We start from the raw sequence: 46,914 nt of genomic DNA on the forward strand, positions 1-46,914 counted from the left end.
TTGAACTTGTCCAGCGTGATGACCCACGCCGCCAGCAGCCCCGCCGCACCCGTGATCACCAGGAGCAGCGCGAACGCACGGCTCCCACCGACGCCGCGTGGGGCGTCCGCGTCCGTTGCCCCGCGGTCGTGCTCGGGGAGGCTGTCGCTTGCCGGGGTCGTCTTGCTCATCACGCCGTTCCGTCGCTGAGTGGGGGCCTGCGGGCACGGACATTGTGCCGCACGCGCGCGGGTGTCCACCGTTCGATGGACATAAGGAGGTACGCGCGGAGGTCCCGGAGCGTTCGGTTCGCCGGGACGCTCGACGGCATGACGACAGACGACGGAACGACGGCGGCCACCGGCGGTCTCGCGGTGGACGTGCGCGGGCTGCGCAAGCGCTACGGCGACGTGGCCGCCGTGGACGGCATCGACCTGGCCATCCGGCACGGCGAGGTCTTCGGCATCCTGGGCCCCAACGGCGCGGGCAAGAGCACCACCGTGGAGATCCTTCAGGGAAACCGCGCGCGGGACGGCGGCGAGGTAGCCGTGCTCGGCGCCGACCCCGCGTCCGCCGGGCGTGCGTGGCGCTCACGCGTCGGGATCGTGTGGCAGGACGAGTCCGCGCCCGCCGAGCTGACGGTGCGCGAGACAGTACGTCAGTTCGCCCGCTACTACCCGAAGCCGCGGGGGCCCGAGGAGGTCATCGCGCTCGTCGGCCTCCAGGAGAAGGCGGCGAGCCGCATCAAGAGCCTCTCGGGCGGCCAGCGCCGCCGGCTCGACGTGGCGCTCGGCGTCATCGGCGACCCCGAACTCCTGCTCCTGGACGAGCCGACCACAGGCTTCGACCCGGCCGCGCGGCGCCAGTTCTGGAGCCTGATCCGCAGGCTCGCCGACGAGGGCACGACGATCGTGCTCACCACCCACTATCTGGAGGAGGCGGAAGCGCTCGCGCACCGGCTCGCGGTGATCGCCGGTGGCCGGGTGGTGGCCGAGGGCGAGCCCGGCGCCCTGCGTCACCGCTACGGCACCGAGGCCACCGTCGAGTGGACCGACCCGGACGGGACCCCGCGCGTCGAGCGCACCGGGACCCCGACGCGGACCGTCGCCGAGCTGACGGCCCGGTTCGACGGCGAGATCCCGGGGCTGCGCATCGGCCGCCCCTCCCTCGAAGACGTGTACCTGCGGCTTACCGGACAGGAAGGCGACGCGCGATGACCTCGACGGCCACGGCCACGGGCGTACGCCCCTTCGAGCACCCCCCGCACCGAATGCCATCGGCCTGGGCGCTCGGCCTGCGTCAGGGCGCGATGGAGCTCAGGCAGTTCTTCCGGTTGCGCGAGCAGGTGGTCTTCACCTTCGCCTTCCCCATCGTCTTCCTGTTCCTGTTCGCGTCGATCTTCAGCGACGACGTGGAGGGCGCCGGCATCACGGCGTCGCAGCTCTACGTGGCCGCGATGATCGCGGCGGGCATCATGTCCACCAGCTTCCAGTCGCTCGGCGTCTCCATCGCCATCGAGCGCGACGAGAAGGTGCTGCGGCGGCTGCGCGGGACGCCGATGCCGCCTGCCGCGTACTTCCTCGGCAAGATCTGGCTCGTCCTGGTCACCGGCCTGCTGGAGACCGTGGCCCTGCTGGTCGTGGGCGTGACGCTCTTCGACGTCGAGCTGCCGACGAGCGCGGGCAAGTGGCTCACCTTCGGCTGGGTCTTCGTCCTCGGCCTCACCGGCTGCGCGCTGCTCGGCATCGCGATCAGCAGCGTCCCGAAGTCCGGGCGCAGCGCCAACTCCGTGGTCGTCCTCCCTTTCCTGGTGCTGCAGTTCATCTCGGGCGTCTACATCGCCATCGACACGATCCCCGACTGGATGCTGGACATCGGCGCGCTCTTCCCGCTGAAGTGGATGTGCCAGGGCTTCCGCGGGGTGTTCCTGCCGGAGTCGGCCAACATCCTGGAACAGACGGGAAGTTGGGAGTACGGACGCGTGGCCCTGGTGCTCGGCGCCTGGTGCGTCGGAGGATTGGTGCTGTGTCTGATGACCTTCCGGTGGAAGAACCGGCGCGACGGATGAGCGGGGCGGCCGGGCCGCGCGACGCGCACATCTGGCTGCGCACGTTCCGCCTCTGGGACTCGTACTTCGCCGTGGTGTGGGCGGCCACCCTGGTCTTCGTGCTCGGCACGGCGGAGCCGGGGTGGCCCGTCCGGCTGACCACGGCCGGGTTTCTCCTGCTCCTGGTCCCCTGGTACGTGTGGTTCGGGCGCCGCGTGCTCATGGAGGAAGGCACCGACGAACGGCGGGCGCTGAGCTACATCGCAGGCGCGACCGTGCTGTTCCTGCCACCGGGGGTCCTGATCGGCGAGACGCGCCTGATGGCCTTCGCGCTCGTCCCGCAGTGCTTCATCTGTCTGCGGACGCGCTGGGCGACGGTGGCGGTCACCGTCATCAACATCGCGCCCGTGGCGGGCTGGGCGCTGCTGTGGCGGCCTTCGCCGCAGGACGTCTTCTACAACTCGGTGTTCGCCGTGGTGACGCTGGTCTTCTCGGTGGCGATGGGCACCTGGATCGCCCGCATCATCGAGCAGAGCCACGAACGGGCCGACCTCCTCGCCGAGTTGGAGGCGAGCCGCGAGGAGGTCACCCGGCTCTCCGCCGAGCGCGGGGCTCTCGCGGAGCGCGAGCGCATGTCGCGCGAGATCCACGACACCCTCGCGCAGGGCTTCACCAGCGTCCTCATGCTCGTCCAGGCCGTCGACGCCGAGCTGGCGCGTGACGTGCCCGCCGCCCGCCGCCACCTGGGGCTGATGGAGGCGACGGCGCGGCAGAACCTCGCGGAGGCGCGGGCCTTGGTCGCGGGCCGCGCGCCCGCCGACCTGGACGCCGGTTCGCTGCCGGAGGCCATGCGGCGCCTGGCGGCCCGGCACGAGGCCGAGGTCTCCGTGACGGGCGACGTGCGACCGCTGCCGCCGGGCTTGGAAGTGGTGGCCCTGCGCTCCTGTCAGGAGGCCCTCACCAACGTACGCAGGCACGCCGGTCCCGGTGCGTCGGCGACCGTCGCCCTGGCCTACGCGCACGGGTCGCTCACCCTGGCGGTGCGGGACACCGGGTGCGGCTTCGACGCCGGCGCACCGCGGCAGGGGTACGGCCTGCGGGGGCTGCGCAGGCGGGCCGCCGAGGTCAGGGGCACTGCGGAGGTGGCCAGTGGCCCCGGCGACGGCACGACCGTCACCGTTCTGCTGCCGATCCCCGAGAGGACGTCCCCGTGATCCGCATCGTGCTCGCCGACGACCATCCCGTCGTACGCGAGGGACTGCGCGCCATGCTGAGCGCCGAGCCGGATCTGGACGTGGTCGCGGAGGCGTCGAGCGGGCCGCGGGCGGAGGCGCTGGCCGCCGAGCTGCGGCCGGACATCGTCCTGATGGACCTGCGGATGCCCGGCGGTGGCGGGGCCGACTCGATCGAGCGGATGGCCGCGGCGGGGCTGCCCTGCCGGGTCATCGTGCTCACGACGTACGAGACCGACCGCGACATCCTGCGGGCCGTGGAGGCGGGTGCGGCGGGCTACCTGCTCAAGGATCTGGCCCGGGGTGAGCTGGCCGAGGCGGTGCGGGCCGCTGCCCGCGGGGAGACGGTCCTTGCCCCCTCGGTGGCGGCCCGCCTGGTCGACCAGCTGCGTGCGCGCCCGGAGCGGCCACGGCTCGCGGAGCGTGAGACGGCGGTGCTGCGTCTGGTGGCGGAGGGCTGTACGAACGCGGAGATCGGCCGGCGGCTGCATGTCGCCGAGTCGACGGTGAAGACCCATCTGCTGCGGGTCTTCGCGAAGCTGGGGGTGGACGACCGCACGGCGGCGGTCACCAGTGCGATGCGCCACGGCTTGCTCGAGCAGTGACGAGGGCCCCGGGTGCGGCACCCGGGGCCCTCGTCGACAGATCTCTCCGCGGCTGCGTCGTGGCTGGTCGCGCGGTTCCCCGCGCCCCTTCGGGGCGCGGGCGATCAGGCCAGCTTGCCCTGCACGACGGCCACGATCTCCTCCACCGCCACGGCGTCCTGCTCCCCGGACTCCATGTCCTTGAGCTGGACGACGCCCTCGGCGAGGTCACGCTCACCGGCGACGATCGTGAAGCGCGCGCCGCTGCGGTTGGCGTTCTTCATGGCGCCCTTGAGGCCCTTGCCGCCGTACGAGAAGTCCGCCGCGACGCCCGCCCTGCGCAGCTCCGTCACCTTGGAGAACAGGACCCGCCGGGCCTCGTCGCCGAGCGGCACCGCGAACACGCTGGTCGCCGAGGGCAGTTCGAGCTCCACGCCCTCCGCCTCCAGGGCGAGGACCGTGCGGTCCACGCCGAGCGCCCAGCCCACCGACGGCAGCGAGGGGCCGCCGATCATCTCGGACAGGCCGTCGTAGCGGCCGCCGCCGCCCACCGCGGACTGCGAGCCGAGGCCGTCGTGGACGAACTCGAAGGTCGTGCGCGTGTAGTAGTCCAGGCCGCGGACCAGCTTCGGGTCGTCCTCGTACTCGACGCCCTCGGACGTCAGGAGCTCGCGCACCTGCTTGTGGTACGCCTGGCACGCGTCGCACAGGTAGTCGCGCAGCATCGGGGCGCCGACCAGCTGCTTCTGGACGTCGTCGCGCTTGTCGTCCAGGACCCGCAGCGGGTTGATGTCGATACGTCGACGTGTCTCCTCGTCCAGGTCGAGTCCGCGCAGGAAGTCCTGCAGCGCGGCCCGGTAGACGGGGCGGCACTCCTTGTCGCCGAGCGAGTTCAGCAGGATGCGGAACTGGCGCAGGCCCAGGGCGCGGTACGCCTGGTCCGCGAGGATGATCAACTCGGCGTCGAGCGCCGGGTCCTCCGCGCCGATCGCCTCTGCGCCGACCTGCGAGAAGTGGCGGTAGCGGCCCTTCTGCGGGCGCTCGTAGCGGTAGTACGAGCCGGAGTACCAGAGCTTGACCGGGAGGTTGCCCGCCTTGTGCAGGTTGGCCTCCAGGGCGGCGCGCAGCACGGATGCGGTGCCCTCGGGGCGCAGGGCGAGCTGGTCGCCGCCCTTGGTCTCGAAGGCGTACATCTCCTTGGAGACGATGTCGGTGGACTCGCCGACGCCGCGCGAGAACAGCTCGACGTTCTCGAAGCCGGGCGTCTCGACGTAGCCGTACCCGGAGTTCCGCAGCGGCGTGGCGATGGCCTCGCGCACCGCCAGGTACTTCGCGGAGTCCGGCGGCAGCAGGTCGTACGTGCCCTTGGGGGCCTTGAAGGTGCTCACGGGTTTTCTCTCGTCACATTCCTCGTCGGGGAGCGTCGGCTCCCAGGCCTGCGGCCACCTGGCGCAGATACGGGTTGGTGGCGCGCTCACGGCCAATGGTCGTGTGCTCGTTGTGACCGGGCAGGACCACGGTCGAGTCGTCGAGCGGCAGGCACACGCGCGCCAGCGACTCGAGCAGCTCGTCCTGCGATCCGCCGGGCAGGTCGGTGCGGCCGATGGAGCCGGCGAAGAGCAGGTCGCCCGAGAAGAACACCGAGGGGACCTCGGCGGACTCGGGCAACTGGAACGTCACCGACCCCTTCGTATGCCCCGGCGCGTGCGCGACGGAGAAGTCCAGACCGGCGAGCTTCAGGCGCGCGCCGTCGGCCAGCTCCTTGACGTCGGAGGGCTCCCCCACGGTCAGTTCGCCGAGCAGCTGGGCGCCGAAGGAGCGGCCCAGGGCCTTCTCCGGGTCGCTCATCATGTACCGGTCCTCGGGGTGGATCCACGCGGGCACGTCATGTGCCCCGCAGACCGGGACGACCGAGGCGACGTGGTCGATGTGGCCGTGGGTGAGGACGACCGCGACGGGCTTGAGCCGATGCTTCTTGAGTGCGTCCTCGACTCCCTCGGTGGCCTGATGGCCCGGGTCGATGATCACGCACTCCTCGCCGGCGGCGGGGGCGACCAAGTAGCAGTTGGTGCCCCAGGCCCCGGCGGGAAACCCGGCAATGAGCACGATCGTCCTTCGTTCGTAGTCCGGCGGAGGTGACCGCGCAGGATCGCGGCAGATCAGAGCCTACCGGCGCTCCCGATTCCACAGCTAACCCATATACGGTACGGGGCACACAGAAGCGGTCATCCACGCAGAGGAGAGAGAACCCGGTGGTCAGCAACGATCAGCGGCGGCGTCAGCTCGCCCGGGAGAAGTTCTTGCGGCAGCAGCAGCGCCGGGAGGCCGCGCGACGCAGGGCGCGGATGCGCAACGCGGTGATCGCGTCGGCGCTCGCGGTGGTGGTGGCCGGCGGCGCGGTGTCGTACGCGGCAGGTGCCTTCGACGACGACGGCAAGCCGAAGGACAACGCGAACGCGAGCCCCACCACGAAGCCGGACCCGTGCGAGAAGCCCGCGGGCGGCAAGGTGAAGCCGCTCAGCTTCAAGAAGGAGCCGGCGCTCACGATCGACAAGACGGCGAGCTACGCGATGAAGCTCAGCACCACCTGCGGCGACATCGGCCTCGACCTCTCTGCGGCGAAGGCCCCGCACACGGTCAACTCCTTCAACTTCCTGGTGAACAAGGGCTACCTGGATCACACCAAGTGCCACCGGCTCACCGCGGGCGGCATCTACGTCCTGCAGTGCGGCGACCCCAAGGGCACCGGCGAGGGCGGCCCCGGCTACTCGATCCCGGACGAGAACCTCAAGGACAAGAGCCTGAAGGGGAACGTGTATCCGGCGGGCACGGTAGCGATGGCCAACCAGTACAACGCCCAGGAGAAGAAGGGCCGGGACACCGGCGGCAGCCAGTTCTTCCTGGTCTACCAGGACAGTCAGCTGCCACCCGACTACACACCGTTCGGGACCATTTCCGATTCCGGGATGAAGGTGCTCAAGAAGATTGCCGACGCCGGCGAGAGCACCGGCCAGGGCGACGGCGCCCCGAACGCGACGGTCGTCATCAACAAGGCGACCGTGTCGAAATCCTGACCGCGGGCAGGCAAACTTCGGACGTGCGGGATGCGGACAGCCGCCCCGCCGGTCGCCTATGTTGGCGGTGACGAAACTGTGGACGATGCCGGGGGCCCCGAGGCCCTGCGCAGGCATCATGTGGAGGAGGCGCTGTGAGCAGCGACCCGTGGGGCCGCGTCGACGAGACGGGGACCGTGTACGTGCGCAAGGCCGACGGCAGTGAGCGCGAAGTCGGTTCGTGGAAAGCGGGATCTCCTGACGAGGCCCTTGCCTACTTCGAGCGCAAGTACGACGGTCTGGTCGTCGAGATCGGACTTCTCGAGCGCCGGGTGAAGACGACCGACCTGTCGGCCAAGGACGCCATGACCGCCATCGACCACCTGCGCCAGCAGGTGGACGAGGCACACGCGGTCGGCGATCTGGACGCCCTGAGCAAGCGCCTGGACAAGCTCGTCGAGACCGTCGACGCGCGCCGTGAAGAGCGCAAGGTGCAGAAGGCCAAGCAGTCGGACGAGGCGAGGCACGCCAAGGAGGCGCTGGTCGTCGAGGCCGAGGAGCTCGCCCAGAGCGAGCAGTGGCGGGCGGCCGGTGAGCGGCTGCGCGCCCTGGTGGACACCTGGAAGGGTCTGCCGCGCCTGGACCGCAAGTCGGACGACGAGCTGTGGCACCGCTTCTCGCATGCCCGCTCGGCGTTCTCCAAGCGGCGCAAGGCCCACTTCGCCTCGCTGGACGCCCAGCGCGAAGAGGCCCGCAAGACCAAGGAGAAGCTGGTCGGCGAGGCCGAGGCTCTCTCCGCATCGACCGACTGGGGTCCGACGGCCGCGCGCTACCGCGACCTGATGACCGAGTGGAAGGCCGCGGGCCGCGCCCAGCGCGAGCACGAGGACGACCTGTGGAACCGCTTCCGCGGCGCCCAGGACGTGTTCTTCGCGGCACGCAGCGCGGTCTTCGCGGAGCGGGACGCCGAGCAGACGGAGAACCTGAAGCTGAAGGAGGAGCTGGCCGAGGAGGCCGAGAAGCTCGTCCCGGTCAAGGACCTCAAGTCGGCCCGCGCCGCCTTCCGTACGCTCAACGAGCGCTGGGAAGCCATCGGCCACGTCCCGCGGGACGCGCGGCCGAAGGTGGAGGCCCGGATGCACGCGGTGGAGCGTGCTCTGCAGGACACCGAGGAAGCCGAGTGGCGCCGGACGAACCCCGAGGCGCGCGCTCGCGCCGAGGGTCTGACCGGTCAGCTGCAGGCCGCCGTCGACAAGCTCGTCGAGCAGATCGACAAGGCGCGCGCCGCGGGCAACAACGCCAAGGCGGACAAGCTCCAGAAGGAGCTCGACGGCCGCCAGGCACTGCTCGACCAGGCGCTGAAGGGTCTGCACGAGTTCGGCGGCTGAGATCGGCCGCCGCATGCGGCGGCTGAGTTTTTCGCACGCTACGTAGAGGGGCTCCCGTACATCACGTACGGGAGCCCCTCTACGTAGTGGCCCGGTTTACGGCCTGCGCGCCGACGTCACCCTGTAGACGTCATACACGCCCTCGACTCCCCTGACCGCCTTGAGCACATGGCCCAGGTGCTTGGGGTCGCCCATCTCGAACGTGAAGCGCGAGGTGGCCACCCGGTCGCGGGAGGTCTGGACGGCCGCGGACAGGATGTTCACGTGCTGGTCCGAGAGGATGCGCGTGACGTCCGAGAGCAGGCGCGAGCGGTCCAGGGCCTCGACCTGGATGGCGACCAGGAAGACCGAGGACTGGGTGGGCGCCCACTCGACCTCGAGGATGCGCTCGGGCTCGCGGGAGAGCGAGTCGACGTTCACGCAGTCGCTGCGGTGAACCGATACGCCGCTGCCGCGCGTGACGAAGCCGATGATCCCGTCGCCGGGGACCGGCGTACAGCACCGGGCCAGCTTGACCCAGACGTCCTCGACGCCCTTGACGACGACACCGGGGTCGGCGTTGGCGCGGCGCTTGCTGCGGCTGCGCGAGGGCGGCGTGCTCTCGGCGATGTCCTCGTTGGCGGCCTCCTCGCCGCCGAGCGCCTGGACGAGCTTCTGCACCACGGACTGCGCGGTGACGTGGCCTTCGCCGATCGCCGCGTACAGGGACGAGATGTCGGGGTAGCGCATCTCGTGCGCGAGGGTGACCAGGGAGTCGCCGGTGAGGATGCGCTGGATCGGCAGGTTCTGCTTGCGCATGGCGCGCGCGATGGCGTCCTTGCCCTGCTCGATGGCCTCGTCGCGGCGCTCCTTGGAGAACCACGCGCGGATCTTGTTGCGCGCCCGCGGCGACTTGACGAAGCCGAGCCAGTCGCGGGAGGGGCCCGCGCCGGCCGCCTTGGAGGTGAAGACCTCCACCAGGTCGCCGTTGTCCAGGGTCGATTCGAGCGGTACGAGCCGTCCGTTGACCCGCGCTCCTATGGTGCGGTGGCCGACCTCGGTGTGGACCGCGTACGAGAAGTCGACCGGGGTCGCGCCCGCCGGGAGCGCTATGACGTCGCCCTTCGGCGTGAAGACGAAGACTTCGTTGCGCGACAGGTCGAAGCGCAGCGACTCCAGGAACTCGCTGGGGTCCTCGGTCTCCTTCTGCCAGTCCAGGAGCTGGCGCAGCCACGCCATGTCGTTCAGGTGGTCGTCCTTGGCACCGGCCTTGCGCGGCACGTCGGTGCGCACCTTGGAGGCGGCGCCGGCGGACGGCTCCTGCTTGTACTTCCAGTGCGCGGCGATGCCGTACTCGGCGCGGCGGTGCATGTCGAACGTACGGATCTGGAGCTCGACGGGCTTGCCGCTGGGGCCGATGACCGTCGTGTGCAGCGACTGGTACATGTTGAACTTGGGCATCGCGATGTAGTCCTTGAACCGGCCGGGGACCGGGTTCCATCGCGCGTGGACGGTGCCGAGGGCGGCATAGCAGTCGCGGACCGTGTCGACGAGGACGCGGATGCCCACCAGGTCGTAGATCTCCGCGAAGTCACGGCCGCGGACGATCATCTTCTGGTAGACGCTGTAGTAGTGCTTCGGGCGCCCGGTGACGGTGGCCTTGATGCGGGCGGCGCGCAGGTCGGCCTGGACCTCGTCGGTCACTATGGCGAGGTACTCGTCGCGCTTGGGGGCGCGCTCGGCGACCAGACGCACGATCTCGTCGTACATCTTGGGGTAGAGGATCGCGAAGGCGAGGTCCTCCAGCTCCCACTTGATGGTGTTCATGCCCAGGCGGTGGGCCAGGGGCGCGTAGATCTCCAGGGTCTCGCGGGCCTTCTTCTCCTGCTTCTCGCGCTTGAGATAGCGCATCGTGCGCATGTTGTGCAGGCGGTCGGCGAGCTTGATGACCAGGACGCGGGGGTCCTTGGCCATGGCGACGACCATCTTGCGCACGGTCTCGGCCTGCGCGGCCTCGCCGAACTTGACCTTGTCCAGCTTGGTGACGCCGTCGACGAGCAGGGCGACCTGGTCCCCGAAGTCGCGCTTGAGGGTGTCCAGGCCGTACTCGGTGTCCTCCACCGTGTCGTGCAGCAGCCCCGCCATCAGCGTGGCCGGGTCCATGCCCAGCTCGGCGAGGATCGTCGTCACGGCGAGCGGGTGCGTGATGTACGGGTCGCCGCTCTTGCGCTTCTGGCCGCGGTGCCAGCGCTCGGCGACCTGGTAGGCCTTCTCGATCTGGCGCAGCGTCGCCGTCTCGATCTTGGGGTCGTTGCTGCGCACTATCCGCAGCAGCGGCTCCAGGACCGGGTTGTACGGGTTGGAGCGCTGGACGCCCAGGCGGGCCAGGCGGGCGCGTACGCGGTTGGAGGAGCCGGAGCGCTCGTTCTTGGCCGCGGTGGGCCGTGGCGTGGGCGTCGTGCTGCCCGCCCGGGCCTCCGTGGGCGGCTTGGAGCGCGACGGATCGGCGGCCGGCTTGTCGCCCTGGGCGCCGGCGGCGGGTGTGCTCGGTGCGGGCTTGGTGCTGGGGGGCGTGCTCTCCTGCTTCGCCGGCGTCGCGCCCTTGGCGGGCGGCGCGCTCTTCGCGGGCGCGGCAGTGGCCGCCGCGCGCTGGGCCTGCTCTGCGGCCTTGGCGGCGGTGAGTGCCTTGGACTCGTCTGGCAAGAGGCGCTCCCTGTGCGATCCGGGTCCCCCGGTCAGGCCCCGAAGAGCCCATGGTATCGATCCTGGACCTTCGGCTCGCCCTCAGCTCGTGAGACGGCGTTCTACGGAAGAAACGCCTGAGGTCTCCACACGGTGGACCCGAGGTCTCTACAGAAGGAACACCTGAGGCGGGCGCCGGATTCCTCCGGGCCCGCCTCAGGGTGTGCGTGGTGGCTGCTCAGACGCCTCAGACGGTGAGGAGGGCCTCCAGCGGGGCGCCCTCCAGGGCCGTCTGAAGCTTGCTGCGGCCCCCGAGGAAGCCGAGCTCCATCAGAACCGCCACACCGGCCACCTGGGCGCCCGCACGGCGGATGAGCCGCAGGGACGCCTCGGCGGTGCCGCCGGTCGCCAGGACGTCGTCGATGACCATGACGCGGTCGTCGGCGGCGAGGTCCTCGGCGTGCACCTCGATCTCGGCGCTGCCGTACTCCAGGTCGTACGACTGGCTGAGCGTCGCTCCGGGGAGCTTGCCCGCCTTGCGTACGGGGATGAAGCCGAGCCCGGCGCGCAGGGCGACCGGGGCGCCCAGGATGAAGCCGCGGGCCTCCAGGCCGACGATCTTCGTGGCGCCGTGCCGCACGGCGAGGTCCGCGAGGGCCTCGGTCAGTGCGGCGAACGCCTCCGGGTCGGCCAGGAGCGGCGTGATGTCCTTGAACATCACCCCGGGCTCGGGGTAATCGGGAACGTCTCGGATGCGGCTGAGCAGCAACTCCGTCGTTCCGGCGAGCTCGGTCATCGGCGCTTCCCCGAAGGACGGCCACGGCCGCGGCCCCGCGAGGCCGGCTGCGTGCGCGGGCCGACGACGCCCGCGGGGGCGGCGTCCTGCGGCTCGTCGTCGTCCGGCTCGTCGTACTCGTCCTGCGCGGCGCTCTCCGCGGACTCCCCCTTGGCCGCGGCAGCGGCGCGCTTGGCGAGGACGCGCTTCTTGAGCGCCTTCATCTGCGGCTCGGTCTCCTTGAGGTCGGCGACGAGCGGCGTGGCGATGAAGATCGACGAGTACGCGCCGGCCGCGAGGCCGACGAACAGCGACAGCGAGATGTCGTTGAGCATGCCCGCGCCCAGGAAACCGCCGCCGATGAAGAGCAGGCCGGCGACCGGCAGGAGCGCGACGACCGTGGTGTTGATCGAGCGCACCAGGGTGCTGTTGATGCTGCGGTTGGCGACCTCGCTGTAGGTCCACCGGGTCTGCTTGGTGAGGTCCTTCGACTGCTCCTTCAAGCTGTCGAAGACCACGACGGTGTCGTACAGCGAATAACCGAGGATCGTCAGCAGACCGATGATCGTGCCCTGGGTGACCTCGAAGCCCACCAGGGCGTACACACCCACGGTGATCGTGATGTCGTGGATCAGGGCGATCAGCGCGGCGAGCGCCATGCGCCACTCGAAGGCGATCGCCAGATAGATCACCACGAGGACCATGAAGATGATCAGGCCCGTCCAGGCCTTCTTGCTGATCTGCTCACCCCAACTGGGGCCCACGAGGTCGGCGTTGATGGAGTCGACCTTCATGTCCATGTTCTCGGCCAGATCAGCCTTGATCTGGTCGGACTTGGCGGTGTCGACACCGGCGACCTGGATGCGCAGACCGCCCGAGCCGAGCTCCTGGACGACCGCGTCGTGGCCGGAGGCCTCTTCCGCGTACTTCTCCGCCTGAGCCACCGAGACGCTGGTCTTCGGGGTGGTGAAGACGGCACCGCCCTCGAACTCGATGCCCATGTTCAGGCCGCGCACCGCGAGGCCGACGATGGCCGTGATGGTGATCAGGATCGAGACGCCGTACCAGATCTTGCGCTTGCCGACGAAGTCGTAGCCGACCTCACCGCGGTAGAGCCTGGCGCCGAGATTGCCGAGCTTCGACATCTCACGCCTCCTTCGGGTCGACAGGGCCAGCGGCAGAACCAGTGGCGCGGCGGGTGCGGCGCAGCGGCGGCTTGGCGCCGAGGCGCTTCGGGTCGAGGCCGGACCACTTGTGGCCGTTCGCGAAGAACTTCTTGCGCGCCATCAGGGTCATCAGCGGCTTGGTGAAGAAGAAGACCACCACGACGTCGAGCAGCGTGGTCAGGCCGAGCGTGAACGCGAAGCCCTGGACCTTGCCGACCGTGACGATGAAGAGCACCGCGGCCGCGAGGAACGACACGAAGTCGGAGACCAGGATGGTGCGCCGGGCACGCGGCCAGGCACGCTCCACGGCGGGCCGCAGCGTGCGTCCCTCCCTGACCTCGTCCCTGACGCGTTCGAAGAACACGATGAACGAGTCCGCGGTGATACCGATCGCAACGATCGCACCACACACCGCGGGCAGGTTCAGGGTGAAGGAGATGGCCGGGCCGAGCAGCGTCATCAGGGTGTACGTCAGGGCGGCCGAGACCAGGAGGCTCGCGATGGCGATCAGCGAGAGTCCGCGGTAGTAGACCACCAGGTAGATGATGACGAGCGCGAGGCCGATGGCGCCGGCGATCAGACCGGCGTGCAGCTGCTCGCCGCCGAGCGCCGGGCTCACGGTGGTGACGCTCTGCTCGTGGAAGGTCAGCGGCAGCGCGCCGTACGACAGGATGTTGGCCAGGTCCTGGGCCGACTCCTGGGTGAAGCTGCCGGAGATCTCGGCGTTCGCGCTCAGCGTCGTGTTGACGCTGGGGGCCGAGGCCACTTCACCGTCGAGGACGATGGCGAACTGGTTCATCGGGGGCTGCTGCTGCGAGAGCTTGCTGGTCGTCTTCGAGAACTTCTTCGAGCCGCCGCCCGTGAAGTCCATGTTGACGACCCAGGCACCGCTCTGCTGGTTGATCGTCGCCTTGGCGTCGTCGACGTCCTTGCCGTTCAGCTCGGCCGGACCGAGGACGTACTTCTCCCACTGGCCCGCGTTGTTCTTGCCACAGGCCACGGTCTGCTCGGACGGCTTGACGCCGTCGCCGACCTTGCCGCGGGCCGCCTTGTCGGTGCAGTCGAGCTCGGTGAACTTCTTCTGCAGCGCGGCGGTGGCCGGGTCGGCGGACGGGGTGGGGGTCGGCGACGCCTTGTCGTCCTTGCCCTTGTCCGAGGCCTTCGGCGTCGGGGTCGCGTCGGCCTTCAGGCCGTCGGTGACGGCGCGGCCCTGGGAGGTGGGCGAGCCGGAGGCGGTCGGCGTCGCGGAGGCCTTGTCGTCGCCCTTCTCGGTCGCCTTGTCCGGGTCCGCGCTCTTGTCCTTGCCCTTGCCGGACGAGCTGGCGGACGGCTCGGGGGTGGGCTCACCGCTGGCCACCGTCAGGACGGGACGGAAGTAGAGCTGAGCGGTCGTGCCGACCTGCTCGCGCGCCTGCTTCTCGTTCGTGCCCTTGGGGATGTTGACGATGATGTTGTCTTCGCCCTGGGTCTGCACCTCGGCCTCGGACACACCCAGACCATTGACGCGGTTGTTGATGATGCTGACCGCGGTGTTCATGTTGGTCGGGTTGATCGCGTTCTTCTGGCCCGGCTCGTTCTTCGCCTGGAGCGTGATGCTCGTGCCACCGGCGAGGTCGATGCCGAGGCGGGGCGTGGTGTTCCCGGACAGGAACATCCCCCCGGTGAGCGCCACGAGGGCGATCAGGATGAAGACCAAAGAGCGGCCCGGCTTGCCCGGGGCGCTCTGCCTTCGGCCCTTCTTAGGTGCTGCCACCTTCTCGTTCTCCCTGTCCAACCGCCCCGCGTCCCGTGCACTGCCCCATCGCTGAGCGGGGAGTTCCCGGGTTGGGCGGCCATGAAATGGTGTCGAGACCCGTCACGAAACCCATGCACTGCGGGGGCCGTGGCAGCGCGAGCGGCGCGCCCCACGGTCCCCGGTGGTGGCTACTTCGCGTCGGACTCGCCGTCGGTCTTCTTCGGCTCGGCGTCGTCGGCCTTGGGAGCGCTGTCCGCGTCCTTCTTGCCGAGGTCGATGGGCGAGTCGTCGGAAGCGTCGGCGGGCTCGTCGGTCTCGGTCAGGGAGGAGGCGTCGTCCGGGACGACGGGGTTGTCCGACTTCAGGTCTTCGCTCGTGCCGTGGACGATGCGGTTGTACTCGTCGTCGTCCAGGACGGCGCCCACGGAGTTCTTCGCGTAGAACGCGTGCACACCAGGAGCCACCTCAAGGAGGACGGCGTCGTCGTGAACCTCCTTGACGGTGGCGTACATGCCCCCGATCGTGCGGATGCCGGTGCCGGGCTGCATCTCATTGCGCATCTGCGCCGCCGCCTGCTGCTTCTTCTTGGCGGAGCGCGTCATCAGGAACATGGCCCCGATGAGCACGATGAAGGGGAGGAGGGTCACGATATTCACGGGACGGAGTTTCCTTCGCATGACCGCGCAGATGAGCGGCCTGATGGACGGGGGTGGGCACGCCGCCCACAAGGGCGGCATCGGCGGAGTCTAAGCGAGTCCGCACCTAACGAACAACGCTCAGCATGGCACCGCAGTTCCTGACCGTTCCACTACGCGCGCCGTCACGCCCCGAACAGGTCCCCTTGTCCGATTCCGCCCGCCTGAGGCGGCGGAACGAGGCCGAGATGCGCCCATGCGGCGGGCGTCCCGACCCGGCCGCGGGGGGTGCGGGCGAGCAGTCCCTCCCGTACCAGGAAGGGCTCAGCGACCTCCTCGACCGTCTCGCGCTCCTCCCCCACGGCGACCGCGAGCGTCGACAGGCCCACGGGCCCGCCGCCGAAGAGCTTGAGCAGGGCCTCCAGGACCGCGCGGTCCAGGCGGTCCAGGCCGCGGGCGTCCACCTCGTAGACCTTCAGGGCCGCGCCGGCGATGTCCCTGTTGATCACGCCGTCGGCCTTGACCTGCGCATAGTCCCGTACGCGGCGCAGCAGGCGGTTGGCGATGCGGGGCGTGCCGCGTGAGCGTCCGGCGATCTCGGCTGCGCCCTTCGCGTCGATCTCCACGTCCAGGAGGTGCGCGGAGCGGTGGATCACGCGCTCCAGCTCGGCCGGTTCGTAGAACTCCATGTGCGCGGTGAAGCCGAAGCGGTCGCGCAGCGGCGGCGGCAGCAGGCCCGCCCGCGTGGTGGCGCCGACCAGGGTGAAGGGCGGCAGTTCCAGCGGGATGGCCGTGGCGCCGGGGCCCTTGCCGACGATGACGTCGACGCGGAAGTCCTCCATCGCCATGTAGAGCATCTCTTCGGCGGGCCGGGACATCCGGTGGATCTCGTCGAGGAAGAGGACCTCGCCCTCCTGGAGGGAGGAGAGGATCGCCGCGAGGTCGCCCGCGTGCTGGATGGCCGGGCCGCTGGTGATGCGGATCGGGGCGCCCATCTCGGCCGCGATGATCATCGACAGGGTGGTCTTGCCGAGGCCGGGGGCGCCGGAGAGCAGGACGTGGTCGGCGGTGGCGCCGCGCGCGCGGGCCGCGCGCAGGACGAGGTCGAGCTGCTCGCGGACCTTCTCCTGGCCGATGAACTCGCCCAGGTCCTTGGGGCGAAGGGCGGCCTCGACCGCCTGGTCCTCGCCGTCGGCGGACGCACCGACGAGCCGCTCGGCCGCCCCGGGTGCGGCGGTCGCGTCGTCGGTGGTCTCGTCCCAGTTCATGAGCTCGCCTCGCGATGTGGTTCTGGTGGGCAGGGGTGGGCGAATACCAGCGGGTGCTAGCGGGTGCGGTTGAGCGTCTGAAGCGCGGCCTTGAGGAGCTGGCCCACCTGCGGCTTCTCGGTCGCCTCGGCCTGCGGGGTGACGGCGGCGACCGCTTCGTCGGCCTCGCGCGTGGCATAGCCGAGGCCGATGAGCGCGGCGTGCAGCTGGTCGCTCCAGCCGGAGGTGACAGGGGTGCCGATGGCGGGGCCGCCGGTGCCCAGGGGCTCGCCGAGGCGGTCCTTGTACTCCAGGAGCAGCTTCTGGGCGCCCTTCTTGCCGATGCCCGGGACCGCGGTGAGCGCCTTCTCGTCGGCGGTGGCGACCGCGCGGCGCAGTGCGTCCGGGCTGTGCACGGCGAGCATGGCCTGCGCGAGGCGCGGTCCGACGCCGCTGGCGGTCTGGAGCAGCTCGAAGGTCTGGCGCTCGTCGTCGTCCGCGAAGCCGTACAGCGTCAGGGAGTCCTCGCGGACGACCAGGGAGGTGGCGAGCTTGGCCTGCTGGCCGATGCGCAGGGTGGAGAGCGTGTTCGGCGTGCACTGGATGGCCATGCCGACGCCGCCGACCTCGACCACCGCGGTGTCGGGGGCGAGTGCGGCGACGGGGCCGCTGACGAAGGCGATCATGCGGTACGGCCTTTCTGTGCTGTTGCGGTCTTCGACGCGTGCAGGGCTGTGGCCTGCTGGAGACGGTTCTGGGCGACCGCCTGCTGGAGGCGGTTCTGCGCCGGGGCGCGCCAGATGTGACAGATGGCGAGGGCGAGAGCGTCCGCCGCGTCGGCGGGCTTGGGCGGTGCGTCGAGCCGCAGGAGGCGGGTGACCATCGCTCCGACCTGGGCCTTGTCGGCGCGGCCGCTGCCGGTGACGGCGGCCTTGACCTCGCTGGGCGTGTGCAGGGCGACGGGGATGCCGCGGCGCGACGCGCAGAGCATGGCCACGGCGCTGGCCTGGGCGGTGCCCATGACCGTACGCACGTTGTGCTGGCTGAACACCCGCTCCACGGCGAGGACTTCGGGGTCGTGCTCGTCGAGCCACTGCTCGATGCCCTGCTCGATGGCGACCAGGCGGTGGCCGAGCTCGGCGTCGGCGGGCGTCCGCACGACACCGACCGCTCGCATGGTCAGCGGGCGTCCGGCGACTCCGTCGACGACCCCCACACCGCACCGGGTCAGACCCGGGTCCACACCCAGCACGCGCACGAGTACCCCCACTTCTTCGCTCACCTGTTTGTGCAGGCTATCGGCTCGCACTGACAACGCGACGGGCCGACAGGGGGTGTGTCCCCTGTCGGCCCGTCAGCGAAAGCCGTGGCACGGCCGGTCCGAGGCCCGACTCAGGCGTCGACCTTCTCCATGACCTCGTCGCTCACGTCGAAGTTGGCGAAGACGTTCTGGACGTCGTCGCTGTCCTCGAGCGCGTCGATGAGCTTGAAGATCTTCCGGGCGCCGTCCTCGTCCAGCTCGACCTGCATGGTCGGGACGAAGTTGGCGTCGGCCGAGTCGTAGTCGATGCCGGCCTCCTGGAGGGCGGTGCGGACCGCGACCAGGTCGGTGGCCTCGCTGAGCACCTCGAAGGACTCGCCGAGGTCGTTGACCTCTTCGGCGCCCGCGTCCAGGACCGCGCCCAGGACGTCGTCCTCGGACAGCTCGCCCTCGCCCTTGGGGACGATGACGACGCCCTTGCGGTTGAAGAGGTACGAGACGGAGCCCGGGTCGGCCATGGAGCCGCCGTTGCGGGTCATCGCGACGCGTACGTCCGAGGCCGCGCGGTTGCGGTTGTCGGTGAGGCACTCGATGAGCACCGCGACGCCGTTCGGGCCGTAGCCCTCGTACATGATCGTCTCGTACTCGGCGCCGCCGGCTTCGAGACCGGCGCCGCGCTTGACCGCGGAGTCGATGTTCTTGTTCGGGACCGAGCTCTTCTTGGCCTTCTGGATGGCGTCGAAGAGAGTCGGGTTGCCCGACACGTCGGCGCCGCCCGTGCGGGCCGCGACCTCGATGTTCTTGATCATCTTCGCGAAGAGCTTGCCGCGCTTGGCGTCAATCACGGCCTTCTTGTGCTTCGTCGTAGCCCATTTAGAGTGGCCGGACATCTGCCTGTCTCCTTCGCGTTACCCAACTGTACGAACGCAGAGATCCTACTAGGATCCCGCCGCCGCGTGGCCCCGGACCATCCCGACGAACAGCGCGTGCATGCGATGGTCGCCCGTCAGCTCGGGGTGGAACGACGTGGCGAGCGCGTTGCCCTGGCGCACGGCGACGATGTGTCCGCCGTGCTCGGCGAGCACCTCGACGCGCGCGCCGACCGACTCGACCCAGGGGGCGCGGATGAAGACACCCTCCACGGGGTCGCCGTCGATGCCCGCGACGTCCACGGCCGCCTCGAAGGACTCGTTCTGCCGTCCGAAGGCGTTGCGGCGCACGATCATGTCGATGCCGCCGAAGGTCTCCTGCTCCGAGCGCGGATCGAGGATCTTGTCGGCCAGCATGATCATGCCCGCGCAGGTGCCGTAGACCGGCATACCGGCGCGCACGCGCGCGCGAAGGGGCTCCAACAGGCCGAACAGGGCCGCCAGCTTGGAGATGGTGGTGGACTCACCGCCGGGGATGACCAGGCCGTCCACATCGGCCAGCTCTTCGGGACGCCTGACCGGCCTGGCCACGGCGTCCGCCGAGGCCAGGGCGATCAAGTGCTCCCGTACGTCGCCCTGGAGTGCCAGGACGCCGACTACAGGGGTGTCAGTCATCTACGTAGTGCCTTACCAGCCACGGTTCGCGTAGCGCTCGGCCTCGGGGAGGGTGTCGCAGTTGATGCCGACCATGGCCTCGCCGAGGTTGCGGGAAGCGTCCGCGATGATCTTGGGGTCGTCGTAGAAGGTGGTGGCCTTCACGATGGCGGCGGCGCGCGCGGCCGGGTCGCCCGACTTGAAGATGCCGGAGCCGACGAAGACGCCCTCGGCGCCGAGCTGGCGCATCAGAGCGGCGTCGGCGGGGGTGGCGACGCCACCGGCCGAGAAGAGGACCACCGGCAGCTTGCCCAGCTCGGAGACCTCCTTGACCAGCTCGTACGGGGCGCGCAGGTCCTTGGCGGCGGCGTACAGCTCGTTGTTGTCGAAGCCGCGCAGCTTGGCGATCTCGTTCTTGATCTGGCGAAGGTGGCGCACGGCCTCGACGACGTTGCCGGTGCCGGCCTCGCCCTTGGAGCGGATCATGGCCGCGCCCTCGGCGATGCGGCGCAGGGCCTCGCCCAGGTTGGTGGCGCCACACACGAACGGGGTCGTGAAGGCGAACTTGTCGCTGTGGTTGACCTCGTCGGCCGGGGTCAGGACCTCGGACTCGTCGATGTAGTCGACGCCGAGGGACTGGAGCACCTGGGCCTCGACGAAGTGGCCGATGCGGGACTTGGCCATGACCGGGATGGAGACGGCCTCGATGATCTCTTCGATCATGTTCGGGTCGGACATCCGGGCCACGCCGCCGTCCTTGCGGATGTCGGCGGGGACCCGCTCCAGCGCCATGACGGCCACCGCGCCCGCGTCCTCGGCTATCTTCGCCTGCTCGGCGTTGACGACGTCCATGATGACGCCGCCCTTGAGCTGCTCGGCCATGCCGCGCTTGACGCGCGCGGTGCCGGTCTCGGGCGACTGGTTGCTGCTGGAGAGGGTGCTGGACACGGAGTTGACCTCGCTCGCTGAAGACGGGTTCCTGCGACTACGAGGAAACTCCCGGCCACCAGTCCACAGCAAGGGCCAATGGATGACCGGTGGCTCATTTTTCCCGGACGCCCCTGGTCAGCGGCGTGTCCGGTGGCTCTACGTGGTCGCGCGGTCGGCCAGCGCGACCGGCGGTTCGTCGTCCATCTCGAAGGCCATCGGGAACGGCGCGTGGCCCGCGAGGCGGAACCAGCGGACCTTGCGGTGCCTGCGCAGGGCACGGGCCGCGCGTACGGCGTCGTTGTGGAAGCGCCGGGCCATCGGCACCCGGCGCACGGACGCGGCAAGCTCCGTCGCCGCCTCGTCGCCGCCGGGGGCCTCGCGCACCGCCTCGACCTGCTGCACCTCGCCGAAGATCGCGCGCAGCGCCTGGCTGAGCTCGCTCTCGGCGACCTCGCGCTGCTCCTCCTCCGCCTGCCGGGCCGCGTGCGCCGCTTCGTAGAGGACGATGGAGGCCGCCGGGTCGAGCACCCCCGAGGTGGCCAGCTCCTGGGCGACCGAGGCGCGGCGCAGCAGCTGGGCGTCGAGTGCCGCGCGGGCCGCGTCGATGCGGGCGTGCAGCCGGTCGAGCCGGCCCGCGGTCCAGCTCAGGTAGAGGCCGATCGCGAAGAGGGCTACCGCGATCCAGATCAGTGTCGAGGTCACCGGGGGAAGGCTAGTCGCATCGGCGGCGCCGGTTCACCGCCGGGCTCCCCGTCCCGCGTCGGGGAGCCTCGCGGAGTCCGGTCGCGTCGGTCCCGTCAGTCCCGTGCGAGCCCGAAGCGCGCCCGCAGGCCCGAGCGTTCATCGGCGGCCACCGCGGCGGCCCCGTCCGCCACCGTCTCGTACACCGAGAGGATGTCGGCGCCCACCGTCGACCAGTCGAAGCGGCGCACGTGCTTGCTGCCGCGCTCCCGCAGCTCGTCGCGGCGCTCGGGGTCGCCCAGGAGCCGCAGCGCCGCGGCGGCCAGCGAGTCCGCGTCCTCGTTGGTGAACAGGTCGCCCGCGGCGCCCTGGTCGAGGACCTGCGCGAAGGCGTCCAGATCGCTGGCCAGGACGGGCGCGCCCGCCGACAGGGCCTCGACCAGGATGATCCCGAAGCTCTCGCCCCCGGTGTTGGGAGCGACGTACACGTCCACGCTGCGCAGCAGCCGCGCCTTGTCCTCGTCGCTGACCATGCCGAGGAACTCCACGCGCTCGCGCATCTCGACCGGCAGCGAGGAGACGGCCTCGTGCTCGTCGCCGCGGCCCGCGACGAGCAGCCGGGTGTCGGGGCGCTCGGCGAGGATCTTCGGCAGCGCCTTCATCAGCACCGGAAGGCCCTTGCGCGGCTCGTCGATGCGGCCGATGAAGCCGATCGTGCCGCCCTGCCACTCCTTCTTGGGCTCGACCTTGGCGAAGAAGTCGACGTCCACGCCGTTCGGGATGACGACCGCGTCGCCGCCCAGGTGCTCGACGAGCGTGCGGCGCGCGTACTCGCTCACCGCGATGCGCGCGCTGATCTTCTCCAGGGCGGGCTGCAGGATCGGGTACGCCGCGATCATCGCCCGCGAGCGCGGATTGGACGTGTGGAACGTCGCGACGATCGGGCCCTGCGCCGCCCAGCACGTGAGCAGCCCCAGGGAGGGCGAGGTCGGCTCGTGGATGTGGATGACGTCGAAGGTGCCGTCGTGCAGCCAGCGCCGCACCCGCGCGGCCGACAGGAACCCGAAGTTGAGCCGGGCCACCGAGCCGTTGTACGGAACCGGAACGGCGCGGCCCGCCGACACGACGTACGGCGGCAGGGGGGTCTCGTCGTCCGCGGGGGCCAGGACGGACACCTCGTGCCCGAGGCGGATCAGGTGCTCCGCCAGGTCGCGGATGTGGAACTGGACGCCGCCCGGCACGTCCCACGAGTAGGGGCAGACGATGCCGATCCTCACAGTGTCCCCTCGCCCGGAGCGTCGGCCCGGGCATCGCCGGGAACGTCGGCCGGAGCGTCGGCGGGCCCCTTGGCGGGGTCGAGATCAGCGAGCCACAAGCGCTGCAGCATGTGCCAGTCCTCCGGATGGTCGGCGATACCCGTGGCGAAGGCGTCTGCCAGCGCCTGCGTCATGACAGACGTCTTCTCCGTGCGGCTACCTGTCTCGGGGACATCGACAGGGGCGTGAACACGCCCCTTCATGACGGGCGTCTCGTCGAACCAGAGCGTGACCGGCAGCAACAGCGCCCCCGTCTGCTGCGCGAGGATCGCGGGCCCCGCGGGCATCCGCGCGGTGTCACCGAAGAACTTCACCTCGACGCCGGACGCCGAGAGGTCCCGGTCGGCGACCAGACAGACCAGGCCGCCCGCGCGCAGCCGCCGCGCCAGGGTGCCGAAGGCGGAGCCGCCCTCGTGCGGCAGGACCTCCATGCCCAGGCTCTCGCGGTAGGCGACGAAGCGGTCGTACAGCGTCTCGGGCTTGAGCCGTTCGGCGACCGTCGTGAACGGCGTCTCCAGCTTCGTGGTGACCCAGGCGCCCGCCAGGTCCCAGTTGCCCAGGTGCGGAAGCGCGAGGATGACGCCCTTGTCGGAGGCGAGGCCGTCCGTCAAGTAGTGGAGGTCCTTGATTTCGACGCCCGCCTTGATGCGCTCCTTGCTCCAGGACGGCAGCCGGAACGACTCCATCCAGTAGCGCAGGTAGGAGCGCATGCCGGCCCTGGACAGCTCGGCGAGGCGCTGCGGGCTCGCGTCGGGCACCACGCGCGCGTAGTTCGCCTCCAGGCGCAGAATGCCCTTGCCGCGCCGCTTCCACGCGGCGTCGGCGATGGTCCGGCCCAGCCGCACCGCCACCGGTTCGGGGAGCTTCTTGACCGAGCTCCAGGCGGCTCCGTAGAGCGCGTCGGTCAGTCGGTCCTTCACGACGTGGCCTCACTGCCCTGCGCCGTGGCCTCCGTGGCCGCGTCGGCCTCGGCGGCCTCCTTGCGCACGGTCACGACACGCTGAACGAGCGTGACGAGGCTGCCGACGGCGACGACCCACAGCGCGATGGGCAGCAGTACGTCGATGCCGGGCACCCCGAACTTGTGCAGCCCCGCGAGACCCGCGGCGACCAGCGAGATCACCAGGCGCTCGGCGCGCTCCACCAGGCCGTTGACCGCGACGGGCAGGCCGATCGCCTCGCCGCGCGCCTTCGTGTACGAGACCACCTGGCCGCTGGCCAGGCAGAAGATGGAGACGGCGCACAGGATGTTGTCGCCGCCCGAACCCGCGTACCAGAGCGCGAGGCCACCGAAGATCGCGCTGTCGGCCACCCGGTCGAGCGTCGAGTCCAGGAAGGCGCCCCAGCGGCTGGAGCGTCCCAGCTGCCGCGCCATGTTCCCGTCGACGAGGTCGGAGAACACGAAGAGCGTGATGACGATCGTGCCCCAGAAGAACTCGCCGCGGGGGAAGAAGACCAGCGCGCCCGCCACCACACCGGCCGTACCGATGAACGTGACCGCGTCGGGGCTCACGCCGCGACGGATGAGAAACGCGGCGAACGGTGTGAGAACACGCGTGAAGAATGCACGCGCGTACTTGTTCAGCATGGCCTTCCCGAGGGGTCGGTGAGCCGTGCGGCCCTGTTGGCCACCGGCTGGCCCATCGTAGTCACGACGTTGACGGACCGGCTCGCCCCCTCACGATCGCGTACGACGTATGGACGCACAGTGACCCGAGTGGAAAGCTCGAAAGCACCGCGGGCGTCGCCGGAGCCGACCCGCACACGGCCCCGCACGTCCGCGAGCAGCCAGCATCCCCGAGGGGGCTGTGCCTCCTCACCGTGCACGTAACCGGGAGGCCAAGGCATGGGCGACAAGGCGAACGCACACCCCGGAGCCGCCGGCAGGGCTACAGCGGCCGACCACCCCGCGTCCGTACGGAATGTGGTGCTGGTCGGCCACAGCGGATCGGGCAAGACGACTCTGGTGGAGGCCCTCGCGCTGACCGCGGGGGCGGTGAACCGCGCGGGCCGTGTGGAGGACGGCACCGCCGTGTCCGACTACGACGACATCGAACACCGGCAGCAGCGCTCGGTGCAGCTGTCCCTCGTCCCCGTCGAATGGGGCGGCTACAAGATCAACCTTCTGGACACCCCCGGGTACGCCGATTTCGTCGGCGAGTTACGGGCCGGTCTGCGCGCCGCGGACGCGGCCCTTTTCGTCGTTTCGGCCGCCGACGGCGTGGACGGCGCGACCCGCATGGTGTGGGAGGAGTGCGCGGCGGTCGGCATGCCGCGGGCCATCGTGGTGACCCACCTGGAGGCGGCCCGCGCCGACTTCCAGGAGATGACGCGGACCTGCGCGGAGGCCTTCGGGGCCGACGACCCCGACGCCGTGCTGCCGCTGTACCTGCCGCTGCACGGCGCCAAGGGTCCGGACGGGCACGCACCGGTGACCGGCCTGGTCGGGCTGCTCTCGCAGCGGATCTTCGACTACGCCTCCGGCGAACGGAAGGAGTCCGAACCGGGCGAGGACCAGCTACCGCTCATCGAGGACGCCCGCAACAAGCTGATCGAAGGGATCATCGCCGAGAGCGAGGACGAGTCCCTCATGGACCGCTACCTCAGCGGCGAGGACCTCGACTTCAAGACCCTCGTGGACGATCTGGAGCGGGCCGTGGCGCGCGGCATCTTCCACCCCGTGCTCGCGGCGGCGCCCGCCGCCGAGGGCGCCCGGCAGGGCATCGGCACGGTGGAGCTCCTGGAGCTGGTCACGGGCGGCTTCCCCACCCCCCTGGAGCACCCGGCGCCCGCCGTCACCACACCGGGCGGCAAGGCCAGGCCCGCGATCACCTGCGATCCCTCGGGACCGCTGGTCGCCGAGGTCGTGAAGACCGCGTCCGACCCGTACGTGGGACGCGTCTCGCTCGTACGCGTCTTCTCCGGCACCCTGCGCCCCGACGAGACCGTGCACGTGTCCGGGCACGGCCTGGCCGACCGCGGCCACGAGGACCACGACGTCGACGAGCGCATCGGCGCCCTCTCCTCCCCCTTCGGCAAGCACCAGCGCACGCTCTCCAGCTGCATCGCGGGCGATCTGGCCTGCGTCGCCAAGCTGAACCGCGCCGAGACGGGCGACACCCTCTCGGCCAAGGACGACCCGCTCCTGATGGAGCCCTGGGACATGCCCGACCCGCTCCTGCCGCTCGCCATCCAGGCGCACAGCAAGGCGGACGAGGACAAGCTCTCCCAGGGGCTCTCCCGCCTGGTCGCCGAGGACCCGACCATGCGCCTCGAACAGAACCAGGACACCCACCAGGTGGTCCTGTGGTGCCTGGGCGAGGCCCACGCCGACGTCGCCCTGGAGCGGCTGCGCAGCCGGTACGGCGTGCAGGTCGACGTGGTGAACCACAAGGTCTCCCTCCGGGAGACGTTCGCGGGCAGGTCGGGCGGGCGCGGCCGCCATGTGAAGCAGTCCGGCGGCCACGGCCAGTACGCCATCTGCGAGATCGAGGTGGAACCGCTGCCGGGCGGCAGCGGCATCGAGTTCGTCGACAAGGTCGTGGGCGGCGCCGTGCCCCGGCAGTTCATCCCGTCCGTCGAGAAGGGCGTGCGCGCACAGGCCGCGAAGGGCGTGGCCGCCGGATACCCCCTCATCGACGTACGCATCACGCTGCTCGACGGCAAGGCGCACTCGGTGGACTCCTCCGACGCCGCGTTCCAGACGGCGGGCGCGCTCGCCCTGCGCGAGGCCGCGGCCGACGCCAAGATCCACCTCCTGGAGCCGGTGGCCGAGGTGCGGGTCCTGGTCGGCGACGACCACGTGGGCTCGGTGATGAGCGACCTCTCGGGGCGCCGCGGCCGGGTGGTGGGAACCGAGCAGGCGCCCGGCGGGCGCACGCTCGTACGCGCCGAGGTGCCCGAGATCGAGATCGGGCGCTACGCCGTGGACCTGCGGTCCCTCTCGCAGGGCACCGCGCGCTTCAGCCGCACGTACGCACGCCACGAACCGATGCCGCCCCAGCTCTCCGAGAGGATTCGCGAACAGGCCCAGGACGCCTCCTAGTTGAGCGGCCGCCGCCCGTTCCGCCACCCGCGGGCGGGCGGCGTCCGAAGGGCCCCTGCCGGATGCCGGTGCGCACAGATACGCTGATGACCTGATCAACAGGTGTGCCGGGCAGGGAAGTCGGGAAGAGCCGCAGCAGCGAAGGTTGGCGGCGATGGGGGCGGCAGTGGCGGACGACGTATTCGACTTCAGGCCCGGGGCCCAGGTCCCGCTGTCCGGGGCCGCGGGGCAGACGGCGGCGACCCACGCCCTCGCGTCGGCCGCGTACCGCGACGACAAGGCATCGAAGATCCTCGACGCCAACAACGAATGGCACAAGTCCGAGGTCAAGGAAGGCCTTTGGTCGCTCTTCGCGCCGAATCTGGGCGAGGCGTTCGCACGGGCCGTGCAGGTTCGGATGCTCGGCGGCGCCCGCAAGCCGCTCATCCAGTCCTTCGGCATGGAACCGCAGTCGATCGTCGAGCACTGCCTCGCGGCGAACAACATCCGCAAGGACCGCGACCGTTGGCTCACCCTCGTGATGGTGCTGTGCGGCCTGCTCTTCCTGCCCGGACTCCTCCTCTGGCTGCTGCTCTTCACCGTCAAGCAGGCGGTCACCAAGGGGGACAACAAGCGGGCGAGCGCCATCGCGACGGCAGCCATGGTCGCCCTGGGCGTCCTCGCCGTGATCTTTCTCATCAAGCTGCCGGTCGACGGCCCCCTCGGCTGGTACATACGCGCGGCGATCGTCGTTCCCGTGGCGGGCTGGTTCTGGGCCAAGCTGATCGCCGAGCGCACCGCGAGGGACCTGCGCGAGCGCTGGTCGAGCCTGCTCTCCGGCGGCGGCATCGGCGCCAAGATCCCCGAAGCGGTGCCGGGCAGCCCGGGCGAGACGGCCGCCGAGCAGCTCCGTCAGGGCCTGGCTCGCCTGTCGGCCGAGCAGCAGAGCAACTCGGTCTTCTACGCGGGCCCCAAGGGAATACTGGGCATGGGCACCCGCTGGGGCAGCTGGCAGCTCGCCGAGGAGCTGGTCTCCGGCAAGGAAGGCACGGAGATCCACCCGTTCCGCAGCTGGGACGTCATACGCGCGGTGCACGACCAGCTGCGCCTGCTCGAGCGCGGGCCGCTGCACACCGGCGGCTTCCCGACCCCGTCGATAAAGCACTGGATCGTCTCCCCCATCGGGGAGAACGCGAAGGCGGTGGCCCGCCCCAGCGGCACGGAGGTCGAGGCCTTCCAGGTCCGGGGCCACGAGATACAGCGGATCTGCAACGAACAGCAGTTCGGCGGCGGCGACCGGCACTACCTGGGCTGCCAGTTCACCCTCTGGGACGGCCAGTTGGTCATCACGATGCTGATCACGGTGACCGTCCTGCACGAGACGCTGCGCATCGAGGTCACCGGCCACGCGCTCGGACCGGTCCACTCACTGTTCACCAGCAAGCCCGACCCCAAGGTCAAGCAGGTCTCCAAGCCCATCAAGTTCTGGGAGACCACCGAGCGCAAACTGCCGCTGGTCAACGCCGACGAGGTCGTACGGCTCGCGGTGCGGGCGCCCTTCACCTGGTACCCGCCGATCCTGGACCACCTCGGCGGCAAGCTGGTCCTGCCCGAGCCCTTCGGCCTGCGGCACGCCTGGGCGGAGAAGCCGTGGCGGCACCGCTTCATGGCCGACGACGCGCTGCGCGCGGCCACGCCGGTGCTGCGCGTGGTGCACTCGGCGGCCATCAAGGTGCTCGAGGAGAACGGCGTGGACACCGAGAAGTTCGGCAACCGCTCCGGCCTCCTCAGCGGAATGGTCCAGGACCCGATGCCGAGGAAGGCGGACGTGTACGACGCGTGAGACACGCCGCGGGCCGGGCTGCGAGCCCGGCCCGCGGGACGCGTCAGAGCGCGGCGGGCCAGGCGTCGGCCAGCATCTTGCGGGTGTCCGCGAGCAGCTGCGGCAGGATCTTGGTGTGCCCCACGACCGGCATGAAGTTCGTGTCCCCGCCCCAGCGGGGCACGATGTGCTGGTGCAGATGCGCGGCGATGCCGGCCCCTGCCACCGTGCCCTGGTTCATGCCGATGTTGAAGCCGTGCGCGCCGGACGCGGCGCGCAGCGCGACCATGGCCTGCTTGGTGAACTCACCGAGCTCGGCCGTCTCCGGGACGGTCAGCTCGGTGTAGTCGGCGACGTGGCGGTAGGGGACGACCATCAGATGGCCGCCGTTGTACGGGTAGAGGTTGAGCACCGCGTACACCTGCTCGCCGCGTGCGACGACCAGACCGTCCTCGTCGGATTTGGCCGGGATGGAGCAGAAGGGACAGCCGTCGTCGGCGCCCGGACCGCTCGGCTTGTTCTCGCCCTGGATGTACGCCATCCGGTGGGGCGTCCACAGGCGCTGGAACGCGTCCTGCGTCCCCACTCCGATCTGCTGCTCCGGCTCACTCGTCATGCAGTGCAGCATATGACTTGGCCCGATCGAAGCGTGTCGGCGGGGCGCCCGCCGCCCGCGGCACGGGGAAGCTGGGGCGATGACCGATGACAGCCGTCAGACACACTGGGAGAGCCGCACGGAAGCACCGCTCGCCGTGGCGTCGCTCCTCTACCTGACCGCGTACGCGGTATGGGTCCTGGCCTCGGGGCTGCCCGAGGCATGGCGCACCGTCTGCCTGGTGGTGCTCCTCACGGCCTGGGCCGCTTTCGCCGTGGACTACGCGGTGCGGTGGCGGCTCAGCGGGCAGGGAGCGCGCTTCGTACGCGGCCACTGGCAGGACACCCTCGTCCTCGTCCTGCCCCTGCTCCGGCCGCTGCGGATCGTGCACATCTACGAGGCCGTCCAGCGCAGGCACGGCAAACCGCGCCTCGCGCTGCACGCGCGCGTGGTCACGTACGCCGGTCTCTCCGCGCTGCTCCTGGGCTTCGCCGGGGCGCTGGCCGTCTACCAGCAGGAGCACGCGGCACGGGGCGCGACGATCCGCAGCTTCGGGGACGCGGCGTGGTGGGCGTCGGCCACGCTCGCGACCGTGGGCTACGGCGACGAGACACCGGTGACGCCGGTGGGGCGCCTGATCGCGGTGGGCATGATGCTCTGCGGCCTCGCGCTGCTCGGCGCGGTGACGGGGGCGTTCTCGTCGTGGCTGCTTCAGGTGTTCGCACGGGAGGACGACGAGAGGCCCCCGGGACGCTGAACGTCCCGGGGGCCTCGTACCCGCGTGCGCGGGGTCGGGTCACACCTGCTCGCGGCTCTCCACCACGTCCAGGAGCTTGGCGAGCGCCTGGTCGCGCGGGATGCCGTTCTCCTGCGAGCCGTCGCGGTAGCGGAAGGAGATCGTGCCCGCGTTCATGTCGTCGTCACCGACGATGATCATGAAGGGGACCTTCAGCTTCTGCTGCGTCCTGATCTTCTTCTGCATGCGGTCGGAGGAGGCGTCCACCTCGACCCGCAGGCCCTTCTTCTTGGCCTCGGCCGCGAACTCCTGGAGGTAGGGGACGTGCGCGTCCCCGACCGGGATGCCCACCGCCTGCACCGGCGCGAGCCACGGCGGCATGGCGCCCGCGTAGTGCTCCAGGAGCACGGCGAAGAACCGCTCGATTGAACCGAAGAGCGCACGGTGGATCATCACCGGACGCTGCTTGCTGCCGTCCGGCGAGGTGTACTCCAGGTTGAAGCGCTCCGGCAGGTTGAAGTCCAGCTGCACGGTCGACATCTGCCAGGTGCGACCGATGGCGTCCTTGCACTGCACGGAGATCTTCGGGCCGTAGAAGGCGGCGCCCCCCGGGTCGGGAACGAGCGGCAGGCCCTGCTTCTCGGCCACCTGCTGCAGCGTCGCGGTGGCCTCTTCCCAGATCTCGTCCGAGCCGACGAACTTCTCCGGGTCCTTGGTGGAGAGCTCCAGGTAGAAGTCGGTCAGGCCGTAGTCGCGCAGCAGGTTCAGGACGAAGGTGAGCGTCTTGTCGAGCTCGTCCGCCATCTGCTCCTTGGTGCAGTAGATGTGCGCGTCGTCCTGGGTGAAGCCGCGGGCACGGGTCAGACCGTGCACGACGCCCGACTTCTCGTACCGGTACACGGTGCCGAACTCGAAGAGGCGCAGCGGCAGTTCACGGTAGGAACGCCCGCGCGCATCGAAGATCAGGTTGTGCATCGGGCAGTTCATGGGCTTGAGGTAGTAGTCCACGCCCTCGTCGAGCTGCATGGGCGGGTACATGCCGTCGGCGTACCAGTCCAGGTGGCCCGAGGTCTCGAAGAGCTTCCCCTTCGTGGCGTGCGGGGTGTAGACGAACTCGTACCCCTCCTCCTCGTGGCGGCGCCGCGAGTAGTCCTCCATGACCCGGCGGATGATGCCGCCCTTGGGGTGGAAGACCGCCAGGCCCGAGCCGATCTGCTCGGGGATGGAGAAGAGGTCCAGCTCGCTGCCGAGCTTGCGGTGGTCGCGCTTCTCGGCCTCGGCCAGGAACTCCAGGTGGGCCTTGAGCTCGTCCTTGGTGGGCCAGGCGGTGCCGTAGATGCGCTGGAGCATCGGGTTCTTCTCGCTGCCGCGCCAGTACGCGGCGGCGTTGCGCATCAGCTTGAACGCCGGGATGTTCCGGGTGGTGGGCAGGTGCGGACCGCGGCAGAGGTCCTTCCAGCACAGGTCGCCGGTCTTCGGGTCGAGGTTGTCGTAGATGGTCAGCTCGCCGCCGCCCACCTCGACGTCCGCGCCGTCGTCGCTGGACGCGGAGCCCTTGATGCCGATGAGCTCCAGCTTGTACGGCTCGTCGGCGAGCTCCTCGCGGGCGGCCTCGTCGGTGACGACGCGGCGCGAGAAGCGCTGGCCGCGCTTCTGGATCTCCTGCATCTTCTTCTCGACGGCCTTGAGGTCCTCGGGCGTGAAGGGCTTCTCGACGTCGAAGTCGTAGTAGAAGCCGTTCTCGACCGGCGGGCCGATGCCCAGCTTGGCCTCGGGGAAGAGCTCCTGCACGGCCTGCGCCATGACGTGCGCGGTGGAGTGGCGCAGGATGTTCAGGCCGTCCTCGGAGGAGATCTCGACCGGCTCGACCTCCTCGCCGTCCTGTACCGCGTACGCGAGGTCCTTCAGCTCACCGGCCACGCGGGCGGCGACGATGGTGCGCTCGCCGGCGAAGAGTTCGGCGGCCGTAGTGCCCGTCGTCACCACGCGCTCTTCCCGCTCGGAATCGCGTTGGATGATCACACGGACGTCTGACACCGGTCTTCTCCTACCTGAAGGGGGTCGCGGCAGATCGACTCCTGCACGCGAAACGAATCGTACCGAGCCGGGGGCGCCCACCGCGAAACGGTTCTCTCCCCGGCCCCGGCCGCGCCCCGCCTCAGTCCCCGCTGCACGCCTCCTCGAAGAAGTCGAGATTCTCCTGGAGCGACTTCATCAGGCGGTCCTTCTCCCCCTCGTCCACCTGCACCGGCACCACTCCGGAGGCCCCGGTGAGCCGCCGGAACCCGCCCCGGCTCTCAAGCCGCCCGTGCACCCGGATCGGCAGCCCCACCAGGTGGGCGTGGCCCGCGATGCGGTAGGACTCCTCGTCGAGGGTCATGCGTACGCTGGGGACGTCCACGCCCGCCAGCACCCGGACCCGCACCGTGCCCTCGCCCCGCGGCCCCGACCGCCGCAGCCGCACCACGGCCCCCGTGATCCGCACCGGCATCGCCGGCTCGTCCCGCAGATAGCGCGCGCCCGCCTCCCGCAGCACCGGCAGGTCACCGGGCGAGAACTCGACGGGATCGGCGTCGACGGCGCACCCCTCGGGCACCCCGGCGGCCGGCGCCCACTCCACGGCGACCCGCGCCCCTTCCGTGCCCCGCACCAGGGCCACCACGGCCTCCGTGAGCTCATGGCTGACGCCCGCCTCGACGGCGCCGTCGAAGGCGTCCATGCCGCCGGTGGCGCGTTGGTAGTCGACGGCTTCGCGGACCGCGTACAGCGCCTGGTGCAGCCGCACCGCCAGCAGACGCCCGGTCAGGACGGGCACGAACGCGGTGAGCTGCCGCCCGCCGGGAGCGGGTCCCACCAGGACGTTCTCCAGGGACGCGGCGGCGGGCCCGCGGTGCCGCGCCCCGTAGTACCCGGCACGGGCGCGCGCCGCGAGGGCTCCGGCGAGCAGCATCTGCCGCGCCGCCGCCCGCAGTTGCTCCTCGGCCGTCCAGGTCGCGGCGCCCGCGGGCCCCACCGGGACATCGCGCCACCAGCGGATCTCGTCGCTGGGCACGGTGAGCCCGACGAGCACGTCACGGGCGGACGGCGACGCGCTGCGCGACAGGGCGATGAGCGCCTCGCCGAGCAGGTCCTCGCAGTCCGGGAAGGCCCTGCTCTCCGGCACGAGCAGGCTCGTGCCGCCTGCGCCGGGGCCTGGCGGGGTCCAGCGGGCGTAGCGTCCCGCCGCTCCCCCGCGCCGGTGCCAGCCGTGCCGTGCGAGCAGTGCGCCGAGCACGGTGGGGTCGACCTGCGAAGGGTCGGGGGGACCGGCGGCCAGCGGATCGGCCCAGCTGCCCGCGGCTTCGACGGGGTGCGGGCGAACGGGGCGTAGTGGCTCTTCGATCGGGCGGTGCATCAGGGTCTCCCTCCCGTCCCGACCCGCGTCATGATCTCGCAGAGGGCCCTGTCGTCGAAGATCCGCGAGGTCGGGACGCGGACCGTGGTCCTGCGCCGGCCGGTCACCCGGTGTCCGGCGAGGTTGGTCCAGTAGCAGCAGTGCCGCAGGTCGAGCCGGTCGTGGCTCGCGCGCAGCCAGTCGTCCTGCGACCGGGGCACGAGCATCACGACCAGGATCTTGTGCACCGAGACCGGGGTGCGGGCGAGCTTCTCCAGGTGCGGATTGTCGAGCGTGAAGGAGAAGGCGGCGCCCGGCGGGTTCGGCGGTATCTGGTAGGTGCACTTGAGCTGCACCTTGATGGTGACTTCGTCGTCGACCGTGTGCCCGGGGGCGCTGTGGCTGACGTGCCAGTCGATTCCGTTGTCCGGAAAGGGTTGTGAGAGCGAGCACCCCGCCGCGGCGGCGACAGCGTGCAGATAGCCCACCTGAAGGGTCTCCATACAGGCGGTGGTGGCGAGTGTGCCGCGCGGCGGTGCGATCCGCTCGGGCAGCAGCCCACCCTGTTCGGGCTGCGCGAGCGCCATGTCCAACGAGCCTTCCGAACCAGTGAATCCCCGCTTCGGGCCGGTCAATTCCGTTGCCCTGTACCTCTGTTGTCTCCGGGCCGCGTACAGCGCAAACGGCCCGGGTATCACCGGTGTGGGCAGGGGAGGAAAGCCATCTGCCGGACATGATCGAGGAGTTGCGTCACTATGACGTGCTGGTACGAGGGGCCCTTGGCCGCATTCGACACCGAGACCACGGGCGTCGACGTCGAGACCGACCGCATTGTGTCGGCCGCCGTCGTCGTCCAGCAAGGCGCGGGCACCCGCCCGCGCATCACCCGCTGGCTGGTGAACCCGGGCGTTCCCGTGCCCGAGAGTGCCACCGCGGTGCACGGCCTGACGGAGGAACATCTTCAGCACAACGGCCGCTGGCCCGCGCCGGTGATGGAGGAGATAGCGAGGGAACTGGCGGAACAGGGCGCCGCGGGCCGCCCCATCGTCGTCATGAACGCACCGTTCGATCTGACGATCCTGGACCGCGAGTTGCGCAGGCACCGCGCGTCCTCGCTCAGCCACTACATGGCGGGGTCCTCGCTGTGCGTGCTGGATCCGCGGGTCCTGGACAAGCAGCTCGACCGGTACCGCAAGGGGCGCCGCACGCTGACCGATCTGTGCGCGCACTACGCGGTGGAGCTGGACGAGGCGCACGACGCGGCGGCCGACGCGCAGGCCGCGCTGGACGTCGTGCGTGCCGTGGGACAGCGTTTCGCGTCGCGGCTCGAACGGCTCTCGGCGGCCGAGCTGCACGCGCTGCAGGCGGTGTGGCACGCGGCGCAGGCACGCGGACTACAGGCGTGGTTCGCGCGCAGCGGTACACCTGAGGCAGTTGATCCGGCGTGGCCGCTGCGTCCCGAACTGCCTGCGGCAGCCTGACCGTCGTCGGTGCGACGCGGGCATGAAGCTGTGCGGGTATGAAGCTGTGTGGACATGAAAAAACCGGTCCGTCGGTGACGGACCGGCATTCTCCGGGTGGGCGATACTGGGTTCGAACCAGTGACCTCTTCGGTGTGAACGAAGCGCTCTCCCACTGAGCTAATCGCCCGGGAACGGACTGAACAATACAGGTCTTCACGGGTTTCCTTCAAACCGCTTCCGCGAGAGCCGTCAGCCCCCTGTGAGGTGCTCCCTCAGACCTCGCTCGCCCGCACGCATCATCAGCGCGTGGTTGAGGAGGAAGACGGGCCTCCCGGGGACGGCGAGGCGCCGCATCAGCGGTTTGCGCACCACTACTTCCTGGTCGTAGACCGCTCGCGTCCCGCCCGGTACCGCCGTGACGGTCCAGCGCGCCCAGCCGTGCAGATCCCCGGTCATCCCTATCTCCAGGATTCCGGAGTCCGGGTCGCGGCGCCGCTCCTCGCCGGTGACGAACAGGTCGTAGGGCAGGAAGGAGCGGAAGCGCGCGGTGCCGCTGCGTTCGTCGACGGGCGTCACCTCGCGCACCTGGGGCCACCACGCCGGATACTCCTCGGCGCGTTCGAGGACGGCGTACACGTCGGCGAGCGGCGCGGGCACGTGCCAGACGCTGCGGAAGCGGTAGTGGCTCCAGTCCATGGACCGAGTCTGCCGGGAGGGGCCCGATCTGAGTACGTCCTGAGTATCCGAACCGATGCCCGCCACAGTGTTCCCGGCCACACTCCACGGGCATGACGAACATTCCGCCCCCGGCCGAGGAGCTGCGCATCCTCGACCTGGAGCTGCACCGACTCGACGCGCGCAGGTCGCAGTTGCTGCACCGCCGAGCCTGGCTGGTCAGCTCCCTCCAGGCAGTGGCGGCACCGGCCCCCGCTCCCCCGCGGCCGGTCCGCGCCCCGGAGGCCACCCCGCCGAACGTGCAGAACGTGCTGCTCACGCTGGGCGGCATCCTGCTGACCATCGCGGCGATCGCCTTCACGTTGGTGAGCTGGGGGCACCTGGGCATCGGCGGACGCAGCGCCGTCCTCGCGGCCGTGACGCTGACGGCCCTGGGCGTGCCCGCGCCGCTGCTGCGCCGCAGGCTGCGTTCGACGGCGGAGACGGTGGCCGCGCTCGGCCTCGCCCTGACCGTGCTCGACGCGTACGCCCTCCATGCCGTCGCCCTGCCACAGGCCGACGGCCTGGGCTACACGGCGGTCGCGTCCGCCGTGCTCGCCGCGCTGTGGGCGGCGTACGGTCTGTCGTTCCGCGAGCTGCGGCTGCCCTTGCCGCTGGCCGTGGCGAGCGCTCAACTCCCCTTGTTCCTCTGGGTGCGCGCCGCTGACGCGGGTGACCACGCCACGGCTGCGGCGCTCCTGGTGACGGCGGCGTTCGACGTCGCGATCGCGCTGCGGGTCGGCGCCGAGGGCGTGCGCGTCGTCGCGACCGTGGGCGCCTGCGCCGCGGGGCTGTGGGGTGCGGTGGGCGCCGGGTACCTGTCCTGGTCGGCAACGGGGCTGCCCGACGCGGCGCGGGCGAGCGCGCTCCTGCTGCTGGCCGCCTCCGTCGCGCTGGTGGCGGCGTGGCTGATCACGCCGCCCCCGCAGGCGACGGTTGCGGCGTTCGCGGGCGGCTTGCTCGTGACGGCGGCCGCCGGTGGCGTGCTGCGCGAGGCACTGCCCGCCGCGTGGACGGTCCCCGCCTATCTGGCGTGCGGCGTCGCGCTGTTGGCGGTCGTCCGCACCTCCCTGCCCAGCCCCGTGCTGCGCGGGATCGCCGGGTCGGCGCTCCTGGTGCACGCGCTCGCGGCGCTGTGGACGCTGCCCGCGCTGGTCTCCGCGCTGCTCGGCCCCGTGAGTTGGGCCGGGAAGCCCTGGTCGGGCGCACCACGGGGCACGGATGACGCCATCGCGGTGCCCGGCCTGTCCGTCCAACACCCCGTCATGGCCTCACTCGTACTGGCAACCATCGCCGGGGTCCTACTCACAGCCGCCAGGCTGCTGCCCACCGCCGTGACCGCCGCGACTACAGCGACCGCCGTGAGCACCCCGGGCACACCGGCTGCCACCCCTGCCGCAGGCCCCGCCGCGGGGCGTGGCGCAGAGCCAGGCACAGCCCCCGCAGCAGGTCCCGGCGCGACACCCGGAACAGAGCCGGGCGCAGGTCCCGGCGAGGGGCGCGGCGCGAAGCCAGACGTAAGTCACGCAGGACCCGGCGCGGAGCTGAGCGCCACGCGCGGAACAGAGCCGGACGCAAACCCCGCTGGCCCCGGCACGAGCCGCGCCACGGAGCCCAGCGCAGCACGCGGAACAGAGCCGGACGCAGACCCCGCCGCCGAGCGGGCGGGGCAACTGCCGCACAGCCAGGCAGCGGCCGCCCCTGCCGCACATCCCGCAGGCCCCGCAGGCCCCGCAGGCCCCGCAGGCCCCGCAGGCCCCGCAGGCCCCGCAGGCCCCGCCTCCGAGCGGACCGTACCGCCCCTCGTCGCCATCTCACCGCGGGCCGGCACACCGTTCCTGAACGACCCCGGCGCCACTCGTTCCGGCGCCCTGTTCCTCGCCTGGGCCGCCGCCCTCGTCCTCCCGTCCGCCGTCCAACTCCCTTACGCGGCCGGGGTATCGGCGTACGTCGTGCTCACCGCCGCCCTGCTCGCCGTCGCCTCGCGTGTCGGCTCGACGGCGGTGGCCCTCACCTCGCTGGGTCTGGCGCTCGCCTCATCGGTGAGCGTCGCGTTCCTGGCCCTGGCCACCACGGGGGCGACGCTCGGCACGCTCGGCGCCCTGACGGCACTGTTCCTCGCGGCGACCGTGTTCGCCGTCCGCCGCCGGGAAGCCGCTCCGGGCGTGGCACCCGCCGCCGCGTGCGCCACGATCGCGTACGCCACCGCGCTCGCCTTCGCCTCGGGAGCTGCCCGGGACCTGCGTCCGGACCACACGGGGCTCCTGATGCTCGTCGTACCGGCACTCGGCGCCCTCGTCGCGGCCCGGCTCGGCCGGCACCCGCTGACGCTGCCGGTCGAGATCACCGGCGCGGTCGCGGGCGGCCTCGCCATCGTCCTCACCGCGGGCCACCCGACGACCCTCGCCCTGGCCCTCGCGCTCGGCGGCGTCATCGCCGCGGGCACCGCGCTCCGCACGGACCGCCGACAGGTCGGATACGCGGCCGGGGCCCTGTTCCTCCTGGCGACCTGGGTGCGCCTGGCCGCCTGGGGCGTGGGGGCCCCGGAGGCGTACACCCTGCCGGTCACCGTCCCCGCACTCCTGATCGGCGCGCTACGACGCCGCCGCGCCCCGGAGACGTCCTCCTGGACGGCCTACGGCCCCGGCCTCGCGGCGACCCTCCTGCCGAGCCTCGTCGCCGCCTGGAGCGACACGCACTGGCAGCGCCCGCTGCTCCTGGGCACCGCGGCCCTGTTGATCACGCTGGTGGGGGCCCGGCACCGGCTGCAGGCACCGTTGGCGCTCGGCGGCACGGTCCTCGCCCTGGACGCGCTGCACGAACTGGCGCCCTACATCGTCCACGTGGTGGACGCCCTGCCGCGCTGGCTGCCGCCCGCACTCGCCGGACTCCTGCTGCTCACCGTCGGCGCGACGTACGAACAGCGGCTGCGCGACGCACGCCGGGTCCGTGACGTTCTCGGCAGAATGCACTGACTCCGCTTTTTTCCGTTCGGCGGCCGGCTCCGCAGCAGACGGAGCGTCACATTCCTTGTGCCGCACGGAAATGCGAGCGAATACGACTGCGGCCCGGAGGCTGTTAAGCCTCCGGGCCGCAGTTCCGGGGTGGGCGATACTGGGTTCGAACCAGTGACCTCTTCGGTGTGAACGAAGCGCTCTCCCACTGAGCTAATCGCCCCGGGCGCACGGAGAACATTACCGCATGTCAGCGGTGCCTCCGACCGCCGTGGAGTCACCCGAAGGTCACTCCTTGATCTTCCATGGCATCTCGAGCCCGAACTTCCAGACGTAGATCCCGACGAGCACGGCGATGATCACCAGGCCGATGGTCGTCAGGATGATGTTCCGGCGGCGCACCTTGGGGTCGAGCGCACGCTGCGCCGCCTCGGTGACCTTCCGCTTCGTCCAGCGAAGGACCAGCTGGGCCCAGACGAACTCGGTCGCCCAGATCGCCATTCCACCGAAGATCACCAGCCAGCCCGGTCCGGGCAGCGGCAGCATCACGATGCCGGCGCCGACCACGGCGAGGCCGACGATGAAGACGCCCACCTGCCAGCTGAGGTGCAGCGCCTTGCGGGCCTGGATGAACTCCGGCGCACGCGATCCGAGCGGCTGGTCGTCCTTCGTGCCGGTGATTGTTTCGGCAACCCCCGGCTCGTTACTCCCCGTATTCATACGGCCAAACCCTACCGGACGGAAACCCGTCACTGGAATGGCCGTACCTCCCGAACAAACAACCCGCCGTACGAGCTACCTAAAGACACCCAAAACCCTCAGAGGGGTTTACAACGGCACCGTAGGTGGCATGTCGATTTCGCCGACGTGCGAATCCCCGAGCGCACACTGAGCGAAAGGCCCTGGCGCTTATGAACACCACGGTCAGCTGCGAGCTGCACCTGCGCCTCGTTGTGTCGAGCGAGTCCTCACTGCCTGTACCCGCAGGACTGCGGTATGACACGGCCGATCCCTATGCCGTGCACGCCACCTTCCACACCGGAGCCGAGGAAACCGTCGAGTGGGTGTTCGCCCGCGACCTCCTCGCCGAGGGCCTGCACCGGCCCACCGGTACCGGCGACGTCCGAGTCTGGCCGTCCCGGAGCCACGGTCAGGGTGTTGTCTGCATCGCCCTGAGTTCCCCCGAGGGTGAGGCTCTGCTCGAGGCCCCGGCGCGGGCCCTTGAGTCGTTCCTGAAGCGAACCGATGCGGCCGTGCCGCCCGGCACGGAACACCGCCACTTCGATCTGGATACGGAGCTCTCGCACATCCTGGCCGAAAGTTAGCTCAGGCAGCGCGAGAGCGCCCGGCGCCGTCCGACTCGGGGCGACGGCTCGGGCATGAGAACCGCACAGTGCAGACACACCGGCGCCGTCGCCGCGGATTCCCGCGGGGACGGCGCCGGTGTGTCGTGTCGTGAAGCCGCTAGCATCGGCCAGCATCGGCGGGCACCCTTCCCCTGGCTCTGATGAGCAGGGGAGGCCCCCACTACCCCCAGGCCAGGGAGCAAATCGTGCTGATCACCCACGACACCCGGTGCGCACTCGACGCCGTGGTCGATCTGGTGAACACCGCGCCGGACACCGAGAGCACCGCGAGCGCCGAGACGGAGGGACTCACGGACGTCGCAGCCCTGGAGGCCTTCGTGCAGAGCCACGGCATAAGTGACGTCGGCGTGCTCTCGGAGCGTGACCTGATCGGCGTCCGGCAGATCCGGAGCCGCTTCCACGAAGTCTTCGCGGCCTCCGAGCCGCAGGCCGCGGCGGCGGTGATCAACGAACTGATCGCGGCGGCGGGCACCACGCCCCGTCTCACCGACCACGACGGCTACGACTGGCACGTGCACTACTTCGCACCCGGTGCCTCCATCGCCGACCACCTCGCGGCGGACTGCGGGATGGCGCTGGCGTTCTTCGTGGTCGCCGGTGAGCAGGAGCGGCTGCGGCGCTGCGAGGCTCCGGACTGCCGGCGCGCCTTCGTCGACCTCTCCCGCAACCGCTCGCGCCGCTACTGCGACAGCCGCACCTGCGGAAACCGGCTGCACGTCGCCGCCTACCGGGCCCGGCGCAAGGAAGCGGCGGGCTGAGCCCCGGCCGCGGCCCCCTTAGAGCCGCAGCAGGTCGTGCAGCGACCCCATCAGGATCAGGACGCCGATCACCGCCAGAAAGATCATCAGGGGTGGCTGGGAGAGCGCGAACAGACAGCCCTTGGGCTCTTCCGTCGCGGCTCGCTCATCGGTCGGCGGGGCGGCATCGCCCGGTGCGGTCTCCAGCATCTCGCGGCGATGATGACTCAGTCCCGGGGGCTCCGATGACCAACACGCCCGGGAAGCGCGGGAGTTCACCGCCTTCCGTGACCTGCGAAAGTCCAGCGCCGCGCACGCTGCGTCCACGGCTCACCAGCGACGCACCTCATCAGGCCCGACCGCACCGCCGTCCACACGAACGAGGGAGTCCCAGGCCCTTCGAACGCGGACGCTTGTTGACGAAGGGGGCGGCGTGCGGGGCGGCGGGCGGGGCCGCTCCCGTCAGATGCCGTGCTTCGTTCAGATGCCGTGCTTCTTCAGGATGGCCTCGATGTCACTGAAGTCCTCCTTGGGCGCCGCCGCCTTCGGCTGGGCAACCGGCTGGGCGGCCGGGCGCGCTCCCTGGCCCAGGGAGGGCGCGGACGCCGCGGGGGCCACGGCATCGCGCTGGGCCGCCTTCGCGGCCTTGCGCTCCTTGCGGGTGCCGCCGGAGCGGCGCTCCACGGCGCGAGTGATCATGAAGAGCAGCCAGGCGACGCCCAGGACCCCGAAGCCCGCCCAGGCCTTCATGCTGAAGGCGGTGTCGGCAAGCCATCCGACGACGCCGGTCATCACCAGGCCGACCGGCACCAGGGAGTAGGCGGCGAGGCGCGTCGCCGCGAGGAAACGCTTGCGGTAGGCCGTGATCGCGGCGATGCCGAGGCCGGCCGCGGATACGGCGGAACAGACGGTCTCGGCAATCATCCGATCCTCCAGGCGTGCGGGCGTAGACGCTGACACTGTCGCCCTTCCATCCTGCACCGGGTGGGCCCCCACAAGCCACGCCCGGAGCGGACTTCAGGGACATATCAGGGTCACGCCTCCTCCGCAGGTTCCGGTCGCCGCCCCGGGCCCCGGTTGGGAGGCGCGCGCGGGGCTGGAAGACTGGGGCGCATGAGCGACTCTGCCCCCGCCGCCCCCACCGGCCCCCTCGTCATCGACATCTGGTGCGAGCTGCAGTGCCCGGACTGCCGGACCGCCCTCGACGACGTACGCGCGCTGCGTGCCCGCTACGGCGACCGCGTCGACCTGCGCCTGCGGCACTTCCCCCTCGAAAAGCACAAGTACGCCTTCGCCGCCGCCCAGGCCGCCGAGGAGGCCTTCGAGCAGGGACAGGGCTGGCCGTACGTCGAGGCCGTGCTCGGCCGGGTCGAGGACCTGACCCGCAAGGGAGAACCCCTCCTGGTCGAGATCGCGCGCGAACTGGGGCTGGACGCGGAGGAGTTCGACACCGCGCTCGTCGACGGCCGGCACATCCTGATCGTCGACGCCGACCAGGCCGAGGGCAAGGCGATCGGCGTCACCGGCACACCGACGTACGTCATCGGGGGCGAGCGCCTCGACGGCGGGAAGAGCCAGGACGGCCTCCTCGAACGCGTCGAGGAGATCACGGACCTCCTGCTCGCGGCCTCCGGTCAGCACGACGCCTAGAGCTCGCCCAAAGCTCCCCTGGAGCTCGCCTAGAGCAGCTGCTTGTAGACGTAGTACATGACCGATTCGTAGCCCAGCGACTCGTACAGACGCAGGGCCGGGGTGTTGCCCGCGAAGACGTTGAGGCCGATGCGGCGCAGGCCCACCGCCCGGGCCTGGGTCTCCGCGAGCAGCATCAGGGAGCGGCCGTGGCCGCGTCCGCGGTACTCCTCGTCGACCTCGACGTCGAAGACGAACGCGTCGCCGTCCCGCAGCGCGAGCCAGAGGGTGCCGACCTTCGTGCCTTCGTGCGTGAGCACGCAGAGGCTGGTGCCGGGGGTGGCGAGGCCCTGGGGCAGGTGGTCGGCGTGGTCGGCGTCGGACTTGGCGCGCGCCTCGGCCTCCGGGACCCCGCGCTCGATCCAGGTCTGCGCGTAGTCCTCCTTCTCGCGGGCCAGCCACACCTCGTACTCGTCCTCGGTCATCTCCCGCCCCTCGACGCCCGCGGGCAGCGCGGGCGGCTCGGCGGTCAGGGGCTTGGCCATCTGGCGGTTGCGCTCCTGGTAGCCGAGGGACACGGCGAGGCGGTGGGCCGCCGCGGCCTCGGCGGGCACGGCCACCTCGATCCGCTTGCAGCCCCAGCCGCGCGCCACCTCCTCGGCGGCGAGCACGGCGACGGTGGCACGGCCGCGCCTTCGGTCGGTCTCCTTGATGCTCAGGTCGCGCATCTCGGCGACGCCCGGTCCGAAGACGGGGTGCGTGGCGAGTTCTATCCCGCCCACAGGACGGCTGTTCACACACACTTCGTACGTGCGTGACTTGGCGCCGTCAGCGCTCTGCTGGAGCGGCCCGGTCGGCCGCAGGGTCGTGGTCATCAGTGGTGTTCTACCCGCCCAGCGGCTCGTGCGTCATCAGGAATACGTGCGTTTGCGCCCTCGTGCCCCACCGGTCACGGATCGAGGTCGTCCGCCGCCCGCTCGTCGAAGATCCGCATCGCCTTGGCGGTCACCGGACCCGGTGCGCCGGACAGTTCACGCTCGTCGATCCGGTGCACGGCCTGCACGTCACGGAGCGTCGAGGTCAGGAACACCTCGTCGGCGCGGTCCAGGACGTCCAGCGGCAGATCGGTCTCGCGCGCGTTCGTCCAGTCGACGGCCAACGCGCGCGTGATGCCCGCCAGACACCCGGAGGCGACCGGCGGCGTGTGGATCTCGCCGTCGAGCACCACGAAGACGTTCGATCCCGTGCCCTCGCACAGCTGCCCCACCGTGTTGGCGAACAGCGCCTCCGAGGCGCCCTGTTCACGGGCGCGCGCCAGGGCGACGACGTTCTCGGCGTACGAGGTGGTCTTCAGGCCGGTCAGGGCGCCGCGTTCGTTGCGGGTCCACGGCACCGTGATCACGGCGGTCGTGTCGGGGCGCCTTTCGGTCTCGCCGAGGGCGACCACCAGCGTCGGCCCCTGGTCACCGCGGTCCGAGCCGAGCGGCGAGAGGCCGCCGGTGTACGTGATGCGCAGGCGCCCCAGCGGCATCGGGTTGGCGTCGAGGACGGCGGCGCAGGCCGTGCGCACCTCGTCGAGGTCCGGCTCGGGCAGGCCGAGGCCGCGCGCCGAACGGGCGAGCCGGTCCAGGTGCCGGGTCAGCGCGAAGGGCCGCCCCGCGACCGACTTCACCGTCTCGAAGATTCCGTCGCCGACGGTCAGTCCGTGGTCGAGCACGGAGACACGGGCGGTCTCGAGGTCCTGCAGGCTGCCGTTGAGCCAGATCTTCACTGAGAGGTCCCTCCACTCACTTCGTACGCCCCCGACGCTACCGCCAGCAGCCGTTCCGCCTTCAGCTCGGTCTCCCGCCACTCCCCCTCGGGGTCCGAGCCCCAGGTGATCCCCGCGCCGGTGCCGAAGCGCAGCACTCCCTGCGCGCGGTCGATCCAGAAGGTGCGGATGCCGACGGCCAGTTCGCCGGCGCCCCGGTCGGCGTCGACCCAGCCGATGCCGCCGCAGTACGGGCCGCGGGGCGCGGTCTCCAGGGCATCGATGATGCGCAGGGCGCTGGACTTGGGGGCGCCGGTGACGGAACCGGGCGGGAAGGCGGCGGCGAAGAGTTCGGGCCAGCCGGCGTCGGGGCGCAGCTCGCCGCGGACGGTGGAGACGAGGTGGACGAGCCCGGGGTGCTTCTCGGTCACGCAGAGCTCGGGGACGGTCACGGAGCCCGTCTCGCATATCTGCCCGAGGTCGTTGCGGACGAGATCCACGATCATGACGTTCTCGGCGTGGTCCTTCTCCAGCAGATCGGCCTCGGTGCGGCCGGTGCCCTTGATCGGCCCCGACTCGACGACGCGTCCCTCGCGGCGCAGGAACAGCTCGGGGGACGCCGTCGCTATCTCGATGCCGTGCTCGGGCAGCCGGATCGTCCCGGCGTACGGAGCGGGGTTGCCGCGCGCGAGGAGTGCGGTCAGGGCGTCGATGTCCGCACGGTCCACGCCGTCGGGAACCGGCGCGGACAGCACGCGGCAGAGGTTCGCCTGATAGACGTCGCCGGCCGCGATGTGTTCGCGCACCCTTCGTACGCCGTCCACGTACGCGGCGCGGTCGAGCGACGACGTCCAGTCACCGGCGGCGGGTCCCCGCCACGCGCCAGGCACCGGAGCGGGCACCGGTTCCTCGCGTACGTCGTCGAAGCGGGCGCAGACCAGTTCGCCCTCGAAACTCGCGGACACCGCCCAGAATCCCCGGGAGTCCAGCGCCGAGGGATCGCTGGTCACGTCCCTGAGGCCGGTCGCGAGCAGGCCGCCGAAGCGCGCCATGGGGAGGGAGGCCCCGGAGGGCGGCCGGGAGGACATCTGAGGGGCGCTGTGCACGTCTGCGAGTCTATGACCGGTGTCCTGGTGGCGCCCCGGGCCGGTGACAGCGCAGCACGCTGCGCAAACGCGTTTTTGTACTGGCCCAGGAATCCGCTAGAGTTCAACACGTCGCCGGGACGCGCAAGCGGGCCGGGAAAGACAAGCGGACGTAGCTCAGTTGGTAGAGCGCAACCTTGCCAAGGTTGAGGTCGCCAGTTCGAACCTGGTCGTCCGCTCGCAGGATGTGGGGGATCTTCCCGAACCCCCGCCCTCCTGGTGGAGTGGCCGAGAGGCGAGGCAACGGCCTGCAAAGCCGTCTACACGGGTTCAAATCCCGTCTCCACCTCCAAGCGCGATTAGCTCAGCGGGAGAGCGCTTCCCTGACACGGAAGAGGTCACTGGTTCAATCCCAGTATCGCGCACGCAGCACAGCACGTAGCACAAGCACAACTGAAGGTCCGGTCCGCAAGGATCCCCGCGCGATTAGCTCAGCGGGAGAGCGCTTCCCTGACACGGAAGAGGTCACTGGTTCAATCCCAGTATCGCGCACGCAGTACGCAGCACACGCAGGTTGACCCGCGCGATTAGCTCAGCGGGAGAGCGCTTCCCTGACACGGAAGAGGTCACTGGTTCAATCCCAGTATCGCGCACCATCCGTACGAAGCCCCCGGCCGTTCCCACGGCCGGGGGCTTCGTCGTTCCTCCGGTCAGGAGGAGAAGAGCATGTGCCCGAAGCTCTTGTGGCGCTTGTTGTGGCCGTAGTGCCCGCCGTGGCCGCCGTGGTGGCCGCCGTGCTGGGGAGCGCCCCACGCCGGGGCGGGAGCGGCCGGGTAGGCCTGGGGGGCGGGGGCCGCCGGGTACGCCTGCGGGGCGGGCGGCGGGGGCGGGCCCTGCTGGCCGCCCCACTGATTCTCGAGTCGGCTCAGGGACTCGAGCTCGCCGTAGTCGAGGAATATCCCGCGGCAACCGCTGCACTGCTCGATCTGGACGCCATTGCGGTTGTACGTGTGCATCGGTGCACGGCACTTGGGACACTGCATGGTCGGCTCAACTCCTCGCCGGTCGTGACTGCTTAGCCGGATCTCTGCCCGGCTTCGGTGGGTTGCACCCTACTTCGTGACGGTGGGCGCCAACTCCGGCGGGAGGACGGCCATTCGGTCACAGGCGTCGACCACCGCCTGCTCGATCTCGTCGAGGGGCCGGTTCTCCTTGACGGACTTGGCGATCGCCAGGGCGGCGGTCTGTGCGGTGAGGGCGCGGGCCGGTACGTCGAGGGCTGGCCAGGGGTCCGTGCCGTCGGCGGGGACCGCCGGTCCGCGTGCCGCGCGGTAGGCGCCGAGGAAGCGGGTCCACTCGTCCGGGGCGAGGAGGCCGCAGGCGTACCAGGCCGCGGGGCGGGCCAGGTCCCAGGCCGGGTCGCCGAGGCCCAGGTCGTCGACGTCGATGAGCAGCCAGCGCCCTTCGGGGGTGCGGACCAGCTGGCCCAGGTGCAGGTCGCCGTGGCACAGGAGCCCCGGGAGCGGGGCCGGGGCCTCGGCTCGGGCCCAGGCGGGGAGCGTGGCCCAGGCGCGCTCGACGGGGGCGGCCGCGGGGTGCGCTCCCGCGGCCCGCATCCGCGTCATCGCCCGGGCGGCCTTCGCGGGGCCGCGCATGTCCGGGAGCGGCTGCGGGAGCTCGGCCGGGGGTGTGGCGTGCAGGCGGGCCAGGAGGGTGGCGGCGGCTTCCCAGGGGGCGGCGTCGGGGTCGTCGCGGTCCACCGGAGTACCGGCCTGCCAGAAGGTGACCAGCCGGCCGTGGAGCGGGACCGCGGCCTCGCCGAGCGGAGGCAGCAGGGTGCCGGTGAGGGCGGCGGCGACCTTCAGGCGGGCCGCGAGTTCGGTGGGGTCCGTGCCCGGGGCGTGGGCCTTGGCCACGGTGTCGCCGTGCCGGACGACCGTGGCGTCGTCCCGGTCGGCCAGGACGGCTTCGGAGGCGCAGGCACAGGGCCCCGGGGTGCGGTGGGCCGCGCGGCGAACCTTGGCAGTCAACGCGGGCAGCAGAGCGGTCACGGGTCCCCTGACGTACATGGAATCGGCACTGCCCGCGAGCGTACGCGGCCCAGTCCCCAGCCCACCCGCCGCCGAGAACGGCCTCGGTGACGGACCGACCCCCAGCCCGTCCCCTGCTGAGGGCGAACCCGGTGGAGGACCGGCCCTCAGCCCACCCGCCGCCGAGAACGGCCTCGGTGACGGACCAACCCCCAGCCCGTCCCCTGCTGAGGGCGAACCCGGTGGAGGACCGGCCCCCAGCCCACCCGGCGCCGAGGACGACCTCGGTGACGGACCGGCCCCCAGTCCACCCGCTACTCAGGGCGAACTCGATGGAAGACCGGCCCTCAGCCCACCCGCCGCTCAGGACAGACGCGACGGCCGGGGAAAATCTCCGCCCATCCCGCGCTTGACGACGAACT

At 70.9% G+C, this 46,914-nt stretch carries 44 protein-coding genes and 7 tRNA genes; 19 read left to right on the top strand and 32 right to left on the bottom strand.

The window, feature by feature from the left end; genetic code table 11:
* The first annotated feature begins 308 nt into the window (after positions 1-308).
* From ACIGXX_RS30265 to ACIGXX_RS30280, 4 genes are read left to right on the top strand one after another with little or no spacing between them, the layout of a single operon-like run.
* Positions 309-1,196: an ABC transporter ATP-binding protein gene (locus ACIGXX_RS30265; RefSeq protein WP_351164825.1), complete on the top strand. Its 888-nt coding sequence runs from the start codon at positions 309-311 to the stop codon at positions 1,194-1,196.
* On the top strand, positions 1,193-2,047 hold the full coding sequence (locus tag ACIGXX_RS30270) for an ABC transporter permease (RefSeq protein WP_399980340.1): 855 nt from the start codon (positions 1,193-1,195) through the stop codon (positions 2,045-2,047). Before ACIGXX_RS30265 ends, ACIGXX_RS30270 begins: the two co-directional genes overlap by 4 nt.
* Positions 2,044-3,240, top strand: a complete 1,197-nt coding sequence (locus tag ACIGXX_RS30275) for a sensor histidine kinase (RefSeq protein ID WP_399980635.1) — start codon at positions 2,044-2,046, stop codon at positions 3,238-3,240. Before ACIGXX_RS30270 ends, ACIGXX_RS30275 begins: the two co-directional genes overlap by 4 nt.
* Positions 3,237-3,863, top strand: coding sequence for a response regulator (locus tag ACIGXX_RS30280; RefSeq protein WP_399980343.1), 627 nt, complete (start codon positions 3,237-3,239; stop codon positions 3,861-3,863). The genes ACIGXX_RS30275 and ACIGXX_RS30280 overlap by 4 nt, the downstream gene beginning before the upstream one ends.
* 104 nt (positions 3,864-3,967) lie before the next feature.
* On the opposite strand, the gene hisS is transcribed toward ACIGXX_RS30280, so the two are convergent.
* Both hisS and ACIGXX_RS30290 read right to left on the bottom strand, forming a co-directional pair.
* Positions 3,968-5,230 carry a histidine--tRNA ligase gene (hisS, locus tag ACIGXX_RS30285; RefSeq protein WP_366465235.1) on the bottom strand — a complete coding sequence of 421 codons (1,263 nt, stop codon included), beginning with the start codon at positions 5,228-5,230 and terminating at the stop codon, positions 3,968-3,970.
* A 13-nt stretch (positions 5,231-5,243) separates the two neighbouring features.
* Positions 5,244-5,948: an MBL fold metallo-hydrolase gene (locus ACIGXX_RS30290; protein WP_351164829.1), complete on the bottom strand. Its 705-nt coding sequence runs from the start codon at positions 5,946-5,948 to the stop codon at positions 5,244-5,246.
* Positions 5,949-6,094: 146 nt separating this feature from the next.
* Here ACIGXX_RS30290 and ACIGXX_RS30295 point away from each other — a divergent pair, with 146 nt between their 5' ends.
* Both ACIGXX_RS30295 and ACIGXX_RS30300 read left to right on the top strand, forming a co-directional pair.
* Entirely contained in the window at positions 6,095-6,916 is an 822-nt protein-coding gene (locus ACIGXX_RS30295) for a peptidylprolyl isomerase (protein WP_399980348.1), read from the top strand.
* A gap of 134 nt (positions 6,917-7,050) precedes the next feature.
* A complete protein-coding gene (locus tag ACIGXX_RS30300; RefSeq protein WP_351164831.1) occupies positions 7,051-8,283 on the top strand; it encodes a DUF349 domain-containing protein in 1,233 nt (410 codons plus the stop codon).
* A gap of 96 nt (positions 8,284-8,379) precedes the next feature.
* Here ACIGXX_RS30300 and ACIGXX_RS30305 read toward each other — a convergent pair whose 3' ends face one another.
* From ACIGXX_RS30305 to pgsA, 15 genes are all read right to left on the bottom strand, one after another.
* Positions 8,380-10,965 carry a RelA/SpoT family protein gene (locus ACIGXX_RS30305; protein ID WP_361463266.1) on the bottom strand — a complete coding sequence of 862 codons (2,586 nt, stop codon included), beginning with the start codon at positions 10,963-10,965 and terminating at the stop codon, positions 8,380-8,382.
* A 226-nt stretch (positions 10,966-11,191) separates the two neighbouring features.
* Entirely contained in the window at positions 11,192-11,740 is a 549-nt protein-coding gene (locus tag ACIGXX_RS30310; RefSeq protein WP_351164833.1) for an adenine phosphoribosyltransferase, read from the bottom strand.
* Positions 11,737-12,864 carry a protein translocase subunit SecF gene (gene secF / locus ACIGXX_RS30315; RefSeq protein WP_351164834.1) on the bottom strand — a complete coding sequence of 376 codons (1,128 nt, stop codon included), beginning with the start codon at positions 12,862-12,864 and terminating at the stop codon, positions 11,737-11,739. Before secF ends, ACIGXX_RS30310 begins: the two co-directional genes overlap by 4 nt.
* A 1-nt stretch (position 12,865) precedes the next feature.
* Positions 12,866-14,638, bottom strand: a complete 1,773-nt coding sequence (gene secD / locus ACIGXX_RS30320; protein ID WP_399980354.1) for a protein translocase subunit SecD — start codon at positions 14,636-14,638, stop codon at positions 12,866-12,868.
* A 170-nt stretch (positions 14,639-14,808) separates the two neighbouring features.
* Entirely contained in the window at positions 14,809-15,276 is a 468-nt protein-coding gene (gene yajC / locus ACIGXX_RS30325; RefSeq protein ID WP_351164836.1) for a preprotein translocase subunit YajC, read from the bottom strand.
* A 164-nt stretch (positions 15,277-15,440) separates the two neighbouring features.
* A complete protein-coding gene (ruvB, locus tag ACIGXX_RS30330; RefSeq protein WP_399980358.1) occupies positions 15,441-16,523 on the bottom strand; it encodes a Holliday junction branch migration DNA helicase RuvB in 1,083 nt (360 codons plus the stop codon).
* A gap of 56 nt (positions 16,524-16,579) precedes the next feature.
* Positions 16,580-17,188 (bottom strand): Holliday junction branch migration protein RuvA, encoded by a 609-nt coding sequence (gene ruvA / locus ACIGXX_RS30335; protein WP_351164838.1) that lies wholly within the window; start codon positions 17,186-17,188, stop codon positions 16,580-16,582.
* The gene (gene ruvC / locus ACIGXX_RS30340; protein WP_351165143.1) at positions 17,185-17,760 is read right to left on the bottom strand and encodes a crossover junction endodeoxyribonuclease RuvC; all 576 of its coding nucleotides are present in this window, start codon (positions 17,758-17,760) and stop codon (positions 17,185-17,187) included. Before ruvC ends, ruvA begins: the two co-directional genes overlap by 4 nt.
* A 134-nt stretch (positions 17,761-17,894) precedes the next feature.
* Positions 17,895-18,653, bottom strand: a complete 759-nt coding sequence (locus ACIGXX_RS30345) for a YebC/PmpR family DNA-binding transcriptional regulator (RefSeq protein WP_351164839.1) — start codon at positions 18,651-18,653, stop codon at positions 17,895-17,897.
* Between the two features lie 48 nt (positions 18,654-18,701).
* Entirely contained in the window at positions 18,702-19,307 is a 606-nt protein-coding gene (gene pdxT, locus ACIGXX_RS30350) for a pyridoxal 5'-phosphate synthase glutaminase subunit PdxT (protein WP_351164840.1), read from the bottom strand.
* Between the two features lie 12 nt (positions 19,308-19,319).
* Positions 19,320-20,234 carry a pyridoxal 5'-phosphate synthase lyase subunit PdxS gene (gene pdxS / locus ACIGXX_RS30355; protein ID WP_351164842.1) on the bottom strand — a complete coding sequence of 305 codons (915 nt, stop codon included), beginning with the start codon at positions 20,232-20,234 and terminating at the stop codon, positions 19,320-19,322.
* Between the two features lie 138 nt (positions 20,235-20,372).
* A complete protein-coding gene (locus tag ACIGXX_RS30360; RefSeq protein WP_351164844.1) occupies positions 20,373-20,918 on the bottom strand; it encodes a hypothetical protein in 546 nt (181 codons plus the stop codon).
* A 95-nt stretch (positions 20,919-21,013) separates the two neighbouring features.
* Entirely contained in the window at positions 21,014-22,174 is a 1,161-nt protein-coding gene (locus ACIGXX_RS30365) for a glycosyltransferase family 4 protein (protein ID WP_351164845.1), read from the bottom strand.
* Positions 22,171-23,133, bottom strand: coding sequence for a phosphatidylinositol mannoside acyltransferase (locus ACIGXX_RS30370; protein ID WP_351164847.1), 963 nt, complete (start codon positions 23,131-23,133; stop codon positions 22,171-22,173). The genes ACIGXX_RS30365 and ACIGXX_RS30370 overlap by 4 nt, the downstream gene beginning before the upstream one ends.
* Positions 23,130-23,801, bottom strand: coding sequence for a phosphatidylinositol phosphate synthase (gene pgsA, locus ACIGXX_RS30375; RefSeq protein ID WP_361463259.1), 672 nt, complete (start codon positions 23,799-23,801; stop codon positions 23,130-23,132). Before pgsA ends, ACIGXX_RS30370 begins: the two co-directional genes overlap by 4 nt.
* A gap of 258 nt (positions 23,802-24,059) precedes the next feature.
* On the opposite strand from pgsA, the gene ACIGXX_RS30380 reads away from it, so the two are divergent.
* Together ACIGXX_RS30380 and ACIGXX_RS30385 are read left to right on the top strand one after the other, a co-directional pair.
* Complete coding sequence (locus ACIGXX_RS30380; RefSeq protein ID WP_351164849.1) at positions 24,060-26,258, top strand: elongation factor G-like protein EF-G2; 2,199 nt, start codon at positions 24,060-24,062, stop codon at positions 26,256-26,258.
* A 154-nt stretch (positions 26,259-26,412) separates the two neighbouring features.
* Complete coding sequence (locus ACIGXX_RS30385; RefSeq protein ID WP_399980368.1) at positions 26,413-28,080, top strand: hypothetical protein; 1,668 nt, start codon at positions 26,413-26,415, stop codon at positions 28,078-28,080.
* Between the two features lie 43 nt (positions 28,081-28,123).
* Here ACIGXX_RS30385 and ACIGXX_RS30390 read toward each other — a convergent pair whose 3' ends face one another.
* Positions 28,124-28,687, bottom strand: a complete 564-nt coding sequence (locus tag ACIGXX_RS30390) for an HIT domain-containing protein (RefSeq protein ID WP_351164852.1) — start codon at positions 28,685-28,687, stop codon at positions 28,124-28,126.
* 67 nt (positions 28,688-28,754) lie between these two features.
* On the opposite strand from ACIGXX_RS30390, the gene ACIGXX_RS30395 reads away from it, so the two are divergent.
* Entirely contained in the window at positions 28,755-29,411 is a 657-nt protein-coding gene (locus tag ACIGXX_RS30395; RefSeq protein ID WP_351164853.1) for a potassium channel family protein, read from the top strand.
* A gap of 39 nt (positions 29,412-29,450) precedes the next feature.
* On the opposite strand, the gene thrS is transcribed toward ACIGXX_RS30395, so the two are convergent.
* The 3 genes from thrS to ACIGXX_RS30410 form a co-directional block, all read right to left on the bottom strand.
* Positions 29,451-31,427, bottom strand: a complete 1,977-nt coding sequence (thrS, locus tag ACIGXX_RS30400; RefSeq protein WP_351164854.1) for a threonine--tRNA ligase — start codon at positions 31,425-31,427, stop codon at positions 29,451-29,453.
* Between the two features lie 121 nt (positions 31,428-31,548).
* Positions 31,549-32,787 (bottom strand): hypothetical protein, encoded by a 1,239-nt coding sequence (locus ACIGXX_RS30405; protein ID WP_351165144.1) that lies wholly within the window; start codon positions 32,785-32,787, stop codon positions 31,549-31,551.
* Positions 32,784-33,350 carry a DUF4365 domain-containing protein gene (locus ACIGXX_RS30410; protein WP_351164855.1) on the bottom strand — a complete coding sequence of 189 codons (567 nt, stop codon included), beginning with the start codon at positions 33,348-33,350 and terminating at the stop codon, positions 32,784-32,786. The genes ACIGXX_RS30405 and ACIGXX_RS30410 overlap by 4 nt, the downstream gene beginning before the upstream one ends.
* Positions 33,351-33,518: 168 nt before the next feature.
* Here ACIGXX_RS30410 and ACIGXX_RS30415 point away from each other — a divergent pair, with 168 nt between their 5' ends.
* Positions 33,519-34,244: a 3'-5' exonuclease gene (locus tag ACIGXX_RS30415; RefSeq protein WP_351164856.1), complete on the top strand. Its 726-nt coding sequence runs from the start codon at positions 33,519-33,521 to the stop codon at positions 34,242-34,244.
* Between the two features lie 97 nt (positions 34,245-34,341).
* On the opposite strand, the gene ACIGXX_RS30420 is transcribed toward ACIGXX_RS30415, so the two are convergent.
* Both ACIGXX_RS30420 and ACIGXX_RS30425 read right to left on the bottom strand, forming a co-directional pair.
* Positions 34,342-34,413 (bottom strand) — tRNA-Val (locus ACIGXX_RS30420).
* 62 nt (positions 34,414-34,475) lie between these two features.
* Positions 34,476-34,922, bottom strand: coding sequence for an SRPBCC family protein (locus tag ACIGXX_RS30425; RefSeq protein WP_361463254.1), 447 nt, complete (start codon positions 34,920-34,922; stop codon positions 34,476-34,478).
* A gap of 92 nt (positions 34,923-35,014) precedes the next feature.
* Here ACIGXX_RS30425 and ACIGXX_RS30430 point away from each other — a divergent pair, with 92 nt between their 5' ends.
* Positions 35,015-37,915, top strand: coding sequence for an SCO7613 C-terminal domain-containing membrane protein (locus tag ACIGXX_RS30430; protein WP_399980375.1), 2,901 nt, complete (start codon positions 35,015-35,017; stop codon positions 37,913-37,915).
* Between the two features lie 130 nt (positions 37,916-38,045).
* Here ACIGXX_RS30430 and ACIGXX_RS30435 read toward each other — a convergent pair.
* Together ACIGXX_RS30435 and ACIGXX_RS30440 are read right to left on the bottom strand one after the other, a co-directional pair.
* Positions 38,046-38,117: transfer RNA gene (locus ACIGXX_RS30435), tRNA-Val, on the bottom strand.
* A 65-nt stretch (positions 38,118-38,182) separates the two neighbouring features.
* Positions 38,183-38,614 (bottom strand): TIGR02611 family protein, encoded by a 432-nt coding sequence (locus ACIGXX_RS30440; protein WP_351164859.1) that lies wholly within the window; start codon positions 38,612-38,614, stop codon positions 38,183-38,185.
* Between the two features lie 191 nt (positions 38,615-38,805).
* Between ACIGXX_RS30440 and ACIGXX_RS30445 the strand changes: the two genes are divergently transcribed.
* Both ACIGXX_RS30445 and ACIGXX_RS30450 read left to right on the top strand, forming a co-directional pair.
* The gene (locus ACIGXX_RS30445) at positions 38,806-39,219 is read left to right on the top strand and encodes an SsgA family sporulation/cell division regulator (RefSeq protein ID WP_003959770.1); all 414 of its coding nucleotides are present in this window, start codon (positions 38,806-38,808) and stop codon (positions 39,217-39,219) included.
* A 227-nt stretch (positions 39,220-39,446) separates the two neighbouring features.
* On the top strand, positions 39,447-40,019 hold the full coding sequence (locus ACIGXX_RS30450; RefSeq protein ID WP_351164861.1) for a CGNR zinc finger domain-containing protein: 573 nt from the start codon (positions 39,447-39,449) through the stop codon (positions 40,017-40,019).
* Positions 40,020-40,037: 18 nt separating this feature from the next.
* On the opposite strand, the gene ACIGXX_RS30455 is transcribed toward ACIGXX_RS30450, so the two are convergent.
* Together ACIGXX_RS30455 and ACIGXX_RS30460 are read right to left on the bottom strand one after the other, a co-directional pair.
* Complete coding sequence (locus tag ACIGXX_RS30455; protein ID WP_351164862.1) at positions 40,038-40,208, bottom strand: hypothetical protein; 171 nt, start codon at positions 40,206-40,208, stop codon at positions 40,038-40,040.
* Between the two features lie 270 nt (positions 40,209-40,478).
* The gene (locus ACIGXX_RS30460; RefSeq protein ID WP_351164863.1) at positions 40,479-40,922 is read right to left on the bottom strand and encodes a hypothetical protein; all 444 of its coding nucleotides are present in this window, start codon (positions 40,920-40,922) and stop codon (positions 40,479-40,481) included.
* A 189-nt stretch (positions 40,923-41,111) separates the two neighbouring features.
* On the opposite strand from ACIGXX_RS30460, the gene ACIGXX_RS30465 reads away from it, so the two are divergent.
* Entirely contained in the window at positions 41,112-41,648 is a 537-nt protein-coding gene (locus ACIGXX_RS30465; RefSeq protein ID WP_351164865.1) for a DsbA family protein, read from the top strand.
* Between the two features lie 29 nt (positions 41,649-41,677).
* Here ACIGXX_RS30465 and ACIGXX_RS30470 read toward each other — a convergent pair whose 3' ends face one another.
* From ACIGXX_RS30470 to ACIGXX_RS30480, 3 genes are all read right to left on the bottom strand, one after another.
* Positions 41,678-42,502, bottom strand: coding sequence for a GNAT family N-acetyltransferase (locus ACIGXX_RS30470; protein ID WP_351164866.1), 825 nt, complete (start codon positions 42,500-42,502; stop codon positions 41,678-41,680).
* Between the two features lie 74 nt (positions 42,503-42,576).
* Positions 42,577-43,398, bottom strand: a complete 822-nt coding sequence (locus ACIGXX_RS30475) for an aminotransferase class IV (RefSeq protein WP_399980383.1) — start codon at positions 43,396-43,398, stop codon at positions 42,577-42,579.
* Positions 43,395-44,465 (bottom strand): chorismate-binding protein, encoded by a 1,071-nt coding sequence (locus tag ACIGXX_RS30480; RefSeq protein ID WP_399980641.1) that lies wholly within the window; start codon positions 44,463-44,465, stop codon positions 43,395-43,397. Before ACIGXX_RS30480 ends, ACIGXX_RS30475 begins: the two co-directional genes overlap by 4 nt.
* A 163-nt stretch (positions 44,466-44,628) precedes the next feature.
* On the opposite strand from ACIGXX_RS30480, the gene ACIGXX_RS30485 reads away from it, so the two are divergent.
* The 5 genes from ACIGXX_RS30485 to ACIGXX_RS30505 all read left to right on the top strand — a co-directional run bounded on the left by ACIGXX_RS30485 (position 44,629) and on the right by ACIGXX_RS30505 (position 45,118).
* Positions 44,629-44,701 (top strand) — tRNA-Gly (locus ACIGXX_RS30485).
* A gap of 39 nt (positions 44,702-44,740) precedes the next feature.
* Positions 44,741-44,814: transfer RNA gene (locus tag ACIGXX_RS30490), tRNA-Cys, on the top strand.
* Position 44,815: 1 nt separating this feature from the next.
* A tRNA-Val gene (locus tag ACIGXX_RS30495) sits at positions 44,816-44,887 on the top strand.
* A gap of 55 nt (positions 44,888-44,942) precedes the next feature.
* Positions 44,943-45,014: transfer RNA gene (locus ACIGXX_RS30500), tRNA-Val, on the top strand.
* 29 nt (positions 45,015-45,043) lie between these two features.
* Positions 45,044-45,118 (top strand) — tRNA-Val (locus tag ACIGXX_RS30505).
* 54 nt (positions 45,119-45,172) lie between these two features.
* On the opposite strand, the gene ACIGXX_RS30510 is transcribed toward ACIGXX_RS30505, so the two are convergent.
* Together ACIGXX_RS30510 and ACIGXX_RS30515 are read right to left on the bottom strand one after the other, a co-directional pair.
* Positions 45,173-45,505 carry a zf-TFIIB domain-containing protein gene (locus ACIGXX_RS30510; protein WP_351164869.1) on the bottom strand — a complete coding sequence of 111 codons (333 nt, stop codon included), beginning with the start codon at positions 45,503-45,505 and terminating at the stop codon, positions 45,173-45,175.
* A 69-nt stretch (positions 45,506-45,574) separates the two neighbouring features.
* On the bottom strand, positions 45,575-46,531 hold the full coding sequence (locus tag ACIGXX_RS30515) for an aminoglycoside phosphotransferase family protein (protein WP_399980386.1): 957 nt from the start codon (positions 46,529-46,531) through the stop codon (positions 45,575-45,577).
* Positions 46,532-46,914: the final 383 nt, after the last annotated feature.

Origin of the sequence: Streptomyces sp. NPDC055243, from assembly GCF_044544025.1 — a bacterium.
Classification (GTDB): Bacteria; Actinomycetota; Actinomycetes; order Streptomycetales; family Streptomycetaceae; genus Streptomyces.

Excerpts from the sequence above, each read along its gene's own strand:
- ACIGXX_RS30265 (WP_351164825.1), top strand. The coding sequence starts at position 309 with ATGACGACAGACGACGGAACGACGGCGGCCACCGGCGGTCTCGCGGTG.
- ACIGXX_RS30270 (WP_399980340.1), top strand. The coding sequence starts at position 1,193 with ATGACCTCGACGGCCACGGCCACGGGCGTACGCCCCTTCGAGCACCCC.
- ACIGXX_RS30275 (WP_399980635.1), top strand. The coding sequence starts at position 2,044 with ATGAGCGGGGCGGCCGGGCCGCGCGACGCGCACATCTGGCTGCGCACG.
- ACIGXX_RS30310 (WP_351164833.1), bottom strand. The coding sequence starts at position 11,740 with ATGACCGAGCTCGCCGGAACGACGGAGTTGCTGCTCAGCCGCATCCGA.
- secF (WP_351164834.1), bottom strand. The coding sequence starts at position 12,864 with ATGTCGAAGCTCGGCAATCTCGGCGCCAGGCTCTACCGCGGTGAGGTC.
- ruvB (WP_399980358.1), bottom strand. The coding sequence starts at position 16,523 with ATGAACTGGGACGAGACCACCGACGACGCGACCGCCGCACCCGGGGCG.
- ruvA (WP_351164838.1), bottom strand. The coding sequence starts at position 17,188 with ATGATCGCCTTCGTCAGCGGCCCCGTCGCCGCACTCGCCCCCGACACC.
- ACIGXX_RS30345 (WP_351164839.1), bottom strand. The coding sequence starts at position 18,653 with ATGTCCGGCCACTCTAAATGGGCTACGACGAAGCACAAGAAGGCCGTG.
- pdxT (WP_351164840.1), bottom strand. The coding sequence starts at position 19,307 with ATGACTGACACCCCTGTAGTCGGCGTCCTGGCACTCCAGGGCGACGTA.
- pgsA (WP_361463259.1), bottom strand. The coding sequence starts at position 23,801 with ATGCTGAACAAGTACGCGCGTGCATTCTTCACGCGTGTTCTCACACCG.
- ACIGXX_RS30380 (WP_351164849.1), top strand. The coding sequence starts at position 24,060 with ATGGGCGACAAGGCGAACGCACACCCCGGAGCCGCCGGCAGGGCTACA.
- ACIGXX_RS30385 (WP_399980368.1), top strand. The coding sequence starts at position 26,413 with ATGGGGGCGGCAGTGGCGGACGACGTATTCGACTTCAGGCCCGGGGCC.
- ACIGXX_RS30390 (WP_351164852.1), bottom strand. The coding sequence starts at position 28,687 with ATGCTGCACTGCATGACGAGTGAGCCGGAGCAGCAGATCGGAGTGGGG.
- ACIGXX_RS30395 (WP_351164853.1), top strand. The coding sequence starts at position 28,755 with ATGACCGATGACAGCCGTCAGACACACTGGGAGAGCCGCACGGAAGCA.
- ACIGXX_RS30410 (WP_351164855.1), bottom strand. The coding sequence starts at position 33,350 with ATGGCGCTCGCGCAGCCCGAACAGGGTGGGCTGCTGCCCGAGCGGATC.
- ACIGXX_RS30415 (WP_351164856.1), top strand. The coding sequence starts at position 33,519 with ATGACGTGCTGGTACGAGGGGCCCTTGGCCGCATTCGACACCGAGACC.
- ACIGXX_RS30425 (WP_361463254.1), bottom strand. The coding sequence starts at position 34,922 with ATGGACTGGAGCCACTACCGCTTCCGCAGCGTCTGGCACGTGCCCGCG.
- ACIGXX_RS30430 (WP_399980375.1), top strand. The coding sequence starts at position 35,015 with ATGACGAACATTCCGCCCCCGGCCGAGGAGCTGCGCATCCTCGACCTG.
- ACIGXX_RS30440 (WP_351164859.1), bottom strand. The coding sequence starts at position 38,614 with ATGAATACGGGGAGTAACGAGCCGGGGGTTGCCGAAACAATCACCGGC.
- ACIGXX_RS30445 (WP_003959770.1), top strand. The coding sequence starts at position 38,806 with ATGAACACCACGGTCAGCTGCGAGCTGCACCTGCGCCTCGTTGTGTCG.
- ACIGXX_RS30455 (WP_351164862.1), bottom strand. The coding sequence starts at position 40,208 with ATGCTGGAGACCGCACCGGGCGATGCCGCCCCGCCGACCGATGAGCGA.
- ACIGXX_RS30460 (WP_351164863.1), bottom strand. The coding sequence starts at position 40,922 with ATGATTGCCGAGACCGTCTGTTCCGCCGTATCCGCGGCCGGCCTCGGC.
- ACIGXX_RS30465 (WP_351164865.1), top strand. The coding sequence starts at position 41,112 with ATGAGCGACTCTGCCCCCGCCGCCCCCACCGGCCCCCTCGTCATCGAC.
- ACIGXX_RS30470 (WP_351164866.1), bottom strand. The coding sequence starts at position 42,502 with ATGACCACGACCCTGCGGCCGACCGGGCCGCTCCAGCAGAGCGCTGAC.
- ACIGXX_RS30480 (WP_399980641.1), bottom strand. The coding sequence starts at position 44,465 with ATGTCCTCCCGGCCGCCCTCCGGGGCCTCCCTCCCCATGGCGCGCTTC.
- ACIGXX_RS30510 (WP_351164869.1), bottom strand. The coding sequence starts at position 45,505 with ATGCAGTGTCCCAAGTGCCGTGCACCGATGCACACGTACAACCGCAAT.
- ACIGXX_RS30515 (WP_399980386.1), bottom strand. The coding sequence starts at position 46,531 with ATGTACGTCAGGGGACCCGTGACCGCTCTGCTGCCCGCGTTGACTGCC.